The organism is Pseudomonas sp. GW821-FHT01A09, from assembly GCF_058986725.1.
In genome coordinates this window covers 115,344-171,267 of the sequence record NZ_JBYSWB010000013.1, presented here as the reverse complement: position 1 = coordinate 171,267, position 55,924 = coordinate 115,344, and the positions used below count along the sequence as shown (strand labels likewise).

Sequence of the window (55,924 nt, the reverse complement as noted above, 5' to 3'; positions counted from 1 at the left end):
ATCGCCGATGGTAGTGTGGGGCTTCCCCATGTGAGAGTAGGTCATCGTCAAGATTGAATTCCGAAACCCCCATCTGCACAGGCAGGTGGGGGTTTTGTCTTTTCGCCTTCCGAAAGATCCTGCAACCCAATCCTCGCTCCATGCGACTCGTTCTGTCGCACCAGCATGATAAAGTTTGCCCCTAGCTCCGCTCACCGCCAAGGAAGCCCGAATGTCGCCCGCCACTCCCATCACCCCCGGCTTCATGATCGTCCACGGCAACCGTCTGGATGAACTGCGCGGTCTGGTAGTGAGTTGGATGCGGCGTTACCCTCTGCGCCCGCTGGAAAGCGAAATTGCTCTGGTACAAAGCAACGGTATCGCTCAATGGCTGAAGCTGGCCTTGGCAGAAGACCCTGCGCAAGACGATCTCGGTGGCTGTGGCATCGCCGCGGCTGTAGAGGTGCAGCTGCCCGGAAGCTTCATGTGGCAGCTATACCGTAAAGTCCTTGGCAAGGAAGAAATCCCCGCGACCTCGCTGCTCGACAAGGCCCCCTTGACCTGGCGCCTGATGCGTCTGCTGCCACAGCTTATCGACCAGCCCCATTTCGAGCCGCTGCAGCGCTTCCTCACCGACGACACCGACCTGCGCAAACGCTACCAGCTGGCCGAGCGACTCTCCGACCTGTTCGACCAATACCAGGTCTACCGTGCCGACTGGCTGGAAGACTGGGCTGCCGGTCGCCACCAACTGCGCAGCGTCCGTGGTGAAGCCAAGCCCTTGGCCGTTGCCAACTGCTGGCAAGCTGAACTCTGGCGCGCGCTGCTGCATGACGTCGGTGCCGAAGGGATGGCTCAAAGCCGAGCTGGCGTGCATCAGCGCTTTATCGAGCGCATCGAACACCTCGAGCAAGCACCACCAGGCTTGCCGTCACGAGTGATAGTGTTCGGTATCTCCTCGCTACCGGCCCAGGCACTGGAAGCGCTCGCCGGCCTGGCGCGTTTCAGCCAAGTGCTGCTCTGCGTTCATAATCCCTGCCGCCATCACTGGGCCGATATCGTTGCCGACAAAGACCTGCTGCGTCATCAATACCGTCGCCAGGCTCGCAAACAGGGCACACCGTTAAGCATTGATGCCGGCGCCATGCACCAGCACGCCCACCCGCTGCTGGCTGCCTGGGGCAAGCAGGGCCGGGACTATATCAACCTGCTCGACAGCTACGACCAACCTGACAGTTATCGCGCCGCCTTTCGCGAAGGTCGTATCGATCTGTTCAGTGAGTCAACCACCAGCACCTTGCTGAACCAGTTGCAGGACGACATCCTCGAACTGCGCCCGCTGGCCGAAACACGTAGCACCTGGCCCGCAGTCGATCCGGTGAAGGACCTGTCGATACGCTTCCATGTCGCCCACAGCGCCCAGCGAGAAGTAGAGATTCTTCATGACCAACTGCTGGCTAGATTCAGCGCCGACGCCTCGCTGCGCCCGCGTGACATCATCGTCATGGTCCCCGACATCGACAGCTATGCGCCGCATATCCGCGCGGTGTTCGGCCAACTACCGCGCGATGACCAACGCTTTATTCCCTTTACCCTGACCGACCAAGGCCAACGCGGCCGCGATCCGCTGCTGATCGCCCTCGAACACCTGCTCAAGCTGCCTGACAGCCGCTTCGCCGTCAGTGAGATTCTTGACCTGCTTGATGTCCCGGCTTTGCGCGCCCGCTTCGGTATCGAAGAGCGCGACCTGCCGACCCTGCATCGCTGGATCGAAGGCGCCGGCATCCGCTGGGGCCTTGATGCCGACCAGCGTGCCAGTCTGGGCCTGCCTCACGGCCTCGAACAGAACAGCTGGCACTTCGGCTTGCGACGCATGCTGCTGGGCTACGCCGTTGGGGCGGGGGAAGGCTGTGACGGCATCGAACCCTACGACGAGATCGGCGGCCTCGACGCGGCGTTGATCGGCCCGCTGGTGGCACTGCTCGACGCCCTTGCCGTGGCCCACCAGCAACTCTCGCAAACGGCGCTGCCGAGCCAGTGGGGCGAGCGCCTGCATGGACTGTTGCAAGTGTTCTTCCAGGCCACCAGCGAGCACGATGACTATTTGTTGGTGCAACTCGAAGACCTGCGCGAAACCTGGCTTCAGACCCGCGACAGCGTCGGCCTCGAAGAAGCGTTGCCCCTGACTGTGGTCCGTGAAGCCTGGCTGGCGGGGCTCGATGAAGGGCGTCTGTCCCAGCGCTTTCTGGCCGGTTCGGTGAACTTCTGCACGCTTATGCCGATGCGCGCCATTCCATTCAAGGTGGTGTGCCTGCTGGGCATGAACGACGGCGATTACCCGCGCGCCCAGCCGCCCTTGGATTTCGACCTGATGGGCAGCGACTACCGCCCCGGCGACCGCTCGCGCCGTGAAGACGATCGCTACCTGTTGCTCGAGGCGCTATTGTCCGCCCGGGACCAGCTCTACATCAGCTGGGTCGGCCGCAGCATTCGCGACAACAGCGAGCGCCCGGCGTCGGTCCTCATCGGCCAGTTGCGTGATCACCTCGCCAGCGGCTGGCAACTGGCCGACCGCGCAGGTGACCCCGACGCCTTGCTCCATGCGCTCACTCTTGAGCACCCGCTGCAGCCATTCAGCGCACGGTACTTCCACGAGGGCAACAAACAGCTGTTCAGCTACGCCCGCGAATGGCAGCAACTCCACAGCACCGTACAAACGGGCGAGGCCACTGTCGCGCTGGAGGCATACACGCCCACCGCCGCCCTGAGCATCGCCCAGTTGCAGGACTTCCTGCGCAACCCGGTCCGCCACTTTTATAGCCAGCGGCTGAAAGTCTTTTTCGAGGCGGCCCAGGCCCCCTCACCGGATGAAGAGCCGTTCAGCCTCGATGCCCTGCAACGCTATACCCTCAGCGACAGCCTGCTGGCCGCAGGTATGGCCAGCGTCGATAGCGTCGACCATGCCCTGCAGTCTCAGGCCCAACGTCTGCAAGGCAGTGGTCTGCTACCGATGGCCGGTTTCGGCACTCGGCTGCAAGCCGAGCTGATCGAGCCCTTGCCCGACTTGCTCGCCCGCTATCACGACTTGCGCGTGCTGTGGCCGATCACCCTCGACAGCGCGTTGCCGATCAGCTTCAGCCATCAGGGCGTGACCCTCGAGGGCTGGATCGGCGGTCTGCAGCAGCGTGCCGATGGCGGGTTGCTCAGTGTCACCACCATCGCCAATGCCATCGGCGGCGCACGCACACGCAAATGGCATCGGATGATCCGCTGCTGGGTCGACCATCTCGCCGCCTGCGCCGTGGGCTTGCCATTGACGACGGCGCTGGTGGCCAGCGACGACACCCTGATCCTCAAGCCCCTGAGCGAGGATGCCGCCGCCGCACGCCTGCGCGACCTGCTCGGCGCCTGGCTCATCGGCATGGCCGCGCCGCTGCCGGTTGCGGTCAAGACGGCCTTCGTCTGGCTCGGCCAGAGCGATCCCGCCAAGGCGCAAGCCGCCGCCAGCAAAGCCTACGAAGGAGACGGTATTACCTTCGATGGCGAGCGCCGAGAAAGCGTTGCTCTGGCACGGCAATTCCCCGACTTCGGGGCCATGCTCGCTGATGAAACCTTCAGCGGCTGGTGCGACACCCTGTATCGCCCGCTGTTCGAAGCCCCTTGGCAATCCGTCGACGCCCAGGAGGCACAGGCATGACTCGATCCGCCCCCCTGGCCCTGACGTTCCCGCTGCGCGGCAGCCAGCTCATCGAAGCCAGCGCCGGCACCGGCAAGACCTTCACCATTTCGGCGCTGTACCTGCGCCTTGTGCTCGGCCACGGCGGTGAGCCCAGTGGCTTCGGCCGCGAACTGCTGCCGCCACAGATCCTCGTAGTGACATTCACTGATGCTGCGACCAAGGAGCTTCGCGACCGCATTCGCACCCGACTGGCCGACGCGGCGCGTTTTTTCCGCGACGAGATCCCCAGCCCCGATGCGCTGATCGAGCAGCTGCGTGGTGACTACCCGCCCGAGCACTGGGCGGCCTGCGCCAACAAGCTCGACATCGCTGCCCAATGGATGGACGAAGCTGCGGTCTCGACCATCCACAGCTGGTGCCAGCGCATGCTGCGCGAACATGCGTTCGACAGCGGCAGCCTGTTCACCCAGACGCTGGAAACCGACCACAGTGAACTGCTCGGCGAAGTGGTGCGCGATTACTGGCGACGTTTCTGCTATGGCCTGGAAGGCGACACCCTGACCTGGGTACGCACTCACTGGAACAACCCGGCCGCGCTGCTGCCTCGCGTACGCGCGCTATTCGGCACCCACAGCGCCAACAACGATGGGCGCGAACCCGGGGAGATCATCGACGCCAGCCTGCAACAACGCCGTGAGGTCCTGGCCGCCCTCAAACAGCCTTGGGCGCAATGGGCTCAGGAACTGCTCGCGCTGTTTCACGCTGGAGTCGCCGCCAAGGCCGTGCACGGCAAATACATCCAAGCGCGTTTCTTCGAGCCTTGGTTCGCGAAGATCACCGCCTGGGCGAGCGACGAAGACCAGCATCAGCTCGACATCGGTACAGGCTTCACCCGCTTGACCCGGGAAGGCGTGGGTGAAGCCTGGAAGACCGATCCGCCGGACCATCCCGCGCTGGACGCCATGCTCGATCTGCCCAGCCAGCTCGACGGCCTGCCCAGCCCCGATGCCGCGGTCTTACAACATGCGGCCCACTGGATCGGCGAACGCTTCGAAGCGGAGAAACGCCGGCGTGCCGAAATGGGCTTCGACGACATGCTGCTACGCCTCGATGCGGCCTTGGGCGGCTCGAGCGGCGAGCGTTTGGCCAGCCTCATCCGCGAACAGTTTCCGGTCGCGCTGATCGATGAATTCCAAGACACCGACCCGGTGCAGTACCGTATCTTCGAGCGCATCTACCACATCGAGGACAACGATCCCTCCATCGGGCTGTTCCTGATCGGCGACCCTAAACAGGCGATCTACGCCTTCCGCGGCGCCGATATTCATACCTATCTGCGTGCGCGTCAGGCGACTACCGGGCGCTTGCACACCTTGGGCAAGAACTTCCGCTCCAGCACTGCAATGGTCGCTGCGGCCAACCATGTATTCGCCATCGCCGAGCAGCGCCAGTCGGGCCGTGGGGCTTTTCTGTTCAAGGACGGTGAGCACAATCCGGTGCCGTTCCTGCCAGTGGATGCCCAGGGCCGCAAAGAGACGCTGCAGGTCGACGGCGCCACTCTGCCTGCCATGACTCTTTGGCAATTGCAAAGCGAGGCGCCGCTGTCTGGCGAGGTCTACCGCACGCAAATGGCCGCCGTGTGCGCCAGTGAAATCGTCCGCCTGCTGACGTCCGGGCAGCACCAGCACGGTGGCTTCGTCGATGCCGAGGGACGCTTGCGCGGTATCCGCCCGGCCGATATAGCCATCCTCGTGCGCGACGGCAAGGAGGCCCAGGCCGTGCGCGGTCAACTGGCGGCGCGCGGTGTGCGCAGCGTGTATCTGTCCGACAAGGACTCGGTGTTCGCCGCCCAGGAGGCCCATGACGTGCTGGCCTGGCTCAAGGCTTGCGCCGAGCCCGACGCCGAGCGGCCGCTGCGTGCTGCGCTGGCGTGCATCACCCTGGACCTGCCGCTGGCCGAGCTCGAGCAACTCAATCAGGACGAGCTGGCGTGGGAAGCGCGGGTCATGCAGTTCCGTGAATACCGCAGCCTGTGGCGCACCCAAGGCGTGCTGCCGATGCTGCGACGCCTGCTGCACGATTTCGCCTTGCCGCAGACCTTGATGCTGCGCGGCGACGGCGAACGGGTGCTGACCAATTTGCTGCATCTGAGTGAATTGCTGCAACAGGCGGCCGGCGAACTGGACGGCGAACAAGCGCTGATTCGGCACCTGGCCGAACACCTGGCGTTGTCCGGGCAGGCGGGTGAAGAGCAGATCCTGCGTCTCGAAAGCGACGAGCAACTGGTCAAGGTAGTGACCATCCACAAATCCAAAGGCCTTGAATACCCGCTGGTTTTTCTGCCCTTCATCTGCTCGGCGAAACCGGTGGATGGCAAGCGCCTGCCGCTGGCTTATCACGACGAGCATGGCCAGGCCCATGTGACCCTCAGCCCGACGGCGGAGCAGATCGCCTTGGCCGATGACGAGCGCCTGGCTGAAGACCTGCGGCTGCTCTACGTCGCCCTGACGCGTGCGCAATACGCCTGCTGGCTGGGCATCGCCGACCTCAAGCGCGGCAACCACAAGGATTCGGTGCTGCACCGCGCGGCCCTGGGCTATCTACTCGGCGGTGGTCAGCCATTACCTGAATCCACCGCTCTGGCCAGCTGGCTGCGCGACCTGCAGCAGGGCTGTGCCAGCATCGCTTACCCGAGTCTGCCCGAGGCCAATGACCAGCACTTTATCGCGCCGGTCAACGACGCGCCCCTGCGTGCCGAGCTGATACCTTTGCGCAAGGCGGCCGAGAACTGGTGGATCGCGTCCTACAGTGCACTGCGTATCAGCGACGACCCGGTCGCCGCACCGGACAGTGCCCAGGCGCAAAAACTCTATGACGACGAACGCCTCGATCCCCTGGCGCCTCGTGAAGTGCAAGCCAGCAGCGGCGATATCCATCGCTTCCCGCGCGGCCCCAACCCCGGGACCTTTCTCCACGGCTTGTTGGAGTGGGCCGGTACCGAAGGCTTCGGCCAGGTCGATCCGGCAGCCATTCAGGACAGCGTCGCGCGGCGCTGCAACCGGCGTGACTGGAGCGGCTGGATTCCCACTCTCACTGACTGGCTGCAGGCCCTGATCGCCCAGCCATTGCTGCTGGCCGAGGGGCAACCCGCTTGCGCCCTCAGGGACCTGCGCGAATACCAGATCGAGATGGAATTCTGGTTCGCCAGCCACCGCGTCGATGTCAGTCGCCTCGACGCGCTGGTGCGCGAGCACACCCATCAGGGTGCACTGCGCGCGCCAGCTCAGGGCGCCTTGTTGAATGGCATGTTCAAGGGCTTCATCGACCTGACCTTCGAATACCAGGGCCGCTATTACGTGGTCGACTACAAGTCCAACTGGCTCGGCCCGGACGAGCAGGCCTACACCTGGGAAGCGATGGATCAGGCGATCCTCGATCATCGCTACGATCTGCAATACGTGCTCTATCTGCTGGCCCTGCACCGTCAGCTCAAGGCGCGATTGCCGGACTATGACTACGACCTGCATGTCGGCGGCGCGCTGTTCATCTTTCTGCGCGGCGTGCACGCGCCCACTCAAGGCTGCTATTTCGCCCGACCGGACAAAGCGCTGATCGAGCAACTCGACGCACAGTTCCGCGGGGAGGCCGCACCGCGGCCGCCCGCCGTCCAACAAGGCGATCTGTTTCAAGGAGCCGGCGCATGAGCCGCACGTTCGATGATCTGTTACCGACCCCTCTGGATGCCGAGAGCCTGGCGCGTTTGCAGCCGCTGACCGCTGGCGGCGATCTGCTGATCTTGCTCGAGCGCTGGGTCGAGCGCGGTTGGCTGCGGGCGCTGGACAAGGCCTTCGTGGCCTTCCTCGCCGAGCTCGACCCCGAGGGCGATCCACTGGTGCTGTTGGCGGCAGCGCTGACCAGTCATCAACTCGGTCACGGTCACGTCTGCCTCGACCTGGGCGCGACCTTGGCCGAGCCGGACTTCGCCCTGTCGCTGCCGCCCGAGGGCGATGCGCTGACCGGGCCCTTGCTGCTGCCTTCGCAACTGCTCGAACACCTCAGCCTGCAGGCTTGGCGCGAGACCTTGGCGGCCAGCGCCCTGGTCGAGAGCACATTGCCCACATCAGGACAGCCGGTGACCGCCAGCCAGCGCCCGCTGGTGCTCGCCGGCCAACGCCTCTATCTGCGCCGTTATTGGGGTTATGAGCGGCGTATCGATCGCGCCCTGCGTCAACGCCTTGCGCAGACGTCCAGCGCCCCGGCCGACCTTGCCGAACGCCTGGCGCAACTGTTCCCGGCGCAGACCGAAGTACCGGTGGACTGGCAAAAGCTCGCCTGCGCCCTGGCGACCCGCAGTGGATTCAGCATCGTCACCGGCGGCCCCGGCACTGGCAAGACCACCACCGTGGTGCGCTTGCTGGCCTTGCTGCAAGCGCCCGCAGTGCAAGCCGACAAACCCCTGCGTATCCGCCTGGCGGCACCGACCGGCAAGGCCGCCGCACGCTTGACCGAGTCGATCAGCGCCCAGGTGGCCTCGCTGGACGTCGACCCGGCGGTGCGGGCACGCATCCCGGTGGAAGTGACCACGGTACACCGTCTGCTCGGCAGTCGCCCGGGCACGCGGCATTTTCGTCATCACGGGGGCAATCTGCTGCCGCTGGACGTGCTGGTGGTCGATGAAGCCTCGATGATCGACCTGGAAATGATGGCTAACCTGCTCGACGCCTTGCCCGCCCATGCGCGGCTGGTGCTGTTGGGGGACAAGGACCAGTTGGCTTCGGTGGAAGCCGGGGCGGTGCTCGGGGATCTGTGCCGTGACGCCGAGGCCGGCCGCTACAGCCCCGAGACCCGCGCCTGGCTGGAGCAGGTGGGGCACGAGCAACTGGACGGCAGCGACTTGCTGGCCGGCACGACCAGTGAGCATCCTTTGGCCCAGCAAGTGGTCATGCTGCGTTATTCCCGGCGCTTCGGCGAAGGCAGCGGCATCGGCCAGCTGGCGCGGCAGGTCAATCGCCAGGCGCCAGAGCAGGCGCGAGCGTTGCTGCAAAAGGGCGAGTTCAAGGACATCCACTCGCTGCAGCTCAAAGGTGAGCAGGATCGGGCCCTGGAGAAACTGTTGCTCAATGGCCACGGCGCAGCGGGTCCCAAAGGCTATCGCCACTACCTTGGACTTATCCACAGCCAGCGTCCGGCACCGACGCTGGACCTGCAGTCGCCGCAATGGGCGCAGTGGGCGCGGGCGGTATTGAGTGCGTTCGATGAGTTTCAATTGCTCTGCGCCGTACGCAAGGGCCCTTGGGGCGTGGAACGGCTCAACCAGCGTGCGACCCAGGCGCTGTTCGCCGCCGGTTTGATCGAGAGCGATCAGCACTGGTACGAGGGTCGCCCGGTGCTGATGACCCGCAACGACTATGGTCTGGGCTTGATGAACGGCGACATCGGTATCGCCTTGCGCCTGCCCGAAGCGCCGGGTTCGCAGCATCTGGTACTGCGCGTTGCCTTCGCCCGCAACGATGGCGAAGGTGGCGTGCGCTTCGTCTTGCCAAGCCGCCTCAATGACGTCGAGACGGTCTACGCCATGACGGTGCACAAGTCCCAAGGCTCGGAGTTCGCCCACACCGCGTTGATCCTCCCGGACGCGCTGAATCCGGTGCTGACCAAGGAGCTGATCTACACCGGCATCACCCGGGCGAAGCACTGGTTCACTCTGATCGAACCGCGCAAGGGCGTGTTCGAAGATGCGGTGAAGCGCAAGGTCAAACGGCTAAGCGGGTTGATGCTCGAAAGTTTGTAAGGTCTTGATGATGTGTAGGAGCTGATGTCCTCTTCGCGGGCAAGCTCTGCTCCTACCGGTGTACGACTCCGTGGGAGCAAGGCTTGCCCGCGATGACGTCGGCCCAGCCACCGCAACCCATCAGCCTACCGCCAGACTCTGCTCCACCTCAATTCCCATGAACCGGCGCACCCGCTCACCCTCAGGCTGGCCACGGATGGCCTGAGGCGCGGCATCCAGTTGGATATTGCCGTTCTCCATGAACAGCACGCGATCGGAAATCGACATGGCGAAATCCATCTCGTGGGTGACGATCACCAGTGTCATGCCCTCGCGCGCCAGTTCGGCGATCACCTTCAGCACCTCACCTACCAACTCCGGGTCCAGCGCCGATGTGGGTTCATCGAACAGCATGATCTGCGGCTCCATCGCCAGCGCCCGAGCAATCGCCACCCGCTGTTGCTGCCCACCGGACAGCTGATGGGGATACTTGGCGGCATGGGCCAGCAGCCCGACCTTGTCGAGCAAACGCCAGGCGCGCTGCTCGGCCTCGGCCTTGGGCACGCCGTGATAGCGCGGCGCCAGGGTGACGTTGTCGAGAATGGTGCGATGCGGGAACAGATTGAAATTCTGGAACACCATGCCGATCTGCCGCACGCCCTTGCGCACCTGGGCGTTGTTGGGCGCGTCGTTGGCGTGAATGTAGCTCTCGCCGAACAGCACTATGTCGCCCTTGTCGATGGTTTCCAGGCCATTGATGGTGCGGATCAGCGAAGTCTTGCCCGAGCCGGAAGGGCCGATGATGGAGATCACCTGACCGCTTGCGATGTTCAGGTCGATGCCCTTGAGCACCTCATGATGGCCATAGCGCTTGTGAATATTCTGCAACTGCAGCGCCGGTGTGGCATCCAGGGATTTGCCCAGGGCAGTGGTTTGCGGTACAGGCGCGAGGCGCTGGCGGAAGGCAGCGACACCATCGTCGGTGAGGGTCTGCGGCTTGCGCAGGCTCAAGTCCAGGTATTGCTCCAGACGCTGCAACAGCCAGCCGAACACGGTCACGATCAGCACGTAATACACGCCAACCGCGGCCAGGGTCTCCATCACCAGGAAGTTCTGCGCATACAGGCGCTGGCCGACGGTCAGCAACTCGGTCAGGGAAATCACCGAGATCAGCGAGGTCAGTTTCACCACCGTGATGTACTCGTTGATCAGCGTCGGCAACGAGATCCGGAACGCCTGCGGAATCACGATCAGCCGTTGCAGGCCAAGCACGCCGATGCCCAGAGCACGACCGGCTTCCTTCTGGCCCTTGAGCACCGAGATCAGGCCGCCGCGGTGAATCTCGGCCATGTAGGCGGCTTCCGTCACCACCAGCGCCAGCAGCCCGGAATAGAAGGGTACCGACAGCACACCCCCGGTCGCCGGGAACAGCTGCGGCAGGTTGTAGACGAACACCACCAGCACCAGCAAGGGGATGCTGCGAAAGAACCAGATATAAATCGACGCCGGCACCCGCAGCCACGCCGAGGTCGAAAGCTTGGCCGAAGCCAGCAGGAACCCCAGCAGCATGCCGATGAGCCACGCCAGGGCGCTCAGCTCGATGACCGTCAGCGTCGCCTCCCAGAAGGCCGGCATCGAAAACAGCGAAACAAAATAGGACCAATCGAATTGCATACGTACCTCTCAGTCAAGCCACACAACCGCTTCAACGCAGATCCTCTGTGGCGAGGGGGCTTGCTCCCGATACGGTATGCCAGAAAAGTATCAGTGCCAGACACACCGTATCGGGAGCAAGCCCCCTCGCCACATCGAGACGGCGGTGACTGACTCAGTCAGCCGCTTCCAGATTGTATTTCTTCAGGATGGCTGCGTACTCACCGCTCTTCTTGCTGGCCTCCACCGCCTTGAGCAGCGCCTGATAAGTCTCGTCGTTGCCCTTCTTCACATAGATGCCCAGCGTCTGCGGATACACCAGCTCATGTGAGGTCACCACCACACGGCCGTTGGTGCGGTCGGCGATCATGTGGGCGGCACCGGAGATCTCCACCTGGGCCTGAATGTTCTTCGACAGCAGCGCCTGCGTGACTTCCGGCGCCGATGGGTACTCGCTGATGGTGATCGCGCCCTTGTTGTTCGGCACGCAGTACTCGGCCGACAGTTTGTTGAAGGCCGCTACCCAGGTGGTGCCTTGCTCGAGGCCGACTTTCAGCCCGCATAGGTCTTCGGGTTTCTGCGGTTTCAGCTCGCTGTCCTTGGGCGTCATGATCGCCGCGCCGGTCTTGGCGTAGGGGATGGTCTGCGCCTGAGTCTGACGTTCCGGGGTGATGTACATGCCGGAAATGATCGCGTCGTAGTGACCGGCGTTCAGGCCCAGAATCAGGTTGGGAAACTTGGTGTCGACGAAGCTGGCCTTGACGCCCATCTCTTTGGCCAAGGCGTGGGACAGCTCGGGGTCGGAGCCGACCACGTTCTTGTTGGCGTCGTAGGACTCGAACGGCGGGTAGGTGATTTCCATGCCCACTTTCAGTTCCCCAGGCGTTGCGGTGGGAGCGGCCAAGGCAGCGCCGGCTGCGAGCAGGCCGGCAGCCAGGAGGGTCAAGCGCGTTACGTGAAGGTTCGACATAGGCGGTGCTCCAGCAATGGGGTGAGGTTTTTTCAGGACGGTTGCGGCTGTTTTTTCAAATGGCCGAAGCTCGATGGCTTGCGCGCCTTGGCGGGCAACTGCACCTCGCCGTTTTCCACACGCTTGCGCAGGTACGAGTAGGTCTGCAGCGCCTGCCCGTACATGTGCTCGCCAATAGCGATTTCTTCGTACTCCTGACCCTCCTTGGCGAAGCTCGGCAAGGGCTTGATCTGGGTGTGAAAGTCGCAGGCGTAGAACAGCGGGAACGAGTAGCGCTCCTCGCCGACCTTGCGCACCCGGTGAGCGGTGGCGACGAAGGTGCCGGCGGTCATCACTTCGAGCATGTCACCGATATTGACCACAAAGGCATCCGCCACCGGTGGCGCATCGATCCACTGGCCGAGATCGTTCATCACCTCCAGCCCCGGCTGCTCGGAATGCAGAATGGTGAAGCACTCGTAATCGGTGTGGGCGCCGATCCCCGGGGCATCCACCGCATCGGCATCGAAGGGATAGTGGATCAGCCGCAGCTTGGACGGTGGGCGGGTGACCATGGCATCGAAGTAGTCTTCAGGCAGGCCCAGCGCCAGGGCGAAGCCGCCGAAAAGCTTGCGGCCCAGGGCGAAGATCGCCGCATAGTAGGCCTGCACCGAGGGCTTGAAACCGGGGAGCGTCGGCCAGTCGTTCGGGCCCAGCAGCGGCGTTTTGGCCAGCACCAGCGGGTCATCGGCGGGCACTTCGAAGCCGACGTCGAAGGCCTCCTTGTGATCCGGCTTGCCCTTGGAGTACACCTCTTCGCCTTCCGGCACGAAGCCCTTGTGGGTCGCCGAGGTACCGATGTAGTGGCGCATCTTGGCGTCCAGCGGCTGGGCGAAATAATCCTTGGCCGCCTGCTGCAGGTTGGCGATCAACTCCGGCGCGATGCCGTGGCCGGTGATGTACAGAAAGCCCACATCGCTGGCGGCACGGCCCAGTTGCTCGGCCACGGCCAGGCGATGTTCGAGTTCGACGCTGAACAGCCCGGCGATATTCACCACCGGAATGCTCTTGAAGTTGGCGACAGGCTGGTCACTCATGACTGGGCTCCTGGAATGTGCGGCGATTGACTGAAGCGTTCGAAGTGCGCGCGCTCGGTGCGGCCCATCCACTGGTTCAAGGACCAGAGATCGGCGACCGGCACGTTGGTGAAAGGCAGATGATGCAGGTAACCGTCGGCTCCGAATTCCGGAGTCAGGGTGCTGACGCTGAAGCCGCGGCGTTGCTGCGAGCGCCAGATGGCCTCCCAGTGCTGCTGATGAAAGGCCAGCTCGCGGGCGTATTCCGGGGCGCCGGGGTGCGGTACCTGCGGGCCCTGGTCGTAGCCGACCCGGGCCTGGATGTGGTGGACGCGGTCGATGAAGGGCGTGAGGTCGTCGGCCGGATCGTCCAGCAGGCGTTCGCAGGTCACGATCCAGTGGCTGATGTCGCTGGTAAACCGCAGGTCCGGCAGTTGCCGAATCAGTTCCAGGGTTACCCAGGGGCTGTACAGCGAACGCGAGCGATGGGTTTCGAAGACGCAGGTCTGGCCGTGCTTGGCGGCCAGGGCCATGGCGGCGCCGAAGAAATCTACCTGCTCGCTCATGCCCCAGCGATCGTTGCCGGCGAGCACGTTGACGAAGCGCGGCGCCAGTTCGCCGACCCAGCCGAGCTTGCGTTCGAGGTCGGCGAGGTGCTCAGCGGGCAAGGCCGATTGCACGGGCAATACGTCGTAGGCAGTGAACAGGGTGGCGATATAGCCCAGCGCATTGGCGCGCAGGAAGGCGGCGAATTCGGTGCGCTCGGCGGCGTCCAGCGGCATGCGTGCTTCCATGCCGTCGAAGCCTGCGGCCAACAACTCTTCAAGGGCCTGGGCCTTGCTGGCGGTGTAGCCCCAGAGGGTGCGAAAAATGTCCAGTTGCATCACGGTGCTCCTCTCGGCTGCTGCGTGGCAACGCATCGGCCAGGCCGTGCGTGCGCGTTGTCATGGGCAGTAGCAAAGGGGAACCGCTGGAGCCGCTGCTCTGTGTCAGTGGTCTCATGGGCCGATCTTAGGCAGGGCAGAGGAGGGGAAAGAATAGGCGCGGTGAAATCGATAGTTCAGGAAAATCTAAACTATGGACCTGTAGCGAGGGGGCTTGCCCCCGAAAAAATCCACAGGCGCCATACCGGTGTGGCTGATCGAGTTTTTCGGGGGCAAGCCCCCTCGCTACAGGGTTTGCTGGAACTTGAGGGGCGCTGGTTCGCCCATGAGGAAGTCGTGGTTCATCTCGGTCACGCTGCGGATGTAATCCCAGAGCAAGGTGATGCGCTTGAGCTTGCGCAAATCCTCCCGGCAGTACATCCAGAATTGCCGAGTGATCGCCACCTCATCCGGCAGCACCGCGATCATCCGCGGATCCTGCGCCGCCAGAAAGCACGGCAATATCGCCAGCGAGCGGCCCTGCAACGCCGCCACATACTGGGCGATCACACTGGTGCTGCGCAGATTGGCGCTGGCGCTGGGCAGCAGGTTGGCCAGATACAGCAGCTCCGAGCTGAACGCCAGATCATCCACGTAACTGACGAACGGATGGCTGTTGAGGTCGCTCAGTTGCCCAATCGGCCCGTGGTCGTCCAGGTAGCTCTGGGTGGCGTACAGGCGCAGTTTATAGTCGGCCAGCTTGCAGCACACATAGGGCCCATGCTCGGGGCGTTCGAGAGCGATGACGATATCGGCTTCGCGCTTGGACAGGCTGATGAAGTGCGGCAGCGGCAGGATGTCGACGGAGATCGCCGGATAGGCATCGACGAAATGGCTCAGTTGCGGGGTGATGAAAAAGCTGCCGAAGCCCTCGGTGCAGCCCATGCGGATATGCCCCGAAAGTGCCACGCCGGAGCCCGACACCTGTTCGCAGGCCATGTGCAGCGTGCTCTCGATGGTCTCGGCGTAGCTGAGCAGGCGTTGCCCCTCGGCGGTCAGCACAAAGCCGTTGGTGCGCGACTTTTCGAACAGCAAAGTGCCCAGCGCGGTTTCCAGCGAGGTGATGCGCCGCGACACCGTGGTGTAATCCACACCCAGGCGTTTGGCGGCGTTGCTGGCCTTGCGCGTGCGGGCGACCTCGAGGAAAAATTTGAGGTCGTCCCAGTTCAGCGCGTTCAACGAGGTAATGTTTTTTTGCATGTTGGACCGGCTTTATTCTGCGTTTTTATTGGAAGTTTGCACATCTATACTCCAGTACGACCCCATTTTCCAAGCCATACCAACGGTTGATGGCTCGTCTCCCTGATCGGCCCTGTGAGCTCGATCAGACTTGCGCACAATAAAAATAAGTCGGAGATATCAATGAACGCATCCCTCACACCCGGCCAGACTGCCGTGCAGTCCGCCAAGCTGTTGATCAACGGCCAGTGGGTCGAATCCCAGACCAGCGAATGGCGTGACATCGTCAACCCCGCCACCCAGGAAGTCCTCGCCCGCGTGCCCTTCGCTACCAGCGACGAAGTCAACGCCGCCGTAGCCGCCGCCCAGGAAGCCTTCAAGACCTGGCGGCACACACCCCTGGGCGCGCGCATGCGCATCATGCTCAAGCTGCAAGCGCTGGTGCGTGAGCATTCCAAGCGCATTGCCGTGACCCTCAGTGCCGAACAGGGCAAGACCGTCGCCGACGCCGAGGGCGATATCTTCCGCGGCCTGGAGGTGGTGGAACACGCTTGCTCCATCGGCACCCTGCAGATGGGCGAGTTCGCCGAGAACGTCGCTGGTGGCGTCGACACCTACACCCTGCGCCAGCCGATCGGCGTCTGCGCGGGCATCACCCCGTTCAACTTCCCAGCGATGATCCCGCTGTGGATGTTCCCGATGGCCATCGCCTGCGGCAACACCTTCGTGCTCAAGCCCTCCGAGCAGGACCCTTTGTCGACCCTGTTGCTGGTGGAGTTGGCGCTGGAAGCCGGGGTGCCGCCGGGCGTGCTCAACGTGGTGCATGGCGGCAAAGAGGTAGTGGATGCCATCTGCACCCACCCGGACATCAAGGCAGTGTCGTTTGTCGGTTCCACCGCGGTCGGCACCCATGTGTATGACCTGGCCGGCCGCCATGGCAAGCGCGTGCAGTCGATGATGGGCGCCAAGAACCACGCCGTGGTGCTGCCCGATGCCAATCGCGCGCAAACCCTCAACGCCCTGGCAGGGGCTGCCTTCGGTGCGGCAGGCCAACGCTGCATGGCGACCTCGGTGGCGGTGCTGGTGGGGTCGACCAAGGAGTGGATTCCCGAGCTCAAGGCGCTGGCGCAGAAACTCAAGGTCAACGCCGGCAGCGAGCCGGGCACGGATGTCGGGCCGGTGATATCGAAGCGCGCCAAGGAGCGCGTGCTGAGCCTGATCGCCAGTGGCGTGGAGCAGGGCGCGACCCTCGAACTGGATGGCCGCGACGTGGTGGTGCCGGGCTATGAGGAAGGCAACTTCGTCGGCCCGACGCTGTTCTCCGGGGTGACCACCGACATGCGCATCTACACCGAAGAAATCTTCGGGCCGGTGCTGGTGGTGCTCACCGTCGATACCTTCGACGAGGCCATCGCCCTGGTCAACCGCAATCCCTTCGGCAACGGCACCGGCCTGTTCACCCAGAGTGGCGCCGCTGCGCGCAAGTTCCAGAGTGAAATCGACATCGGCCAGGTGGGCATCAACATCCCGATTCCGGTGCCGGTGCCGTTCTTCAGTTTCACCGGTTCCCGTGGCTCCAAGCTGGGGGATCTGGGCCCCTACGGCAAGCAGGTGGTGCAGTTTTACACCCAGACCAAAACGGTCACTGCGCGGTGGTTCGACGACGACAGCGTCAATGACGGCGTCAACACCACCATCAACCTGCGTTAGGAGTTCATGCCATGCGTATTGCATTCGTAGGGTTGGGCAACATGGGCGCGCCGATGGCGCGCAACCTGCTCAAGGCCGGTCACGAGCTGCACCTGTTCGATCTCAACACCACCGTGCTGGCAGAGCTGGCCGAACTCGGCGGGCAGATCGCGTTGTCGCCGCGCGCCGCCGCCGCCCAGGGCGATCTGGTGATAACCATGCTACCGGCCGCCGCCCATGTGCGCAGCGTCTACCTCAATGACGACGGTGTGCTGGCCGGGATTCGCGCCGGTACGCCGGCGGTGGATTGCAGCACCATCGATCCACAGACGGCGCGCGACATCAGCGTCGCTGCGGCAAAAAAAGGCGTCGATCTGGGCGATGCGCCGGTCTCCGGCGGTACCGGTGGCGCGCAGGCCGGAACCCTGACCTTCATGGTCGGCGCCACCCCGGAGTTGTTCGCGACGCTCAAGCCGGTACTGGAGCAGATGGGCCGCAACATCGTTCATTGCGGCGAAGTCGGCACCGGGCAGATCGCCAAGATCTGCAACAACCTGCTGCTGGGGATTTCCATGATCGGCGTGTCCGAGGCCATGGCGCTCGGCAATGCATTGGGCATCGATACCGGCGTGCTGGCGGGGATCATCAACAGTTCGACCGGGCGTTGCTGGAGTTCGGACACCTACAACCCATGGCCCGGCATCGTCGAGACCGCGCCGGCATCACGCGGCTACAGCGGTGGCTTCGGCGCCGAGCTGATGCTCAAGGACCTGGGCCTGGCGACCGAAGCGGCCAAGCAGGCGCGCCAACCGGTGGTGCTGGGCGCGGTGGCGCAGCAGCTGTATCAGGCGATGAGCCTGCGCGGTGATGGCGGGCTGGACTTCTCGGCGATCGTCAAATCCTACCAACGCTGACCGAACCCTGTAGCGAGGGGGCTTGCTCCCGATACGGTGTTTCAGGCGCTGTACAGGTGACTGATAGATCGTATCGGGGGCAAGCCCCCTCGCTACAGGGCAAGCAGGCCCGGCGGTTGTGAATCAGAACAACGAGATCGGATAGTCGATTATCACCCGATATTCATCGGTGTCACGCTGCATGTCGGTGCGGAACACCCCTTGGCGCAACGCCGTGCTCAGGCCCTTGGCCGGCCCGGACTGTACGGTGTAGGCAAGGGTGGTATCGCGGGTCCATTCCTTGCCATCGGCGCCAGCGGTCTTGATGTGATCGCCGTTGGTGTAGACGGTCTTGATCGTCCAGCCTGGGTAACCCAGCCCGGCGAAGTCATAGACATAGCGCAGCTGCCAGGCACGTTCGCCCGCGCGCTGGAATTTCCCGGACATGGTTTCGGTCATGAAGTAACTGGTGGTGCCGGCGCCTTCGTTGAGCCACACCGCATCGCTGCTGCCATTGACTTGTTGATAGCCGGCGGAAACCGCATGGGCGCCCAAGGTGTAAGTGAACAAGCCGCTGGTCAAACGGCTGTCGACCTTGCCGCGGGTCACGCCGTTACCGTAATAGCCGCTGCTGAAGTAATCGGAGTCGTGGCCGTTCTTGCCGTCGGAACTGTTGTCCCAATGGCGCAAGTCCGAGGTCAGGCGGCCGGGGCCCAGGTTGATGCCATATAACGCGCCGACAAAGTGTTGTTTGTAGAAGTTGGTCAGGTTGGCATAGTAATACTGCAGGGTCAGGTTCGGCGTGGCTTTATAGGAGCCGCCGCCGTACCAGAACTCATGGGAGTAAGTGCTGGTGGTGGTGTTGACGCCCGGATTGGTCGGATCGAGCTTGGCGTTGGAGCCGGCGATCGACAGGCCTTCTTCGTCGGTCGACCCGCGCTCTTTGACCTTGTCGATACGGCCCGCGGTGAGGGTCAGGTTGTCGATTTCCCGCGATTGCACCTGGAAGCCGTTGAAAGTCTGGAATACCAGGCGGTCACTGGCCACCAGGATCGGTAAGTTGGGTTGCAGGGTGCCGTAACGGAACTCGGTTTTCGACACCAGCGCCTTCAGTGTCGCGCCGACACTGGCGAATTCATCCACTGCGCGGCCATCGCCGTCGGTAGGGAAGATGTTGCCGTTGCGCGAGCTGCCGGTGGGGTTGTAGTGCACACCCTTGCCCGAGTCCAGCTTGATGCCGAGCATACCTACCGCATCGACGCCAAAGCCGACCGGGCCCTGGGTGAAGCCGGAGGTAAAGTTGAGAACGAAGCCTTGGCCCCATTCCTGAGTGTAATTAGGTGCCGCGGCGCCATCGCGGTTATCGGAGTTACTGTAAAAGTTACGCGCCAATAAAGTCGCATGACTGTCTTCCACCAAACCTGCTGCCATACCATTCTGAACTACCAAGAGCCCAAGAATCCCCGCGGAGTATTTAATCAAGGTCATGATGCTACCTAATGCCTTTGCATGATGTGTGAATTGGCGTGCTGTATTGGCAGTGGTGCGAGAGCGCAGGGTTTTAATCAAGGCGACAGTGATTCATCGCTTGGCTAAAGGCGGCGGTTAATTCTAGAAACGCGCTGTCCCCGGTGATCTTTGTCACGTCAGGCGCGGTACTCGGCACAGCGCAAACCTACGCAAAAGTTTCATCTCGGGGTTAAGACAACTTTGCTCTGGCTGGATAGGTAACGCTTATGACTCACGCAAGTGCAACTATTAAGTGCAGTCATCACAATGATGGTGCGAGGGGCATTGCTGCTGCCTATGTAGGCATCGGTAAATATTATCGATGCGACGCCAATCGCTGAAAGCGTTCCTCGGCCGGGTCATAAGTCGCACTTATCGCCCCAGCGGTAAACGCTCTTGGCATGTCGATGGCCAAGCCCGGTACATTGGCCTCAGATCAAGGGCAGTGCCGTGCCAGCCGAATGAGCAAGGGGCAGATAATCAACATGGATCAACACCGAATCAAGCAGCTGATCGACCTGCTGGCCGAGTCGGACCTGAGTGAAATGACCCTCAGCGAAGGCGGTACCACCGTGACGCTGAGCCGTCATGCGAACACTTCGTCAGCGGCGAGCAAGCCTGCCGACCCCTCGCCGGCCAGCGTCGGCAAGCCAGCCCCGGCCCTGGCGGCGCCGGTCGAGGCACCTACAATGCAGATCCCCGTAGCGGCCGCCAGCCAGGTTTGCTCGCCGCTATATGGTGTCTTGCACCTGACCCCGTCACCTGAAGAACCGGCCTTCGTTACGGTCGGCAGCACAGTGACAGTCGGCCAGACCCTGTGCATCGTCGAAGCGATGAAGATGTTCCATCAGGTCAAGGCCTCCCAGGCCGGGCGCGTCGACGCCATCCTCGCCCAACCCGGCGACGAGGTGGAGTCCGGCCAACCGCTGTTCAGCATTGTCTAGCTCATCCACAGGTTCCCCCATGTTCGATAAAGTACTGATCGCCAACCGCGGTGAAATCGCCCTGCGGATTCAGCGCGCCTGCCATGGCCTGGGTCTGAAGACGGTCATGGTCTATTCCGAAGCGGATGCCCAGGCGTCCTACCTGCAATACGCCGATGAGGCCCTGTGCATCGGGCCGGCTGCACCGGCGCAAAGCTACCTGAACCAGCAGGCGATTCTCTATGCCGCCCAGGCCACCGGCGCCCAGGCGATCCACCCAGGCTACGGCTTTCTGTCCGAGAACGCCGAGTTCAGCGAGCGTGTCGAAGCAGCCGGCATGACCTTTATCGGGCCCACCGCCGAGTGCATCCGTCAGATGGGCGACAAGGTCGCTGCCAAGCGCGCCATGCGCCAAGCCGGCGTGCCCTGTGTGCCGGGCCCGGAAGGCTCGCTGCCCGAAGACCCGGCGACGATTCAAGCGATCGGCGACGAGATCGGCTATCCGGTGATCGTCAAGGCCGCGGGTGGCGGGGGCGGGCGTGGCATGCGCATGGTCGAACGCGCAGAGGAACTGTTGCCGGCGGTCAGCGTCACTCGTGAAGAAGCCCGTCGCGCCTTCGGCAATCCGGAGCTCTACATCGAGAAGTTTCTCGGTCATCCGCGCCATGTGGAAATCCAGGTCCTGTGTGACAACCACGGCAGGGGCGTGTGGCTCGGCAGTCGCGACTGCTCGCAACAGCGCCGCCACCAGAAGGTCCTCGAAGAGGCGCCCGCACCGGATATCGACGAGGCACTGATGGCCGCCGTGGGTGAACGCTGCGTGCGGGCCTGCCAGCAGATCGGCTATCGCGGCGTCGGCACCTTCGAGTTCCTGTTCGAGGAGGGCGAGTTCTACTTCATCGAGATGAACACGCGCCTGCAGGTCGAGCATCCGGTCACCGAGTTGACCACCGGCATCGATATCGTCCAGCAGCAGCTGCGCATGGCTTTGGGCGAGCCGCTGGGGCTGCAGCAAAGCGATGTGCGTACCCAAGGCCACGCGCTGGAGTGCCGCATCAACGCCGAAGACCCGCAGACGTTCATTCCCACCCCCGGGCGTGTCACTCGCTGGGAAGTGCCCGGTGGCATGGGCGTGCGGGTCGACTCGCACGTGACCGCCGGTTATCAGGTGCCGCCCTATTACGACTCGATGATCGCCAAAGTCATCACCCACGGCGCGACCCGTGACGAAGCCCTGGCGCGTATGCGCACGGCGCTGGCGCAGTTGCGCATCGAAGGCATCTCCAGCAACGTCGCGCTGCACCGCGACATTCTCCAGGACCCGGACTTCTGCGCAGGTTCGGTGGACATCCACCATCTGGAACGTTGGCTCAAGGCCCGTCGAGACGCGGAGTAATCACCATGCACATCAGCAAGATTCGCCAGATCGTCGAGTGGGTCAGCAGCGCCAATCTGGCGCAGTTCGAATTGCACAGCGCCGAGTTCAGCATTCGCCTGACCCGGCCCGCCACTGCGCACGCCGACGCAACGGCCCACGTGGCAACCACCACGGTGCCTCCGGTCAAGGAAGCAGCGACCAGGGTCGCCGCCATGGCCACGGTGTGCGGACGCTTCCTGTCCCGCCATCCGTTGCGCGAGCAGCCAGAGGTGAAGCCGGGCGATGTCATCGAGCCCGGCACCCTGGTCGGCCTGATCGCCGTGGGCGAACTGCTGCTGCCCGTTGCTGCCACTGTCGGCGGCACGCTGGGCGCGTTCATGGTCGCCGATCAACAACTGGTGGGCTACGGCACACCGCTGGTGTCACTGGCCTAGCCAGTCTGAGGGGCAGCACATGAAAATCGATTTGAATGCGGATCTCGGCGAAGGCTTCGGCGCCTACCGGATGGGCGAAGACGAAGCGTTGATGCAGATCATTTCCTCGGCCAACGTCGCTTGTGGTTTTCACGCCGGCGACCCGCTGATCATGGACAGTACCGTGCGTCTGGCACTGGCCGGGGGCATAGACCTCGGCGCCCATGTCGGCTTCCCTGACCTGCTGGGTTTCGGTCGTCGGCCGATGCAGATTGCGCCGCGCGAGCTGGCCACCTACGTCATCTATCAACTGGGCGCGTTGGCCGGTTTTGCCGCCGCCATCGGCCATCGCATGACCCACATGAGCTTCCATGGCGCCCTGGGCAACATGGCCGCCGCCGACGCCGATCTTGCCGAACCGTTGATCGCGGCCGTAGCGGCGTTCGACCCGGAACTGATCATCAGTTCGTCTACCAGTCGCGCCATCGAAGGTGCGGCCGAACGTCACGGCTTGCGCGTTGCCACCACCTTTCTGGCCGATCGTGCGTACGATAAGACCGGTCTGTTGGTACCGCGCGCGCTGCCCGACTCGGTGATCAAGGACCCGCTCAAGGTCCGCGAGCGCGTGCGCCAACTGCTCGATGACGGCACCGTCACCTGCTACACCGGCGAGCGCATCAAGATCGACGCCTGCTCCATTCTGCTTCACGGCGATACCGCAGGTTCGGTGGAGCTGGCCCGCGGCATCCGTCGGGAAATCGAGCAGGGCGGCGGCCAGATAGTCCCCGTCTCACAGCTTATAGCCTGATTTTACGCGGCCTTGTGGGGCCATAAGACGCGCTTATCGCCACACAGCGATTACGTCTTGGCGCCCGCAATCGCCGCCCAGTACAGTCGATACCAAGACCTGCCATGCGGGTTGTCGAACGCTTTGATGAGGAATGCAGCATGCCATTTTCTGACTACAAAACCGCGCTGGTCACCGGGGCTTCTTCGGGCATCGGTGCCGCAACCGTCGAGCGCCTGTGCCGCGAAGGCATCACGGTGCATGCGGTGGCGCGCAATGCCGAGAACCTGGCAGCGCTGGCCGAGCGCACTGGCTGCATTCCCCACGCGCTGGACGTCGCTGATCTCAAAGGCATGACCGCCCTGGCCGAAGGCCTGGAAATCGACATCCTGATCAACAATGCCGGTGTCGACCGCCCGGGTTCGATCCTCAATGCCGACGCCGATGGCATCGATGCGCTGATCGACGTCAACCTGCGCGCCGTGCTGCACCTCACTCGTCTGTTGGTGCCCGGCATGGTTGCACGCGATCGCGGCCATGTGATCAACATCAGCTCCATCGCCGCGGCGTACAACTTTGGTGGCAACTCCACCTATCACGCCACAAAGGCAGCGGTCAGCATGCTCTCGCGCAACCTGCGCATCGATGTGTTCGGCAAGCGTGTCAGGGTCACCGAGATCTGCCCCGGTCGCGTGGCTACCGATATCTTCGCCCACGTCCACGGCAACCCGGAAGAAAGCCACAAGAAGTACATCGAAGGTTTCGAGCTGCCGGTGGCGGCGGACATCGCCGACGCCATCGCCTTTGCCATCGCCGCGCCGGTGTCGATGAACGTCGGCCATATGGAAATCACCCCAACCCTGCAAGTGCCCGGCGGCCTGCAGACGACGCGCCCTCAGGACAGTTGAGGCGGCAGCCGGACAAGAGCGGGCATGCACCCGCCACGCCTGCGGGCACCGGCTTTTATTTCATGCTGCCGCTACAGATACCCATAGGGGATTCCCATGATTAAAGGTTTCGATCTGGGGCCGATTCTGACTGGCGAGTACGCCGCGCTGATGCTGCAAGGCGCGGAGTTGACCCTCAAGCTGATGCTTGGCGCATGGCTGCTGGCCATGAGTCTGGCCTTTTTGCTGGTGGTCGTGCGCCTGACTCACAACAAGCTGGCCGAGCTGCTGGTGGCGGGCTACGTGGCCTATCACCGCAACGTGCCGACGCTGGTGCAGTTGATGCTCTGGTACTTCGGTGTACCGACCTTGCTGCCCGACAGTGCGCAACTATGGCTAGCCAACTACAGCACCGAATTCATCTTTGCGGTCATCGCGCTGGGCTTGTGTCAGGCGGCGTACTTCAGCGAAGACCTGCGTGCCGGCTTGCGCGCCATCCCTGACGGCCAGACCGAAGCCGCCCGTGCACTGGGCATGGGCTACATGCGCTCGATGCGCTACGTGATCCTGCCGCAGGGCATCCGCAACTCGCTGCCCTCGCTGATCAACCACACCGTGCTGCTGTTCAAGAACACCAGCCTGGCCATGGCCATCGGCGCGGTCGAACTGACTTACGCCACCCGCGAAGTGGAAAACTACACCTTTCGCACGTTCGAGTCGTATCTGGTCGCCACCGTCGGCTACCTGGTGGTCTCGTTGCTGCTGATGGGCATCGGGGCGCTGATCGCTCGCCGTTTCAATCTGGCCAGAGCGAGGTAAGCAGCCATGTTCGATGTCTTCACTATCGTCCACAACAACTGGGAACTGCTGCTCATCGGCCAGTACCCGAACGGTCCTCTGGGTGGGCTGGTCAACACCTTGATTCTGTCAGCGCTGGCGCTGGTGATCGCCTTTCCGCTGAGCATTCTGCTGGCCATGGCGCGCATCTCGCCGTTTCGCGCCTTGCGTTATCCGGCCTTCGTGTGGGTGTACGTGCTGCGGGGTATTCCGCTGTTGCTGGTGGTGTTCTGGACCTACTTCCTGGTGCCGGTGCTGATCGGCCACAACATCAGCGCCTTCACTACCATGCTGTGCACCCTGGTGATCTACCAGAGCGCCTACCTCAGCGAGATCGTGCGCGGTGGTATCCAGGCCTTGCCCAACGGCCAGTACGAAGCCGCCCGAGCGCTGGGCATGGGCTACTGGCGCGCGATGACCTGGGTGATCCTGCCGCAGGCGCTGTACAACGCCTTGCCGAGCCTGATCAGTCAGTTTGTGTCGATCATCAAGGAAACCACCCTGGGCTACATCATCAACCTGCAGGAGCTGACGTTCTCGGCCAACCAGGTCAACAACCAGCTGCTGACCAAGCCGTTTCAGGTCTATTTCATTCTGGCGGTGACCTATTTCGTCATCTGCTACAGCCTGACCCGAGTCGCCGGCGCCGTGGAAAAACGCATCGAGCGCAAGCGCAAGGGAGACAACGGCATCGCCACGGCCGCCCAGGTCATTCCCGAACTCGTCTCCACCGATCTCTCCAGGTAACCGCCATGCAACCGATGATCACCTTTGCCAATATCGACAAGTGGTACGGCGAGTACCGCGCCCTGACCACCATCAACGCCGAGATCACCAAAGGCGAAGTGGTGGTGGTCTGCGGGCCTTCGGGCTCGGGCAAGTCCACGCTGATTCGCACGGTCAATCGCCTCGAAGGCATTCAGGGTGGGCAGATTCTGTTCGAGGGCCATGACATCCATGGCACCGACGCCAACGTCAATCGTCTGCGCAGTCGTATCGGTTTCGTGTTCCAGAGCTTCAATCTGTTCCCGCATCTGTCGGTGCTCGACAACGTGATTCTGTCGCCCACCAAGGTCAAGGGCATCAAGGGCTCGGCGGCCAGGAAGCAGGCCATGGAGCTGCTCGATCGCGTGGGCATGGCGCACAAGGCGGGTGCCTATCCGGGCCAGTTGTCCGGTGGTCAGCAGCAGCGCGTGGCCATCGCCCGTGCCCTGGCCATGGAGCCGCCGGTGATGCTGTTCGATGAGCCCACCAGCGCCCTGGACCCGGAGATGGTCGGCGAAGTGCTCAGCGTCATGCGCGGCCTGGCCAAGGAGGGCATGACCATGATGTGCGTTACCCACGAGATGAATTTCGCCCGTGAAGTGGCCGACACCATCTGGTTCATGGACGCCGGGCAGATTCTCGAAAAGGCCACGCCCGAGGTGTTCTTCACTCAGCCCGCGCACCCGCGGGCGCAACGTTTCATCAGCGATCTTCGTTCTCATTGAGGCGCCACCAGAGCCGCCCATGGACTTTGCGCGGGGCTTCCCGCGCGCTCAGCCTGCCGCCCAACCAACACACTTTTCGAGGATGGATGCATGCGTATCAAATCGGCCTGTCTGGCCCTGATGTTCACTCCCGTAATGGCCATGACCGCGCACGCTGATCAGTGGGCCGATGTGCAGGCCAAGCAGACCTTGAGCTGTGGGGTCTATTCCGACGTGCCGCCGTTTTCCTCGCCGAGCCCCACCACCCGCGCGCTCGAAGGCATGGATGTGGACTTGTGCGACAGCCTGGCCAAGCACCTGGGGGTGAAGGTCGAGCTCAAGCCGCTGTCGGGTGAAGCCCGGGTGCCGGAAGTGAAGATGGGCCGCGTCGACGTGGTCATTGCCAACCTGGCGTACACCAAGACTCGCGCCCAGCAGATCCAGTTCAGCGACCCCTACTACGTCGCCAAAGAGATGCTGGTGGTGAAAAAGCCGCTGGCTGACCAGCCGCGCTCGTACTTCGAAGGCAAGCGCATCAGCGCCACTAAGGGCTCGACCTCCGAACAGTCGATCCGCATGGCCAAAGCGACCCCGGTGACCTTCCAGGACACTGGCTCGGCGTATCTCGCCGTGCAGCAGAACAAGGTGCTGGGCGTGGTGACCAACGCCATGTCGGCCACCAAACTGGTGAGCCAGGCCGCAGCCGGCGGTGTCGAGTTGGGCATCGTCAAGGAGCCGATGGCGCTGGAGCCTGTGAGCGTGGGCATGCGCCTGGACGAGCCGGCCATGCTGGCCAAGGTCAACGACGCGCTGATGGCCATGGAGAACGCTGGCGAGATCGATCAGATCTGGGCCAAGTGGATCGGCCCGAACACCGAATACAAGATGGTGCGTGAAGAGAAGGTGCAGAAGCTCAGCGCGTTGAAGTTCGAACCGCTGGAGTAATGGCTGGCAGGTTTCCTCTATTGAGTCCACGGAGCTTCGAAGATGAAAAGAATGATGGCGGTTGCGGCCTTGTTGGTCGCGGGTAACGCGATGGCGGCCGAGGACATGTGTTCTCTGCAGCTGCAAAAACTCACCGATCAGACGACGATCACCAAGCCGGCGGCCACCAACGGGCCGTCGCCCGAGGTCAACAAGCTGATCGCCGAGGCCAAGGCGTTCAAGGCCAAGGGCGATCTGGACAACTGTGCTCGTACGGGGCAGAAGGCCTTGACGTTGATCAAGCAGACCAATGGTGGGTCGGCTACTCAGTAAGGCTGAATATCGGTGGCTTGGGGGGGGGCTTCGAAAAAAGCTTTTCGCAGGCACTCGAATCTTGGCCGGGACTTTGCTGCGGGCCTGTGTGGCGCGCCCCTCCAGCAGGCCGCATCGGGCCATGGATGATCCCCGAGCGTGATGATGGCCGCCGGCGTGCCACCTCTTCAGGTGCCGGAGCGCGGCCACCCTGCGCCTAGGCGAAGGGTCAATGGGCAGGGCGAGCCGCATAGGCCCACAGCAAAAGACCACACCTCAATCCTCGAGCAGTTCAGCGCTATCCGCTTACAGGCGTTGTTTGGTGCCTGCCTGGGTCCATCCATTTCTGTTATGTCTCCACAGCAAAGCTCTATTGGAGGCTGCGAGCGGTTTGCTTTTATGCTTTTTCCCAGTGCCAACACTCGCCATCCCGACCTCGCCACCACGAAGACCGACGCCAATGCCTGCTATTGCTGATCGCTTGAACAACGTAACCGTTTCCGCCTCTGTGGCCATGACCCAGAAAGCCCGCGACCTCGCGGCCCAGGGCATCAAGGTCATCAGCCTGTCGACCGGCGAGCCGGATTTCCCTACCCCCGAGCACGCCATCGAGGCCGCCTACGCCGCCGCGCGGGCCGGTGACACCAAATACCCGCCCATCGATGGCACCCCAGCCTTGCGCGCGGCCATCCAGCGCAAGTTCAAGCGCGACAACAACCTCGACTACGAGATTGCGCAGATCATCACCGCCGGCGGCGGCAAACAGATCATCTTCAACGCCATGCTCGCCACCATCAACGCCGGCGATGAAGTGCTGATCCCGACCCCGGCCTGGATCAGCTACGCCGACATCGCCAAGTTCGCAGGGGCCGTGCCGATACCGGTCAATTGCTCCCAGGCCAACCAGTTCAAGCTTAGCCCCGAAGACCTGGAAGCAGCCATCACCCCCAAGACCAAATGGCTGCTGCTCAACTACCCGAGCAACCCTACCGGTTCGGCCTGCTCGCGCGCCGAAATGGCCGCCATCGCCGAGGTGATGCTGCGCCACCCGCACGTGTGGATCATGACCGACGACATGTACGAGCATCTGATCTACGACGACTTCGAGTTCTGCACCATCGGCGACGTCGAGCCGCGTTTGCTCGACCGCGTGCTGACCGTCAACGGCGTGTCCAAGGCCTACGCCATGACCGGCTGGCGCATGGGCTTCTGCGGTGGTCCGAGCGACTTGATCAAGGCCATGAGCAACGTCAATACGCAGAACAGCGGCGGTATCTGCACCCTTACTCAGGCGGCGGCCATCGCCGTGCTCGACGGCCCGCAGGACCTGCTCAAGGAGCGCGCGGCCATCTATCAACAGCGTCGCGATTTCGTGCTCGGATGCCTGGCCAATATCGAAGGCCTGCAGTGCCACAAGCCGGAAGGGGCGTTCTATCTGTTCCCCAACATTGCCGAACTGATCGGCAAGACCTCCCGTGGCGGGCGCCTGATCAGCAACGACACCGACTTCGTCATGGCGCTGATGGAAGAGCACCACGTTACCACCGTGCAAGGCGCGGCCTATGGCATGAGTCCGTACTTCCGTCTGTCCTACGCCACCAGCTTGCAAGTGCTCAGCGAAGGCTGCGATCGCATCGCGGCGTTCTGCGCCGGGCTCAAGTAATCAGGCGGCAATGAACAAGGCCAGCGCACTGCGCTGGCCTTTTTTTGCTGCGTGTCTTGCTGGCTCGATTCACTGCTGGGCGAACGCCCCAATCAGCCTGCGGATGTCGGCGAAGTAACCGTCCAGGGCGTGCTCGGCTGCCAGGGCATCTGCAGTATCGGCCTTGACCAGGCGGATCTTGCTGCCGATGGCGGCTTGGCCCAGGCGCCACAGGTCCACCTCGATCACCCCGGCGATCTTCGGGTAACCACCGGCAGTATTGGCGTCGCTCATCTGGATGATCGGCTCGCCGGCGGGTGGCACCTGGATGATGCCGGGGACCAGACCGTAGGAGCGCATCTCGACCACGGTTTGCGGCTGAATGGCGGGGCCCGAGAGCCGGTAGCCGGTACGGTTGCTTTGCGCCGAGATCTTCCAGCTTTGCGTCCAGAAGCGCTCGGCGTCGGCCGTGAACAGCGGGTACTCGCCAGCGGGTATCGCGCGCAGCAACAGAGCGCCGTCTTCCGCCACCGGGAAGTGCTCGGGCAGGGCGGCGCTTGGCGGGGTCACCCCAATGCCGCCCACCGGCAACTGCGGCAACGGTGTGTCGAGCACTGTGAGGGTGTCGCCGAGCGTCAGGCTGCGGCCCTCCAACCCACCGAAGTTGCCGCGCAACGAGGTGCTGCGCGAGCCCATCAACAGCGGTACGTCGATGCCGCCGTTGACACACAGATAGCCCCGCGCCGCGCCCTTGGGAAAGTTGAGCTCGAGCTCTTGGCCGGCCTGGACGGTGATCGCCCACCAAGGCAGCAGCGGCTTGCCATCCAGGCGCGCCTTGCAGTCGGCGCCGGTCAGGGCGATGGCCAAGGGGCGGGTGAAGCGCACCTTGAAGGGGAAGGTCTGCACCTCGATGGCGGCACTGTTGGCGTCGTTGCCCAGCAGCAGATTGCCGACCCGCAGGGCGACGCTGTCCATGGCGCCGGCCGAGGCCACGCCGATGTTGCGATGACCGCGGCGTCCGAGGTCCTGCACGGTATTGAGGGGGCCGCTGGCGATGATCTCTATCACAGTTCGATCCTTTCGGGCAGGAAGCGCACGGTGTCTCCCGGCGCGAGGGTGGCGGGGACGCTGGCATAGGGGTCGAACATCGGCATGTCGGCGAAACCCAGAGCGTTCCAGCCGTTGGGACCGTCGAGCACCGACAGGCCCGACTGCATACCGCCGATGGTGACCATGCCCTTGAGCATGTTCAGTGATGGCACCCTCTTGCGGGGCATATAGATGCTCGGGTCGAGCCCGCCCAGATAACCGAAGCCGGGGGCGCTGGCAATGGCGAAAACGGTATAGGTCACGCGGTGATGACGGCGGATCACCTCGGCGGCCGGCAAGCCGGAGAAGTCGCAGATCGCCGCCAGATCGATGGCGTGCTCGCCGCCATAGCAGGTCGGGATCTCGATCAGGCGGCCAGGGCGATCAAGCTCCTGCGCCTGCAGCCAAGCGTGCTGCAATTCATCGATCACCGCCTGCGGGTCGACCGGGGTACGTTCGAGCACCACCAGCAGATTGGTCATTCCCGGTACCAGCTCTTCGACCAGCGCGTGGTCGTGCAGGGCATTGCTCAACGCCCAAATGCGGCGCTGGGCCGGCAGATCGAAATCGCCGGGGGCATCGATCAGAAACGCACGGCTGCCGATCATCGAAATCCTGGCGGCCTGAGTGCTCAGGAGCAGCGCCGGGGCGACAGCGGCCTCGAGCGGCTGCGAACTGCTATTCATGGTGAGATTCCTGTAGCTCGGGAGGTGGAAACTTCGGTACGCCGTCCAGGCCGCTGCATAGGGGATTCATGGTTTGCTGCTCGATGGCGCGGGCATCAATTGCACGGTGGGTAAACCGCGCAGCACCAGCACGGCGATCGCCGCCAGCAGCGCACACAATCCCAGCCCGGTGGCCATCGCCTGGATCAGCGCGTGACGGCCCAGCGTCAGCAATTGTGGGGTCAACTCGCTGGAGCCATGGCTGAGCACCTGCGGGTCGGCCAGCAGCATCAGGGCGTGGCGCTGGCCCGCCTCGGTCAAGTGCTGACCGAGGCGCCAGGCATACAGCACATTGATCAGCGCGCCCATACAAGCTGTGCCGAGCAAGCCGCCCACCAGACGCAGCGATTGCTGCAGCGCGGTGGCGATGCCCAGGTACTGTCGGTCCGCCAGCGTCTGGGTGAACACCGACAGGTTGAGAAAGATGAAACCCAGCCCCAGGCCCGCCAGCAGGATCAAACCCAGTAGCGTGTTGAAGCCGGCATCGGCGCCCACCAACGCCAGACCGAGGCAGGCACCGGCCAGGGACACGAAACCGCCCAGAGGCAACAGATTGGGGTTGTGCAGGCGGGTCATCACGCGGCTGTTGACGATCGCTCCCAAGGTGATGCTCAACGCCAGCGGGGTAATCAGCACGCCGGCCTGTTGTGGCGAATAGCCGTAGCCGCCTTGCAACAGCAATGGCAGGTAGAACAGCAAGGTGAACATTACCGCGCCTGCCAGCAGTGCCAGGACGAACAGCACGCGCATGCTGTGGTCGGCGAACAGCGCCTTGGGCAGCAGCGCGGCCGGGCTGCGGCGTTCATGAAACCACAGGGCGACAAATGCGCTGAGGCTGAGCAGGCCGAGGACTGTGCAGATCAGTGCGCCGGAATGCCCAAGCCATTCGACGAACAACTGCAACGCGCCCAGTGCCAGCGCGATCAAACCGGCACCGAGCCAATCCATGCGGATCACCTTGCCGGCCGCCGGGCGGTACCACGGCAGGTGCCGCCAGGCAAAAAACAGTGCCAGCGCGCCCAACGGCAGGTTGAGCCAGAACACCGAGCGCCAGCCCAGGTGCGCGGTCATGAACCCGCCCAGGCCCGGGCCGATGGCGTTGACCACACTGAACAGTGCACTGAGCAGCATCTGCCAGCGCAGGCGCTGACGGGTATCGGGGAAGAGTTCCGGCACGCAGGCGAAGGCGGTACCCACCAGCATGCCGCCGCCAATGCCCTGCAACGCGCGCCCGGCCACCAGCGTCACCATGCCATCGGCCAGGGCGCATAGCAGCGAGGCAAACATGAAGATCAGCGTCGCGGCGATGACGAAGGGTTTGCGGCCGTAGTAGTCCCCCAGGCGCCCGAAGATCGGGATGGTGACGATCGAGGCCAGCAGGTAACCGGTGGCCACCCAGGCATACAGCTCGAAGCCGTTCAGCTCGGTGACGATGGTCGGCAGCGCGTTGCCGATCACCGTCTGGTCCAGCGCCGAGAGCATCAGCACCAGCGACACGCCGAGCATGGCCAGCAGCGCCTGACGAAACGTCAGCGCGGGCTGGGCGGCGACAGTCATGAAGGGGCTCGTGGGCAGGGAGAACGGCGGGCGGGCATGGGGCAGTCCTTGGGTTGCGGTAGCCTAATTTAAGAGCTGTGGCGCCAGAGCAAAAAGACGGCTTCGTTCTGTACGGATAAGGGCGCCTTATGACGCACTTTTCGGGCGTTGCCGCACCTTGTTGGTGCGTTCTCTGCGACGGGTTTACCGTCGAAGCGATGGTCGGATTGTCGATCGACAGGCCATAGGAAAGGCTTATGAGCACGGTACTGCGCTGGTTATTGGCGGCTGGCGCGGCTCTTGCTCTACTCCTGTCATGAACCTCTCTAGAGTATGACTACGTGAATTTCCGTCGCTTGAAGTACTTCGTCAAGATCGTCGATATCGGCAGCATGACCCAGGCCGCCAACGTCCTGCACATCGCCCAGCCGGCGTTAAGTCAGCAACTGGTCACGCTGGAGACCGAGATGCAGCAGCAATTGGTCATCCGCACCAAGCGCGGCGTGACGCCCACCGAGGCAGGCAAGGTGCTGTACGGGCATGCGCAATTGATCCTGCGCCAGTGCGAGCAGGCCCAGAGCGATGTCAACGCCACTGGCCTGGAGCTGTCCGGTCAGGTGTCGGTAGGGTTGGCGCCGGGCACTGCGGCCTCGGCCTTGTCGGTGCCGCTGCTGCGCCGGGTGCGTGAGCGTCATCCGGGCATTCTGCTGTACCTCAACGAGAACTTCGGCACCACCTTGAGCGAGCTGATCATGAACGGCCGTATGGACATGGCCGTGTTGTATGGCGGCCGCGAGATCCATGGCTTGAGTTTCACCCCGCTGTTGCGCGAGCAGTTGTACCTGGTGAGCGCCGACCCGCAGTTCGCCGAGCGTCCGACCATTGCACTGGCGGAGCTGGCCGAGCTCGACCTGTTGTTGCCGCGCACCTACAACATCATGCGCCGGCTGGTGGACGACGCCTTCATGAAGATCAACCTGAGTGCGCGGGTGATCGCCGAGGTCGAATCGGCTGCCACGCTGGAGACCGCCGTGGCCGAGCAGTTCGGCTCCACGGTGCTGCCGGAGTCGGCGGCGCGGGCGATGCAGCAGCATCAGAAAGTGCACCTCAGCTGCATCGTCGAGCCGGAAATAGAAGCGCCCCTGGCCCTGTGCCTGTCCGGGCATCTGCCGCTTTCTGTGCCAGGCCAGGCGGTCAAGACCATCCTCCTGGAGATGATCGCCGAAATGCGGGAAACCTTGTCTTCGACCCGACGTTGACGCCGCGTAGCTTCAACGCTGCGCCGACGAAGCGCTCAACATCTCGATCATCTGAAAATCGAAATCCTCCTCCAGATACTCCATGCGCCGTTGCGCGAACTCGGCCATGTGCGGCAGCGCTGCGTGCACATCCAGGTGGGCCTTGCTGGCCCAGATTTCGTAGAACATGAACAGGGTCGGGTCTTGCTTGTCGCGCAGCATGTGGTACTCGATGCAGCCGGGCTCCTGGCGGCTGGGCTCGACGAATGCGGCGAACAGCGCCTCGAAGGCGTCGGATTTTTCTGGGCGGGTCTTGGCTTTGACGATGAATCCGTAGTGCTCGCTCATGCTTGCCTCCAATGGGTGTGGGCTGCAGTTTATGGCAATAATGTTCATGTATTCGTGCTTTTGGCGCAAATGTAATTTGCCGCGCCCTTGGTTAATCCCTGGAGGCTGAATCGATAAGCTGGGTTCATTCATTTCGATGGCCGATACCTTCGGTCCCATCTTCCAGCTAGACGAGGCTCCCATGAAAAAGATTCTGTTGCTCAACGGCGGCAAGCAATTCGCCCACTCCGCCGGCCGCTACAACACCACCCTGCACGACGCTGCCGTGGCCCATCTGGACCATAAGGGCTTCGATGTGCAGACCACGTTCATCGACGGTGGCTACGACATCGGCGCCGAGGTGCAAAAGTACCTGTGGGCCGACGTGATCATCTATCAGATGCCCGGCTGGTGGATGGGCGCGCCCTGGACGGTGAAGAAGTACATCGACGAAGTCTTCACCGAGGGCCACGGCAGCCTGTACGCCAACGACGGCCGTACCCGCTCGGACGCGTCGCAGAAGTACGGCAGCGGTGGCTTGATCCAGGGCAAGCAGTACATGATCGCTGCCACCTGGAACGCGCCGCAGCAGGCATTCGACGACCCGAGCGACTTCTTCGAAGGCAAGGGTGTGGACGCGGTGTACTTCCCGTTCCACAAGGCCAATGAGTTCCTCGGCCTGAGCGCGCTGCCGACCTTTCTCAGCGTGGACGTGATGAAAGTGCCGAACATCGAGGCCGATGTGGCGCGCTATGTGGCGCACCTGGACAAGGTACTGGGCTGAGCCAGGTTGCCCAACCGCGCCTGAAGCTCTAAGGTCGTCGCGTATCCCCTTCAGTGGACTCCACGTGAAAGCCCGATCCGACGAACTTCAGGTGTTTATCGCGGTGATCGACTGCGGCTCGATCTCCGCTGCGGCCGAGCAGTCAGGGCAGACGCCCTCGGCCATCAGCCGCACTTTGGCGCGCCTCGAAAGCAAACTCGACACCACCCTCATCAACCGCACCACGCGGCGCATGGTGTTGACCGAGGAGGGGCGGTATTTCTACGAGCACGCCAAGCAGATTCTCGAGCAGATGGAGGCACTGGAGGAGCGTCTGGCGCTGCGCCATCAAACGCCATCCGGGCGCTTGCGGGTCAACGCTGCAGCGCCGTTCATGTGGCACGCGATGGTGCCGTACATGGCGGAATTTCGCGCGCGCTATCCGGATATCGTGCTGGAACTCAACACCAACGATCTGATCATCGACCTGCTCGAGCAGAGCACCGACATCGCCATCCGCATCGGCGTGCTGGCCGATTCGACTTTGCATGCGCGGTCGCTGGGCAGCAGTGCGTTGAGCATTCTCGCCAGCCCGCAGTACCTCGCCGAGCACGGGACGCCGACCCGGGTCGAGGACCTGGCCAGGCACTCGTTGCTGGGCTTCACCCAGACCGAAACGCTGAACCATTGGCCGTTGCGGCACGGGGAAGGGGATCGCTGGCTGATCCAGCCGACGTTGACGGCGTCCAGTGGCGAGACGCTGCGCCAGTTGGCGATCGCCGGGCACGGCATCACCTGTCTGTCGCACTTCATGACCCACGAAGACGTGGCCGCCGGGCGCCTGGTGGAGGTGCTGAGCGAGGCCACCAGCGGCTACCGCCAACCGATCCATGCGGTGTACTACCGCAATTCACAGCTGGCGCTGCGGATCCAGTGTTTCCTGGACTTCATGCAGGAGAAGCTCGAGCGTTACGCCCGCTGACTGTTGTGCCGGCCGTGCGGGCCTCTTCGCGAGCAAGCTCTGCTCCCACAGGTGTGCGACGGTATTACCGGCAACGCTGTGGGAGCAAGGCTGTTGTGCCGGCCGTGCGGGCCTCTTCGCGAGCAAGCTCTGCTCCTACAGGTGTGCGACGGTATTACTGCCACCGGTGTGGGAGCAAGGCTGCCTGCGAAGAGGCCGGCAAGCCTGGCGCCGATGTAATTGATCACACCCGGAAATGGCTGACCATCATCTGCAACTGATTACCCAGTCGCGCCAGCTCGACGCTGGAGGCGGCGGTTTCTTCGCTGGCGCTGGCGGTCTGTTCGGACACATCGCGCACGTTGACCACGCTGCGGCTGATCTCGTCCGCCACAGCCGTCTGCTGTTCTGCCGCGGCGGCGATCTGCTGGTTCATCGACTGGATGTTCGAGACCGTGCGGGTGATGCTTTCCAGCGAACCGCCGGCCCGACGCGTCAGCTCGACGCTGCTGTCGGTCAGGGTCTGGCTGTTGCGCATCACCGCGGCCACTTGCTGGGTGCCGGCTTGCAACCCAGCCACCAGGCCTTCGATCTCTTCGGTGGATTTTTGCGTGCGCTGCGCCAGGCCGCGCACTTCGTCGGCCACCACGGCAAATCCACGCCCGGCCTCACCCGCGCGAGCAGCTTCGATCGCGGCGTTGAGGGCCAGCAGGTTGGTCTGCTCGGCAACGGTCTTGATCACGTCCATCACGCTGCCGATCTTGTCGCTTTCTTTCTGCAACTGGGTCATGGCATCGGTGGAGCGGCGCATCTCGGCGGCCAGGCCCTCGATCTGCGCGATGGCCTCGCCCACCACCCTGTCACCAGCGCGCGCTTCGCCATCGGCCTGGGTCGCGGCTTCGGAGGCGAGCTGGGCGTTGCGGGCGACGTCCTGCACGGTGGCGGTCATTTCGTGCATGGCGGTGGCGACCTGATCGGTCTCGACTTTCTGGCTGTTGACCCCGGCGCTGGTCTGCTCGGTCACGGCGGACAGCTCCTCGGCGGCGCTGGCGATCTGGGTGACCCCGTCACGGATGCCGGCGATCAGGTTGCGCAGGGTTTCGCCCATGTGCGCGATGCCTTGCTGCATCACGCCCAGTTCGTCGCGGCGGGTGACGGCGGCGGTGTGGGTCAGGTCGCCGGCGGCGATCCGCTCGACGGCCGCGAGGGTTTCCTGCAGCGGCTTGGTGATCTGCCCGGTGATGATGACGGCGGCCAGCAGCCCCACCAGCAGCGCGGCGATGCCCGCGCAAATTTCCAGCAACTGCGAAGTGCCGCTTTCGGCATCGCGGCGGGTGGTTTGCAGCTTGACCATGTCCTCGCTGGTCTTGACCACAGCGGCACCGGTCTTGCCCATGTCCTCGCGGGCCTGATTGACGTTGGCGTTGGCAGTGCGGAAGCTTTCCAGCGCCTGGCCGTAGACGTTGAAGGCGGTGAGCAGTTGCTGGATGCGGGCGGCTTGATCGGGCAGGGCGCTGGTCAGGCCACTGACAGTGGTCACAGCAGTCGCCAGTTGCTTGAAGGCGGCCTGCTCGGATTTTTCACTGGTGGTGCCGGTATAGCCGCGGGCCTCGTAGCGCACGAGGATGAGTTGCTCCTTGATGGCATTGGCGGCCGCGAGCTGCTGCGTATCACCGGTGGCGGCTGTGTCGGCGTTGATCTGCGCGACGATGTCAATGGCGCCCTTGGCGGCAGTCGTCATGGCCTGGCGGGCGGTTGCGGTGGCATCGTAGGCGTCGCGCAATTTGCGCATGCCCTGGCTGTATTGCGCCAGCTGCGCGGCCTGGTCCTGCAGCATGCGGGCGTTTTCAGGCGTAGTGAATGACTTTTGCAGCCCCTGCACCTGCGTGACGAGGGCGTCGATCTGACTCTGCACCTGCGCGCCCAGCGCGGTGTCTTCACCCCCGGCGCCGCTCATCATGTAGTTGTAGCGGTTGATGCGCGCGACAGTGAGGTTGTTGTTGAGCGATGCGATGTCGGCCATGCGATCGCCTCGGAAGATCGCCTGGTTCAGGCTGTTCCAGCCGATCAGGCCAAGGATGACGGTGAGCAGCAGAACCAGACCGAAGCCCAGACTCAATTTGGCGCGTACGCTGATATTGCCGAACCAGTGACTCATGGTGTTTCTCCAGGAACAAAGCATCCGTGTGGTTGTTCGCTGGAAGGTCTTGTTGTGGTTGTCAGCCGAGCGAGCAGTCTAGACAAGGCTTATCGGCGGCATTCGCCAGAGCTGAAACATATAGATGAATTTTTTCCGGAATAAACGACGCTAAACAATGGCTAGCAAAACGCAGGCGAAAAAAAACGGCGCAGGCTGGGCTGCGCCGTTGTTCGGATCAGACTACCGCAGCGCTATCAGGCGATCGGCAGCGAGCTCCATTCGCCATTGACCAGGCGCTGCAGGCCCAGCGGGTTGGCGTTTTGCAGAGCCGGCGGCAGCAGCGCGTCCGGGTAGTTCTGGTAGCAGATCGGGCGCAGGTAGCGATCGATGGCCAGGGTGCCGACCGAGGTGCCACGCGAATCCGAGGTCGCCGGGAACGGGCCGCCGTGGACCATGGCGTCCGACACTTCGACACCGGTCGGGTAGCCGTTGACCAGGATGCGGCCGACTTTCTGCTCCAGCACCGGCACCAGCCAGTTGTAGGCTTGCAGGTCGTCCAGTTCGCCGATCAGGGTGGCGGTCAGTTGGCCACGCAGGGCCAGCAGGGCGTCCTTGAGTTGCGCGTCGTCAGCGACTTCGATCACCAGCGTGGTCGGGCCGAAGACTTCTTCCTGCAGCAGCGGGTCACCGCTGAGCAGCACGCTCACGTCTGCTTTGAACAGCTGCGCCTGGGCCTGCTTGCCCTCTTGTGGCTTGCCGGCCAGGTGGGTCACACCTGGGTGCGAGAGCAGGTGCTGTACGCCTTTTTCGTAGCTGCGCAGGCCGCCCGCGTTGAGCATGGTCTGCGGGTTCTGGTTGTCGAACTGGCCTTGCAGCTGCTCGAGGAACTGGCTGAATTCCGGCGAGCTGATACCGATGACCACACCCGGGTTGGTGCAGAACTGACCGGCACCCATGACCACCGAAGCGGCCAGTTCGCTGGCGATGGTTTCGCTGCGTACTTTCAGGGCCTGAGGCAGGATGACCACCGGGTTGATGCTCGACATCTCGGCGAACACCGGGATCGGGGTCGGGCGCTCGGCGGCCATTTTGCACAGTGCGGTACCGCCACCCAGCGAACCGGTGAAGCCTACGGCCTGAATGGCCGGGTGCTTGACCAGGGTCTCGCCGACGCCGCTGCCGAAGATCATGCTGAACACGCCTTTAGGCATGCCGGTCTTTTCGGCGGCGCGGATGATGGCGCTGGCGACCAGGTCGGCGGTGGCCATGTGGCCGCTGTGGGCCTTGACGATCACCGGGCAGCCAGCGGCCAGTGCCGAAGCGGTATCGCCCCCGGCGGTGGAGAAGGCCAGCGGGAAGTTGCTGGCGCCGAACACGGCGACCGGGCCCACGCCGATGCGTGCCTGACGCAGGTCGACACGTGGCAGCGGCTTGCGCTCAGGCAATGGCAGGTCGATACGGGCACCGAGGTAGTCCCCGCGACGCAGGATCTTGGCGAACAGACGCATCTGGCCACTGGTACGGCCGCGCTCGCCTTGGATACGACCGGCTGGCAGGGCAGTTTCCTGGCAGACGATGGCCACGAAGTCGTCGCCCAGGGCGTCGAGTTCGTCAGCGATGGCGTCCAGGAACTCGGCGCGACGGGTCGGGCTCAGTTGACGGAATTCCGGGAAGACGGCTTCAGCGGCCTTGGCGGCAGTGTCGACCTCGGCTTCGGTCGCCTGATAGAAGGTAAACGGCAGGGGCTCGCCGGTCGAAGCGTCGATGCTTTTGAGTTTTGGCTCGCCGCTGGCGCTGCGGGCGCCGGCGATGAAATTTTGACCGAGAACGTCAGGCATTGTTGTCTCCTTGTCCTGTTAGCGGGGGTGATCCGGAGCTTACCGGATCAAGGCCTCAAGTGGAGTGGATCGACAGCGTCGAGTTCCACAGCTTGGGAAATGCAGTGTTGACTGACATCATACAACTTGAAAAACCGCCTCACAAGGGTAAAGGGCGGCGCGGGGATTGTAGACCGCTGGCGGCCCGTTCGTTGAACCGCGGGGCGAGTGGTGTGTCGGTATTTGGACATTTACGGCGTTTCATATCTGAGAGCGTCAACGAACTGGCAAAGTGCCACGTCTTTTAGGTAAAGTCCGACCATTCAGACGCAGTCCCAGGTGGGGCCTGCGCTTCAGGGCTGCGAAGCCGAGACGATCCAGTCATGAATGCCATTACCTCCACCGCCGTGCCGCTGCTGATCTGCGACGACTCGAACATGGCGCGCAAACAATTGCTGCGCGCCTTGCCCGAGCAATGGGCCGTCTCGGTCACCCAGGCGACCAATGGCCTGCAAGGGCTGGAGGCGATCCGTCGAGGGCTGGGCCAGGTCGTGCTGCTGGACCTCACCATGCCGGAAATGGACGGCTATGAAGTGCTCGCCGCCATGCGCGCCGAAGGCCTGCGCGCACGGGTGATCGTGGTCTCGGGTGACGTTCAGGACGAAGCCGTGCGCCGCGTGCTGGCGCTGGGCGCCACCGCCTTTCTGAAAAAACCCGCCGATCCGGCCGAGCTGAAAAAGGTCCTCGACCGCTGTGGCCTGCTGAACCAGCCAGCCGACACCCTGAGCGTGCCGATCCCGGTGCCGGCACGCCCGGCCAGCGACGGGCGCATCAGCTTTCAGGACGCCTTCCGCGAAACCGTCAACGTCGCCATGGGCCGCGCGGCCGCGTTGCTGGCGCGCGTTCTGGGGGTGTTCGTGCAGTTGCCTTTGCCCAACGTCAACATCCTCGAAGTGGGCGAGTTGCACATGGCCCTCGCCGACGCCCAGAGCGGCGACAGCCTCACCGCCATCTGTCAGGGCTATATCGGCGCCGGTATCGCCGGCGAGGCGTTGTTGATGTTCCACGACAGCGATCTGGGCGACATGGCGCGGCTGATGCGGCGGCCCTGTCGCGACGACTGCAACATGGAGATGCTGCTCGACCTGTCATCGATCCTGATCGGCGCCTGCCTGAGCGGCATCGCCGAACAGATCGACGTGGTGTTCTCGCAAAGCCACCCGCAGATCCTCGGCCAGCACAAGGTGATCGACGACCTGATCAAGGTCAATCAGGCGCGCTGGAAGAAGACCCTCGCCGTTGAAATCAGCTACAGCCTCGAAGGCCACAACATTCACTTCGACCTGTTGCTGCTGTTCACCGAAGACTCCCTCGAGCGCCTTGAAGGCAAGCTCGACTACCTGATGAACTGAGCCCGATGAACACCTCGATCGAACTGACCGAACTGCACTGGTTGCTGGCCATCACCCAAAGTATCGATGTGGGGGTGGTGGTGTTCGACCGCGAGCATCAGGTCAAGGTGTGGAACACCTTCATGGAGAACCGCTCCGGGGTGCAGCCCAAGGATGCCGTGGATCGCTCGTTCTTCGAGTTGTTTCCCGAGGTCGACCGCGAGTGGTTCAGCAAGAAGGCCGACAACGTCGCCACCCTCGGCACACCGTCGTTCACCATCTGGGAGCAGCGCCCGTACCTGGTGCACTTCGACAACTACCAGCCGATCACCGGGCAGGAGGCGTTCATGTACCAGAACACCACCCTGTTGCCGTTGCGCTCACCCAACAACAAGGTCGAGCACCTGTGCCTGGTGATCTATGACGTCACCGATGTGGCCACCAACCGCCGCCAATTGCTGTCGGCCAACGATCAGCTGCAAAAGCTCTCCAGCACCGACCGCCTGACCAACCTGTACAACCGCGGGCACTGGGAGGAGAGCCTCAAGCTGGAGTTCGCCCGGCACCTGCGCTATGGCCATAACGCCTCGTTGATCATGTTCGACATCGACCACTTCAAGCGCGTCAACGATACCTACGGCCACCCGGGCGGCGACAAGGTCATCCAGTGCGTGGCCGATATCGTGCGCGATCACATCCGCGATTCCGACCTGTGCGGGCGTTACGGCGGGGAAGAATTCGCCATTCTGCTGCCCGATACCGACAAGGCCGGGGCGCTCATTTTGGCCGAGCGCTTGCGCCAGGCCATAGAAGACGTCAACGTCGTGCACGAAGGCCAGGTGATCCGCTTCACCGTCAGCCTCGGCGTGGCCGACCTCGCGCAATCGGCCAGCGATCACAAAGAGCTGATCGAATGGGCCGACCAGGCGTTGTATGCGTCGAAAAAAGCGGGGCGCAATCAGGTGACGGTACGTAGCTGATTGCCATCATTTAATAATCCCCAATGGATTTATTCCCTTGCCCCACGGTCGGATGGTTTGAGCCGGCGTGCCCGTCGCACGCCTTGGCTACCTTGCCCGAGCCGACTATTCCAGGTGATAGCCCTTGACCGTTGACCCCTTAGTTCTGAACCCTGTCCCTTCGCCTTTGCACAAGGTGGCCACCGGCATCGCCGGATTCGACGAAATCACCCTGGGCGGCTTGCCGGCCGGGCGACCGTCGCTGATCTGCGGCGCCGCTGGATGTGGCAAGACGCTGTTCGGGGTGACCTTCCTGGTGCGCGGCGCTGTCGATCATGACGAGCCGGGCGTGTTCATGAGCTTCGAAGAGCGGCCCCATGACCTGGTCGACAACGTCGCCTCGTTGGGTTACGACCTGCAAGGCCTGATCGATCAGAAAAAGATCACCATCGATCATGTGCATATCGATCGCAGCGAAATCGAAGAAACTGGCGAATACGACCTCGAAGGCCTGTTCGTGCGCCTTGGTTACGCCATCGACACCATCGGCGCCAAGCGCGTGGTGCTCGATACCATCGAAGCGCTGTTCGCCAGCTTCACCGACACGGCGATCCTGCGCGCCGAGCTGCGCCGGCTGTTCTACTGGCTCAAGGAGCGCGGCGTCACCGCCATCATTACCGGCGAGCGTGGCAACGGCCAACTGACCCGTTATGGCATCGAGGAATATGTCTCCGATTGCGTGATCCTGCTCGACAACCGGGTGGTCGAGCAGATCACCACCCGGCGGCTGCGGGTCATCAAATACCGCGGCTCGTCCCACGGCACCAACGAATACCCGTTCTTCATCGACGAACACGGCATCACGGTGTTGCCGATCACGGCGGCTGGGCTCAACCATGATGCGCCGCAGCAGATTGTCCCCAGCGGCGTCAGCGGCCTCGACCGGATGCTCGCCAAGGGCGGCTTCTACCGAGGCTCCAGCGTGCTGGTCTCGGGCCTGGCCGGCACCGGCAAGACCACCTTCGGCGCCAGTTTCGTCGACGCGTGCGCCAAACGCGGCGAGCGCTGCCTGCTGTTTTCCTTTGAAGAGTCGCAAAGCCAGTTGGTGCGCAACCTCGAATCGGTGGGCCTGAACCTCAAGCCCTACATCGACAGCGGCCTGCTGCGCGTCGAGTCGGCGCGCCCCAGCCTCTATGGTCTGGAAGTGCACCTGGCGCGCATGTACCGGGAGATTCTGGATTTCAAGCCACACGCCGTGGTGGTCGACCCAATTTCGGCGTTCCGCGGGCCGGAATCGGAAGTGCATGCCACCCTGCTGCGCCTGGTCGACCTGCTCAAGGAGCACAACATCACCGCCATCTTCACCAGCCTGTCCGACGCCAAGGCCCGCGCCCATGGCCTGGACCGCGAAGTGTCGTCGTTGATGGACGTGTGGTTGTCCCTCGGCACGGTCGAGGCCGACGGTGAGCACAACCGCTTGCTATACGTGCTCAAGGCCCGCGGCATGGGCCACTCCAACCAGGTGCGCGAATACCACATCGACCACGAGGGCATCTCGCTGGTGCGCCCTTACATCGGCCCCCACGGCGTGCTCACCGGTTCGGCGCGGCTCAATCAGGAAGCGCGCGAACATCGCGAGGCCGACGTGCGCAAGCAACTGGTCGAGCAGCGCCGCCGCGAGAAGGAAAAGAACCGCGCCTTGCTCGAACGCAAGATCGCCGAAATGCGTGAAGCGCTGGAATCCGAAGAGCTGGAAGAGAACGCCTTGCTGGATGACGAGTCGCGCCAGTTGATCTCTGATGACGACGTCCGTCAGCGCCTGGCGCTGGCACGTGGAGCAGTGGAATGAGCGACGCTACCGTGCTACCGATCGATCCCGATGGCGTCGGGGTCGATGGGCATTATTCACTGCGCCTCTACGTCGCCGGGCAAACCCCCAAGTCGGTCACGGCCCTGCGCAATCTCAAGCGCATCTGCGAGGAGTACCTGGCGGGCGCCTACACCATTGAAGTCATCGACCTGCTCGTGACCCCGCAGTTGGCGGCGGGCGATCAGATCCTCGCCTTGCCCACGCTGGTCCGGCACCTGCCCACCCCTTTGGTGAAAATCATCGGCGACCTCTCCAACACCGACAAGGTGCTGGTGGGGCTGGATATCCGCAAAGAGTCCAAAGCGTGAGCGACTTCGCGGATGCCCCCCTGACGGCGCCCAGTGGCGACGAGGCATTCTGCGTTTTGCGGCTTTATGTATCGGGCAACAGCCCGCGCTCGACCCGAGCGATCCACAATCTGCGGCTGGTGTGCGATCGCTATCTGCGTGATCGATACAGCCTTGAAGTCATCGACATCTACCATAATCCGTCCGCCGCCAAGGACGCCCAGATCATCGCCGTGCCGACGCTGATCAAGTTGCTGCCCGGACCGCGGCGGCTGCTGATCGGCGATCTGTCGGACGGCATCAAACTGCGCCAGGCACTGGATATCGTCGAGGAGGGCGAAGCATGATCGAGCGTGAGCCGGGGTTGAGCGATGCGCAGTACATCGAGCAGCTTGCGGAAAAACTGCGCGAGGCCGATGACACATTGGAGGCCATTCGCACCGGCGCCGTCGATGCCCTGTGCATCGATGACGGCGAAGGCGTCAACGTCTACACCCTCGAAAGCGCCGACCGCCCCTATCGCACGCTGGTCGAGCAGATGCAGGAAGGCGCCGTGTCGATGTCGCCCGAGGGCGTGGTGCTGTACGGCAACGAACGCCTGGGGCAGATCCTGCAGCGGCCGCTGGAGCATGTGGTCGGCCAGGCGTTTCGCGATAGCGTGGCGGCAATCGATCAGCCGCGTTTCGATGCTTTTTTGCAGGCCAGTTCCGCTGAGGCGATGCGCGCCGAATTCAATCTGCTCACGCCGACGGGTGTGGCAGTGCCGGTGTATCTGTCATTCCGCGGCCTGAACCAGGAATTCCCCGGTACTCCGATCGTCTGCGGTGTAGTCACCGATCTCACCGAGCAACGGGCCATGGAAGCGCGCCTCAGCCAGGCGCAGAAAATGGAAGCCGTGGGCCAGCTCACCGGCGGCCTGGCCCATGACTTCAACAACCTGCTGCAGGGCATCAAGGGTAGCCTGGACTTGATCCTGCGTCGCAGCGATTCGCCACGGGTCGGCCACTGGGCCGAAGCCGGGCTCAAGGCCGCCGACCGTGGCGCCAAGCTGACCGCGCAGTTGCTGGCGTTTTCCCGCTCGCAGAAGCTCGAGCTCAAGCCGCTGGTGATCAACGAAGTGATCGGCGACATGACCGACCTGCTGGTACGCACCCTGGGCGCCGGCATCCGTATTCGCCTCGACCTGGAGCCGGCGCAGCACTATGTGTTGAGCGATCCGACCCAGCTCGAACTGGCGATCCTCAACCTCGGCATCAACGCCCGTGACGCCATGCCGGCCGGCGGCGAGCTGTCGATTAGCACCCACTACGTGCCGGGCACGGCGCTGGTGCCGGACGCCATGCAGGTGTGCATCGCCGACACCGGCAGCGGCATGAGCGACGAGGTGCGCCTGAACGCCTTCAACCCGTTCTTCACCACTAAGGACATCGGCGCCGGCACCGGTCTGGGCCTGGCTCAGGTGCAGAGCATCGTCGAGCAATCCCATGGTCGGGTGCATATCCAATCGGTGCTGGGCGAGGGCACCCGCGTGTACCTGACGATGCCGTGCACGCACCTGCGCACCCTCAAGGTCGAGACGGCGGTGCCCTCCTCCGACGGCCATGCCGCGCCGGGCAAGCGCATCCTGTTGATCGACGACGATCACGAAGTGCGCCGGGTGATCATCGACATGCTCGAAGTGCTCGGCCATGAGGTGCACGAGTCCGACAACGGCTTCGACGGCCTGCAGCGGCTGGATCTGATCCTGCCCGATGTGCTGCTGCTGGACTTCGCCATGCCGCACCTCAACGGCGCCGAAGTCGCCACCGCCGTGCGTCAGAAACACCGGCACCTGCCGATCATCTTCGTCAGTGGCTTTTCCGACTCCGAACAGCTCGAAGCCGCTGTCGGGCCGGGCGTCGCGGTGTTGCGCAAGCCCTTCACCATCGAAGAGCTGGGCAGCATGATCGAGGCGGGCGGGCGCTAGTCCAGCCTGCCCGCTGGTCGTGCCATGCATTGCCCTGCGCGCCGGGGTGTTCTATAGAGGGGAAGTCAATCTATGGAGCGGAGCGCCAGCATGTCCAAGATCAACGCCAAACTCGCGAGCGCGCCGCAGGCCTCTGTGCCTCTATCCGACCCCGCCCTCAGCAAGATGGAATGGGAAGGCCGCCAGGTCGACTGGCTGTTGCAGTGGTTCGTGCGCGTAGCCAGTCAGGCCAATCTGGAAGTCGGCATCACCTTGTCGGTGCGTGGGCATCTGGTGTCCGGGCTGCTTATATCGCCCCAGACCTATTTCACCCTGCTGGCCGAACAGTTCGCCAAACCCTTCGCCGATGCCGGCAGCAGTGATGCCGAGAGCATCCGCGCGCTGGTGCGGGGTTTCGATGAATCACCGAGCAAGGAAGAGGACCCGGCGGCGCAGTACATTCATGTGCGCGATGCGCGGGTGTACGCGGGGCCTCAAGGGCCGGTGTCGGCGGTCGGGATGCTGTGGCGAGGCAAGGTGGCGGCGGTGGATGGGTTTTCGTTAGGGCACTTTCAAGGGGGGTGAGCGGTGGGCACTGGCTTCGAAATGCTTAGGGCTGCTTCATTTTTGTTAGGAAATGGTTTTTTTGCTTCAAAATTGTTAGCTGAGGCCGAAAGCGTATGATTTTTGGCCCGTGCGGATGGAGTGCGGGCGCGCGCGTCCGTTACCCGATGCGCGCGCCCGGTGCGTGTCCGTTTACTTCGCTGATTGATGCAGGGCTAACGTACGGATCAGCCCTAGCGTGCCTTGTACATCCCACAACACGTTGCTCACCTGGGCTTGCGACAAACGCTCGGCGTCGGCGGGCAGGCGCAAGTGCAGCATGAGCATGTCGAGCACGGCTTCGGCTCGGGTGCAGGCGGCGGTGATGGCATCAGTGGGGTGGCCGGTCCGGCCGGTGGGAATGGTGAACAGGGTTTCGGGGAGTTCGTGTGCGAAGGATTTATTGGTCATTGGAAGTTATCCATAGTGAGTGATGGTCCTGCCACCGGCCTTCTCACTGACTTGGGTGGCAGCTGTACACGGGGTGAGAATACCGGGCTCCATAGACCATCGACCCGGCCACGCCGAGGCGTGCCCGTGCACAGCCGCCATAACGAGGCTGAATGTGCTTTGCAGTCGATAGAGTTTCGGGTTCTCACGCCCGGCCGCTCATTTGGCAGCGGCGCGAGCGAGGTTAGTCCGAGGCCCCATCAGGCACAACAGCTGCGCACATCTTGAAACACATCGTGGCAGGATCGCCGTCTGCCCGCTAGCATTGACCTCCCATTCCCACCGGATGACCGCCCCTTGACCCTTCACATCCGCCCGGCGCAGCTCAGCGATGCGCCGCAGATTCTTGCTTTCATCACCGAACTGGCCGAATACGAGCGCGCCCGCCACGAAGTCATCGCCAGCGTCGAAGACATCCAGCGTTCGCTCTTCGGCGAAGGCGCCACCGCCCACGGTTTGATCTGCCTGCAGGACGACAAGCCCATCGGTTTCGCCGTGTACTTCTTCAGCTACTCCACCTGGCTGGGCCGCAATGGTGTGTATCTCGAAGATCTCTACGTCAGCCCCGAATCCCGTGGCAGCGGCGCTGGCAAGGCGTTGCTCAAGCAACTCGCCCGCGAAGCCGTCGCCAAGGATTGCGGCCGCGTGGAGTGGAGCGTGCTGGACTGGAACGAACCGGCTATTCAATTCTATAAATCCATCGGCGCCGTGGCGCAGGACGAGTGGGTGCGGTATCGGATGGAAGGGGAGGGGCTGCGGCGGTTTGCCGAGAGCTGAGTCGTTCGCTTCTACATGCTTTGCCTTCACTCAACAGTAAGTTACAGTAAGTGTAACTTACTGTTGAGTTGCTTCCATGGCTAGCCATGATCCTGCCCAGCCGATGCGGCGCCTGCTCCAGCATCTAGCAAAGCTGGCCAGCCCTGAGCGATACCTGTTCACGCCTGATGACCTGCGGGCACTAGTGCCTGACTTATCCGACGGCGCTTATCGCACCCTGCTGGCGCGCATCGCTGCAGAGGGGCCGCTGACTCGTCTGTGCAGAGGCCTTTATCTATTCGAGCCTGCCGCGCCAAACAACGGCCTGCTCCTGTTCCATGCTGCGGCCCGATTGCGAGCCAGGCAGTTCAACTACATCAGCCTCGAAACGGCGCTCAGCGATTACGGCATCATCTCGCAGATCCCCATCAGTTGGATTACGTTGATGTCTTCGGGTCGCAGCAGCCGCATCCCTTGTGGACGATGGGGCACGATCGAGTTCGTCCACACTCGGCAGAAGCCCGCAGATTTGCAAAACCACGTGAGCTATGACGCACGGTGTCGACTCTGGCGCGCCACCGTGCCGCAGGCTCTTCGAGACATGCGTGCGGCAAAGCGCGATCTGGATCTGATCGATTGGAGTATCGCGGATGAGTTTGTTTGATCAATTGGTAGATGATGCGCTGAACAATCAGCAGGCGCTGGCGCCGTTGCGTGTCGTGGTCGAGAAAGAGCTGCTCCATCACGACATCATGCTGGCGTTGAGTTCCGCAGGAATGCTGGCTCAGCTGACATTTATCGGAGGCACCTGCCTTAGGGCTTGCTACGGTTCCAACCGGTTGAGCGAGGATCTGGATTTTACCGGCGGAGCCAATTTCAACCGGGAAAGTCTGATGGATCTTGCGCAAGTGCTGGTGGAACAGCTTAAGGGCAAATACGGACTTGAGGTGGAGGTAAGCGCTCCCGTCCGGGATATCGGCAACGTCGATACCTGGAAACTCAAAGTGCAGACGCGGCCCGGCCGGCGAGATCTGCCCGCCCAACGTATCAACATTGATGTGTGTTCGATTCCCAGCTACATGCCTCAGCCTATGTTGCTGCTCAACCTGTACGGCGTCGATATGGGGACCAGCGGCCTGATACTGCAGGCTCAGGCGCGGGAGGAGATTTACGTCGACAAGATCGTGGCCTTTGCATTGCGTCCTAATCGAATCAAGAATCGCGACCTATGGGATCTGCTGTGGCTACGACAGCAGGGTGTGAAGCCGACGATGGCACTGCTGACAAAAAAGCTGGCGGATCATCGCTGCGAGCCTCAGGATTTTCTTGCGCTGTTCAAGTCACGAACGGTTTTGCTCGAAGCCGATGCTTCGGTTGCGGTGGGCTTTCGCAAGGAGATGAGCCGATTTCTGCCAATCGACATTGTCGCGCAAACTGTCAATGAACCTGCTTTCTGGACCGTGTTGGTGGGGCACATCAAGGGCTTGGCCGTCTTGTGTGAAAGGACGCTGGATGGTGATACTGACGAGCAGGCCTTCAAGATGTAAAAAAATGTCAAATAGGTCCTGACTCAACAGAAAGTTACACAAAATGTGATTTTCTGTTGAGTGTTCTTCCATAGATCATCCTTACGGTCGAGCGACGATTTCTCTCGCAAACACCTGTTTCTGGGCTCTCAGGCACCGTATTGGGTCCCCTGCATCACCCCACCCCGTGACCCGCCGGTTTCCTAAGCGTCTATACCCGTGTTCAAATTGTAATGTTCAAGCCACCCGTGGCTCTCGGCATACTGAAAGAGGAAGGGCTCCCATGATCATCAAACCGCGCGTTCGCGGCTTCGTCTGCGTGACGACACACCCCGTCGGCTGTGAAGTCAACGTCAAACACCAGATCGACTACGTCAAGCGCGAAGGCGCCATCGCCGATGGCCCGAAGAACGTTCTGGTGATCGGTGCCTCCACCGGCTACGGCCTGGCAGCGCGCATCACTGCGGCCTTCGGCTGCGGCGCGAGCACCCTGGGCGTGTTCTTCGAGCGTGAAAGCGCCGAGGGCAAGACCGGCACCGCGGGTTTCCACAACAGCGCCGCGTTCCACAAATTCGCCGAGGCCGAAGGCCTGTACGCCAAGAGCATCAATGGCGACGCCTTCTCGGACGAGATCAAGCGCAAGACCATCGACGTGATCAAGCAGGACCTGGGCAAGATCGACCTGGTGGTCTACAGCCTGGCTGCGCCGCGCCGCACCCACCCCAAGACCGGCGAAGTGTTCAGCTCGACCCTCAAGCCGATCGGCAAGGCCTTCACCCAGCGTGGCCTGGACACCGACAAGGTGGTGGTCAAGGACTTCACCCTCGAAGCCGCGACCGAAGAAGAGATCGCCGGCACCGTGGCCGTGATGGGCGGTGAAGACTGGCAGATGTGGATCGATGCCTTGGACGAAGCCGGCGTGCTGGCCGACGGCGCCAAGACCACCGCCTTCACCTATCTGGGCGAGAAGATCACCCACGACATCTACTGGAACGGTTCCATTGGCGCGGCCAAGAAGGACCTGGACAGCAAGGTCATCAGCATCCGCGAAAAACTCGCTGCCCATGGCGGCGACGCGCGCGTCTCGGTGCTCAAGGCTGTGGTCACTCAGGCCAGCTCCGCCATCCCGGTGATGCCGCTGTACCTCTCGCTGCTGTTCAAGGTGATGAAGGAAAAGGGCACCCACGAAGGTTGTATCGAGCAGGTCTACGGCCTGTACAAGGACAGCTTGTACAATCCCAAGCCGATCCTCGATGAAGAAGGCCGCCTGCGCGCCGACTACAAAGAGCTGCAACCCGACGTACAGGCTGAAGTCTCGGCGCTGTGGGAAAAAGTCGACAACGACAACATCGACGAACTGACCGACTTCGCCGGTTACAAGACCGAGTTCCTGCGCCTGTTCGGCTTTGAAGTCGAAGGCGTCGACTACGACGCCGATGTCGAGCCCCACGTGGTCATCAAGAACCTGGTGTAACCGCTGGACTCACCCCGCGCGCAATGTGCGGGGTGAATGTAGGTGGTAGATATACAAGGCCGCTGCCTGTCTGGCAGCGGTCACCCTCTGCACACCGGCCTCAGGGAGGTCGAACGACAGAGGGAACACATCATGACTTACTCATTGGTATGGCTGCCGGACGTGCTTGAAGGCGCTGGGCTCAAGGTCGTGCGCGTCGACGGCTGGGCCACTCGCGGGCGGGCCGAGATGGGCAGGGTGGAAGGGGTTATGTGCCATCACACCGCCAACCGCCGATCCGGCAATATGCCGACACTGGATACCTTGGTCCTCGGCCACAAGGACCTGCCAGGTCCGCTTTCACAGTTGGGCCTGGGCCGCGACGGGACTTATTACGTAGTGGCCGCGGGGCGTTGCAATCATGCCGGCGTCGGAGCTTTTCGTGGCAATGCCGCGGGCAACAGCCGGTTCATCGGCATCGAAGCCGAGCATTCCGGGCAAGCTGAAGACCCCTGGCCGCAGGCGCAGTACGACGCCTATGTCGCCGGCGTGGCGGCGATCCTCAAGCACCTCAAGGCCGAGGTGCATTGCTGCATCGGCCATAAAGAGTTCGCCCTGCCGCCGGGGCGCAAGATCGATCCGAGCTTCGATATGGACAAGTTCCGCGCCGAGGTGGCGCGGCAGCTCGCGCCGCAAGTGTCTGCGTGAGTTCACGCTCTTGCCCCACCACCACGGCCCGGCGCATGATAGCCGCCTGAATTTTTCGTCACGCGGCTTTCCAATGACCCACCGTCCTGCTCCCGTTCCTGCCAATGAGGAAGAGCGCGCCCTGTCGCTCGAACACCTGCGTGTGCTGGACAGTGCCGCGGAGCAGGGCTTCGATGACGTGGTTCTGTTGGCCACGACGCTGTGCAATGTGCCCATCGCGCTGGTGTCGCTGGTGGACCGTGAGCGTCAGTGGTTCAAGGCCTGCATCGGCCTGGATGTACAGGAAACCCATCGCGACCTGGCGTTCTGCGCCCATGCGATCCTGGAGCCGACCGAGGTACTGATCGTCGAAGACGCGAGGCTCGACCCCCGTTTCGAAGAGAGCCCGCTGGTGCTGGGGCCACCCTATATTCGCTTCTATGCCGGGGCGCCGATCCGCACCCATGCCGGCCATGCCTTGGGTACGGTGTGCGTGATCGACACCCGGCCGCGCACCCTCAGCGCCGCTCAGGCCGTCGCCTTGCAGGCCTTGGCGCGGCAGACGGCGGCGCTGATGCAGCTGCGCCTGCTCGATCAGCAGCGCGAGCAGCACATGGCCGAACTGGCGCTGCAATTGGAGGCGGCCCAGGAGCACAGCCTGGCCGCCGAGCAATCCCTGAGCCACTCGCGCCGGGTGTCGTCGCTGGGCATGCTCACCGCGAGCATCGCCCATGACTTCAACAATCTGTTGCAGTCTTTCAGTGCCAGCCTGCAGATGATCCGCTTGCGCGCGCGGCGGCCGATCGATGTCGAGCGCTTCAGCGACACCGGGCTGCAAGCGGTGGAGCAGGGCCGACAACTGGTCAATCACTTGCTCAGCAGCGTGCGTCGCGACGGTCCGGAGCTGATCTGCATCGATGTCAGCGAGCGTATCGCCGCCGCGCAGGAGTTGATGCAGCGCTCGCTGAGCCGCGACATACAGCTGACTTTCGACCTCGCCGCCCACGGCTGGGGCGTGATGTGTGTCGAGGTGCAACTGCATGCCGTGGTCATGAACCTGCTGGCCAATGCGCGGGATGCCTTGGCGGGGCCGGGGCAGGTCACGGTGGCGACGCGCCTGCAGGCGGTGGACGACGACCTGCAACTACCGCAAGGGGACTACCTGGTGCTTAGCGTCAGTGATAACGGCCCGGGCATGGACAAGGCGCTGGCGGCGCAGGTCTTCGAACCGTTCTTCACCACCAAGCAGTCGGGCCAGGGCACAGGCCTGGGGCTGGCTCAGGTGCGCGAGTTCGCCCAGAGCGCGGGCGGTTGTGTACGCCTCGAGACCGCACCGGGCGCCGGCACCCGGGTGCAGTTGTATCTGCGCGTGCTCGGCCATATCGATGGCATGGCGCCGTAATTTACGGATCGTTCATGCCCCGCGCCGGGCACCTCACCTGGAGACGGCGTGGCCTTCCCTGATGAATTCTCCAACACGCGGTATACCCCGCATCCTGAAGACTCATGGCGAGTGACGGAGGCGGTGGGTCAGCGCGTGGACCTATGCCCGTGCGTGGGCTGCTGGTTGTGCTGTGCTGCTGCCCGGGTGGCGGGCGCAGCCGCCTTGCCCTGCACGCGCTTCATGGCCCACACGTGGTCGAGGGTCGCGGCCAGCCACATCGAGTAGGTCAGCAATTCGACGCCTTCTTCGACCATGGTCTTGGCCAGGCGTGCGTAGCCATCCTTGAGAATAAGGTGCCAAAGGTCACCCATCCCGAACACCCGGGAAAACACCAGGATACCCAAGCCCGTGGCAATGGATCCGAAGGCCGGCGTGCGGGTGAAGTCAGCCAGAGCCTGCACCGTATCGGCACGGTTCTCCCTGCTCCAGCCGATGGCCAGGCACACTGCAGCGATGGCGCAAAACGGCCAGCACCAGGCACTGTGGCTGATGGGGTCGAACAGCCCGTCGAGTTCGCGCATCAACAGGCAGGCAAAAAAGCCTCCCGCCAGTACGCTGAAGCCTTTCTGATGGGGTAGCCGAGCGTTGTGCCAGAACAGCACGGCGCAGATGAACAGCATGATTTCCTGAGTGACTTCGGTGAATGAGGTCTCGAGTATCTGTGTGTTGAAGACAGCGACATCGAGCCAGATCATGCCGAGCCCGAACAGGCTCAGGGCGATTTTGAGACAGACACCAAAGGTGGCTTGGCGCAGGGTTTGCAATTCGGATTTCACGGGGGCGGGCTCCGGGGCGCGAGGAATGGAAGGCGGGGGTGCAGGCGGGTAGGACTATTATTTGACAGGTTTTTCACAAATTTGTCACAAGCTGCAAGATGAAACATTCGCTGCGCTTCGTCCGAATCTCCTGCGCGCCCCTGAACCAACAGGCGCAACGCTTGCCAGAACCGAGAATCGATTCGTCTCCCGCCTCGCAAGGACCCGCTCATGACCACCACGCTTTACAACGTTCTGGATTTCGGCGCCAAGGGCGACGGTGTCACCGATGACACCCACGCCATCCAGCTGGCCATCAACGCAGCGTTCAAGGCCGGTGGCGGGGAGGTTTACGTACCGCCAGGCACTTTCATCGTCAGCGCTGCCAATGCGGACGGGTTGACCCTCAAAGCCAACGTCACCCTGGCCGGCGCTGGTCAAGGCGCCACCACCCTCAAGCTCGCGGACGGCAGCAGCGCCGACATCGACGGCCTGGTGCACGCCTCCAGCGCCCAGAACGCCGGCATCCAAGGCCTCACCCTCGATGGCAACCAGGCCCACACTCAAGGCACGGTGAACGGCTTTGTCACCGGTGGCGCGGCGGGCTCCAGCGCCCATGCGAGTGGGGTGACCGTCGATCAGGTGACCTTCACCGGTTTCAGCGGCGACGGCCTGCTGGCGAAGGCGCAAACCACCGGTCTGACCGTGCAGGACAGCCTCGCCAGCAACAACCTCGGCGACGGCTTCGCGCTGCGTTTCGACGACAAGGGCACCTCGACCTTCATAGACAACATCGCCAGCGGCAACGGCGGCGACGGCTTCGATCTGCACTACTGGGACGGCCACAGCACCTTCTACAACAACGTTTCCCACGACAACACCGGCAACGGCATGGTGTTCGAGCAAGTGCCGAGCAGCAGAGACACAACCTCCCTTGGCGGCTGGATCTACGAGGGCGCCACTTACAACAACGGTGGCGCGGGCGTCGTCGAGCGCGGATTCACAGGCCGCATCGACAGCTTGAGCGTGCATGACAATGCCGGCGCGGGCGTGCGCCTGGAGGGCACCGACCAGGCCACCGTGACCAATTCGTCGATCTACGACAACGGCCTGAGCAGCGGCGCCGCGCAGATCGTCGTCACCGGCAACACCCTTGCCGACGGCCAGGTGGTCGCGGCGGACAACAGCCTGACGATCAGCTACAACAACCTGGCCAACGAAGGCGCCGGCACCAGCACCACCGCAGTGCTCGATACCGACACCAGCACCCCGCAGTACCACCATATCCTCGGCAACATCGTGCGCGGGCTGCCTGATGGCATCGACATCGCCGGCAATGTCAACGATGCGGTCCTGGCGCCCAACCGCTCCTATGGCACCGCGGCGGCCGACACCTTGCTCGGCAGCCCTGCCAGCAACGCCCTGTACGGTTATGCCGGCGACGACGTGCTCATCGGCGGCCACCGCAACGACCGCCTTGAAGGCGGCCTGGGCGCCGACACCCTCACCGGTGGCGCCGGCAGCGATACCTTCGTCTACAGCCAACTGGCTGACAGCACCCGCGCTCATCAAGACCTGATCACCGATTTTTCCCAGACGCGGGACAAGCTCGACCTCACCGCCCTGGGCATCGATCGCCTCGGCAACGGCTACAACGACACCATCGCGCTCACCTACGTCGCCGCCGAGCACCGCACCTACCTGACTCACCTGGCCGACAACGGCAGCGAAGACTTTCGCCTGGCCCTGCAAGGCGACTACCGCACCCGGCTCACGGACAGCCAGTTCACCGTGCTGCACCAAGGCACGGCGGGCGACGACACCCTGTCGTGGCTCGGTACGGCGGACGCCAGCTTCATCCAGGGCGGCGCCGGCAACGACGTGCTCAAAGGCGGCCACGGCGATGGCCATCTGGACGGCGGCGCGGGCGCGGACATCCTCACCGGCAGCGGTGGCGCCGATGTGTTCAGCTACCACCAGATCACCGACAGCTTCGTCAACGACCGCACCGGCGTGACGTCCACCGACCTGATCACCGACTACAGCATCGACCTCGGTGACGTCATCGATGTCAGCGCATTGGGTTTCATCGGCCTGGGCGACGGCCACAACGGCACCTTGGCGCTGGATATCACCGACCATGTCTGGCGCGTGCAATCGCTGGACGCCGATGCCGACGGCAATCGCTTCTCGTTGAGCTGGACCCTGGCCAACAGCCTTGGGCTGGCCACCGGCGATGCGGCCAAGGCATTCATTTTCGCGCCCAGCCACGAGATCCTGAATGCCTATCTGCCCTCGTGGACGGCCACCGAAGGCAAGGACAATCTGTCT

47 protein-coding genes and 1 pseudogene (1 of these 48 running past the window's edge) are annotated in these 55,924 nt (G+C 63.1%); 34 read left to right on the top strand and 14 right to left on the bottom strand.

All coding sequences use genetic code 11. From position 1 onward, the window contains the following. The first annotated feature begins 211 nt into the window (after positions 1-211). The 3 genes from recC to recD are packed head-to-tail and all read left to right on the top strand — an operon-like array spanning position 212 to position 9,449. Positions 212-3,676 carry an exodeoxyribonuclease V subunit gamma gene (recC, locus tag AC3WJP_RS16705; RefSeq protein WP_493723749.1) on the top strand — a complete coding sequence of 1,155 codons (3,465 nt, stop codon included), beginning with the start codon at positions 212-214 and terminating at the stop codon, positions 3,674-3,676. After that, on the top strand, positions 3,673-7,362 hold the full coding sequence (recB, locus tag AC3WJP_RS16700; RefSeq protein WP_493723750.1) for an exodeoxyribonuclease V subunit beta: 3,690 nt from the start codon (positions 3,673-3,675) through the stop codon (positions 7,360-7,362). The genes recC and recB overlap by 4 nt, the downstream gene beginning before the upstream one ends. Continuing rightward, a complete protein-coding gene (recD, locus tag AC3WJP_RS16695; RefSeq protein WP_493723751.1) occupies positions 7,359-9,449 on the top strand; it encodes an exodeoxyribonuclease V subunit alpha in 2,091 nt (696 codons plus the stop codon). Before recB ends, recD begins: the two co-directional genes overlap by 4 nt. A 120-nt stretch (positions 9,450-9,569) precedes the next feature. On the opposite strand, the gene AC3WJP_RS16690 is transcribed toward recD, so the two are convergent. The 5 genes from AC3WJP_RS16690 to AC3WJP_RS16670 form a co-directional block, all read right to left on the bottom strand. Beyond that, a complete protein-coding gene (locus AC3WJP_RS16690; RefSeq protein WP_493723752.1) occupies positions 9,570-11,102 on the bottom strand; it encodes an amino acid ABC transporter permease/ATP-binding protein in 1,533 nt (510 codons plus the stop codon). 154 nt (positions 11,103-11,256) lie between these two features. Further along, positions 11,257-12,051, bottom strand: coding sequence for an ABC transporter substrate-binding protein (locus tag AC3WJP_RS16685; RefSeq protein WP_493723753.1), 795 nt, complete (start codon positions 12,049-12,051; stop codon positions 11,257-11,259). A 32-nt stretch (positions 12,052-12,083) separates the two neighbouring features. Next, positions 12,084-13,127 (bottom strand): isopenicillin N synthase family dioxygenase, encoded by a 1,044-nt coding sequence (locus AC3WJP_RS16680; protein WP_493723754.1) that lies wholly within the window; start codon positions 13,125-13,127, stop codon positions 12,084-12,086. Continuing rightward, positions 13,124-13,990, bottom strand: a complete 867-nt coding sequence (locus AC3WJP_RS16675) for a sugar phosphate isomerase/epimerase family protein (protein ID WP_493723755.1) — start codon at positions 13,988-13,990, stop codon at positions 13,124-13,126. The genes AC3WJP_RS16680 and AC3WJP_RS16675 overlap by 4 nt, the downstream gene beginning before the upstream one ends. 285 nt (positions 13,991-14,275) lie before the next feature. Beyond that, positions 14,276-15,229, bottom strand: a complete 954-nt coding sequence (locus AC3WJP_RS16670; RefSeq protein ID WP_493723756.1) for a LysR family transcriptional regulator — start codon at positions 15,227-15,229, stop codon at positions 14,276-14,278. Between the two features lie 162 nt (positions 15,230-15,391). On the opposite strand from AC3WJP_RS16670, the gene AC3WJP_RS16665 reads away from it, so the two are divergent. Both AC3WJP_RS16665 and mmsB read left to right on the top strand, forming a co-directional pair. Beyond that, positions 15,392-16,918 (top strand): CoA-acylating methylmalonate-semialdehyde dehydrogenase, encoded by a 1,527-nt coding sequence (locus AC3WJP_RS16665; RefSeq protein ID WP_493723757.1) that lies wholly within the window; start codon positions 15,392-15,394, stop codon positions 16,916-16,918. 11 nt (positions 16,919-16,929) lie between these two features. Continuing rightward, positions 16,930-17,811, top strand: a complete 882-nt coding sequence (gene mmsB / locus AC3WJP_RS16660) for a 3-hydroxyisobutyrate dehydrogenase (RefSeq protein WP_493723758.1) — start codon at positions 16,930-16,932, stop codon at positions 17,809-17,811. 123 nt (positions 17,812-17,934) lie between these two features. Here mmsB and AC3WJP_RS16655 read toward each other — a convergent pair whose 3' ends face one another. Beyond that, positions 17,935-19,221, bottom strand: a complete 1,287-nt coding sequence (locus tag AC3WJP_RS16655; RefSeq protein ID WP_493735680.1) for an OprD family porin — start codon at positions 19,219-19,221, stop codon at positions 17,935-17,937. 563 nt (positions 19,222-19,784) lie between these two features. On the opposite strand from AC3WJP_RS16655, the gene accB reads away from it, so the two are divergent. The 11 genes from accB to AC3WJP_RS16600 all read left to right on the top strand — a co-directional run bounded on the left by accB (position 19,785) and on the right by AC3WJP_RS16600 (position 28,892). After that, on the top strand, positions 19,785-20,243 hold the full coding sequence (gene accB / locus AC3WJP_RS16650) for an acetyl-CoA carboxylase biotin carboxyl carrier protein (RefSeq protein WP_493723760.1): 459 nt from the start codon (positions 19,785-19,787) through the stop codon (positions 20,241-20,243). 19 nt (positions 20,244-20,262) lie between these two features. After that, positions 20,263-21,618 carry an acetyl-CoA carboxylase biotin carboxylase subunit gene (gene accC, locus AC3WJP_RS16645; RefSeq protein ID WP_493723761.1) on the top strand — a complete coding sequence of 452 codons (1,356 nt, stop codon included), beginning with the start codon at positions 20,263-20,265 and terminating at the stop codon, positions 21,616-21,618. Positions 21,619-21,623: 5 nt separating this feature from the next. Next, entirely contained in the window at positions 21,624-22,034 is a 411-nt protein-coding gene (locus AC3WJP_RS16640; RefSeq protein ID WP_493723762.1) for an acetyl-CoA carboxylase biotin carboxyl carrier protein, read from the top strand. A 19-nt stretch (positions 22,035-22,053) separates the two neighbouring features. Continuing rightward, positions 22,054-22,821, top strand: coding sequence for a LamB/YcsF family protein (locus tag AC3WJP_RS16635; protein WP_493723763.1), 768 nt, complete (start codon positions 22,054-22,056; stop codon positions 22,819-22,821). A gap of 140 nt (positions 22,822-22,961) precedes the next feature. Next, a complete protein-coding gene (locus tag AC3WJP_RS16630; protein WP_493723764.1) occupies positions 22,962-23,708 on the top strand; it encodes an SDR family oxidoreductase in 747 nt (248 codons plus the stop codon). 96 nt (positions 23,709-23,804) lie between these two features. Beyond that, on the top strand, positions 23,805-24,506 hold the full coding sequence (locus AC3WJP_RS16625) for an amino acid ABC transporter permease (RefSeq protein ID WP_493723765.1): 702 nt from the start codon (positions 23,805-23,807) through the stop codon (positions 24,504-24,506). Between the two features lie 6 nt (positions 24,507-24,512). Further along, positions 24,513-25,271, top strand: coding sequence for an amino acid ABC transporter permease (locus AC3WJP_RS16620; RefSeq protein WP_493723766.1), 759 nt, complete (start codon positions 24,513-24,515; stop codon positions 25,269-25,271). Between the two features lie 14 nt (positions 25,272-25,285). Further along, positions 25,286-26,014, top strand: coding sequence for an amino acid ABC transporter ATP-binding protein (locus AC3WJP_RS16615; protein ID WP_493723796.1), 729 nt, complete (start codon positions 25,286-25,288; stop codon positions 26,012-26,014). Between the two features lie 90 nt (positions 26,015-26,104). Further along, a complete protein-coding gene (locus AC3WJP_RS16610) occupies positions 26,105-26,938 on the top strand; it encodes a transporter substrate-binding domain-containing protein (protein WP_493723767.1) in 834 nt (277 codons plus the stop codon). A gap of 42 nt (positions 26,939-26,980) precedes the next feature. Then, positions 26,981-27,250 (top strand): PA2433 domain-containing protein, encoded by a 270-nt coding sequence (locus AC3WJP_RS16605; RefSeq protein WP_493723768.1) that lies wholly within the window; start codon positions 26,981-26,983, stop codon positions 27,248-27,250. A gap of 439 nt (positions 27,251-27,689) precedes the next feature. After that, positions 27,690-28,892: a pyridoxal phosphate-dependent aminotransferase gene (locus tag AC3WJP_RS16600; protein WP_493723769.1), complete on the top strand. Its 1,203-nt coding sequence runs from the start codon at positions 27,690-27,692 to the stop codon at positions 28,890-28,892. A gap of 69 nt (positions 28,893-28,961) precedes the next feature. Here the strand turns inward: AC3WJP_RS16600 and AC3WJP_RS16595 are convergent, their stop codons facing one another. The 3 genes from AC3WJP_RS16595 to AC3WJP_RS16585 form a co-directional block, all read right to left on the bottom strand. Further along, positions 28,962-29,939 (bottom strand): 5-oxoprolinase subunit C family protein, encoded by a 978-nt coding sequence (locus tag AC3WJP_RS16595; RefSeq protein ID WP_493723770.1) that lies wholly within the window; start codon positions 29,937-29,939, stop codon positions 28,962-28,964. After that, positions 29,936-30,646: a 5-oxoprolinase subunit PxpB gene (pxpB, locus tag AC3WJP_RS16590; RefSeq protein ID WP_493723771.1), complete on the bottom strand. Its 711-nt coding sequence runs from the start codon at positions 30,644-30,646 to the stop codon at positions 29,936-29,938. Before pxpB ends, AC3WJP_RS16595 begins: the two co-directional genes overlap by 4 nt. Before the next feature lie 66 nt (positions 30,647-30,712). Continuing rightward, positions 30,713-32,242, bottom strand: coding sequence for an MFS transporter (locus AC3WJP_RS16585; RefSeq protein WP_493723772.1), 1,530 nt, complete (start codon positions 32,240-32,242; stop codon positions 30,713-30,715). Between the two features lie 320 nt (positions 32,243-32,562). Here AC3WJP_RS16585 and nac point away from each other — a divergent pair, with 320 nt between their 5' ends. Next, positions 32,563-33,480: a nitrogen assimilation transcriptional regulator NAC gene (gene nac / locus AC3WJP_RS16580; RefSeq protein ID WP_493723773.1), complete on the top strand. Its 918-nt coding sequence runs from the start codon at positions 32,563-32,565 to the stop codon at positions 33,478-33,480. A gap of 12 nt (positions 33,481-33,492) precedes the next feature. Here nac and AC3WJP_RS16575 read toward each other — a convergent pair whose 3' ends face one another. Further along, a complete protein-coding gene (locus AC3WJP_RS16575; RefSeq protein WP_493723774.1) occupies positions 33,493-33,807 on the bottom strand; it encodes a putative quinol monooxygenase in 315 nt (104 codons plus the stop codon). 181 nt (positions 33,808-33,988) lie between these two features. Here AC3WJP_RS16575 and mdaB point away from each other — a divergent pair, with 181 nt between their 5' ends. Together mdaB and AC3WJP_RS16565 are read left to right on the top strand one after the other, a co-directional pair. Continuing rightward, positions 33,989-34,570, top strand: coding sequence for an NADPH:quinone oxidoreductase MdaB (gene mdaB / locus AC3WJP_RS16570; protein WP_493723775.1), 582 nt, complete (start codon positions 33,989-33,991; stop codon positions 34,568-34,570). Positions 34,571-34,634: 64 nt separating this feature from the next. Beyond that, a complete protein-coding gene (locus AC3WJP_RS16565; RefSeq protein ID WP_493723776.1) occupies positions 34,635-35,531 on the top strand; it encodes a LysR substrate-binding domain-containing protein in 897 nt (298 codons plus the stop codon). A gap of 223 nt (positions 35,532-35,754) precedes the next feature. Here AC3WJP_RS16565 and AC3WJP_RS16560 read toward each other — a convergent pair whose 3' ends face one another. Together AC3WJP_RS16560 and AC3WJP_RS16555 are read right to left on the bottom strand one after the other, a co-directional pair. After that, positions 35,755-37,668 (bottom strand): HAMP domain-containing methyl-accepting chemotaxis protein, encoded by a 1,914-nt coding sequence (locus AC3WJP_RS16560; protein ID WP_493723777.1) that lies wholly within the window; start codon positions 37,666-37,668, stop codon positions 35,755-35,757. A gap of 236 nt (positions 37,669-37,904) precedes the next feature. After that, positions 37,905-39,488 (bottom strand): aldehyde dehydrogenase (NADP(+)), encoded by a 1,584-nt coding sequence (locus tag AC3WJP_RS16555; protein WP_493723778.1) that lies wholly within the window; start codon positions 39,486-39,488, stop codon positions 37,905-37,907. Positions 39,489-39,850: 362 nt separating this feature from the next. On the opposite strand from AC3WJP_RS16555, the gene AC3WJP_RS16550 reads away from it, so the two are divergent. The 7 genes from AC3WJP_RS16550 to gvpU all read left to right on the top strand — a co-directional run bounded on the left by AC3WJP_RS16550 (position 39,851) and on the right by gvpU (position 46,504). Next, the gene (locus AC3WJP_RS16550) at positions 39,851-40,879 is read left to right on the top strand and encodes a response regulator (protein ID WP_493723779.1); all 1,029 of its coding nucleotides are present in this window, start codon (positions 39,851-39,853) and stop codon (positions 40,877-40,879) included. 5 nt (positions 40,880-40,884) lie between these two features. Then, positions 40,885-41,838, top strand: a complete 954-nt coding sequence (locus tag AC3WJP_RS16545; RefSeq protein WP_493723780.1) for a sensor domain-containing diguanylate cyclase — start codon at positions 40,885-40,887, stop codon at positions 41,836-41,838. A gap of 124 nt (positions 41,839-41,962) precedes the next feature. Then, positions 41,963-43,666 carry a circadian clock protein KaiC gene (gene kaiC / locus AC3WJP_RS16540; protein ID WP_493723781.1) on the top strand — a complete coding sequence of 568 codons (1,704 nt, stop codon included), beginning with the start codon at positions 41,963-41,965 and terminating at the stop codon, positions 43,664-43,666. Continuing rightward, positions 43,663-43,995: a circadian clock KaiB family protein gene (locus AC3WJP_RS16535; RefSeq protein WP_493723782.1), complete on the top strand. Its 333-nt coding sequence runs from the start codon at positions 43,663-43,665 to the stop codon at positions 43,993-43,995. Before kaiC ends, AC3WJP_RS16535 begins: the two co-directional genes overlap by 4 nt. Beyond that, a complete protein-coding gene (locus AC3WJP_RS16530) occupies positions 43,992-44,321 on the top strand; it encodes a circadian clock KaiB family protein (RefSeq protein WP_493723783.1) in 330 nt (109 codons plus the stop codon). The genes AC3WJP_RS16535 and AC3WJP_RS16530 overlap by 4 nt, the downstream gene beginning before the upstream one ends. Beyond that, entirely contained in the window at positions 44,318-45,940 is a 1,623-nt protein-coding gene (locus AC3WJP_RS16525; RefSeq protein ID WP_493723784.1) for a response regulator, read from the top strand. Before AC3WJP_RS16530 ends, AC3WJP_RS16525 begins: the two co-directional genes overlap by 4 nt. A gap of 90 nt (positions 45,941-46,030) precedes the next feature. After that, positions 46,031-46,504 (top strand): gas vesicle accessory protein GvpU, encoded by a 474-nt coding sequence (gvpU, locus tag AC3WJP_RS16520; protein WP_493723785.1) that lies wholly within the window; start codon positions 46,031-46,033, stop codon positions 46,502-46,504. Positions 46,505-46,675: 171 nt separating this feature from the next. Here gvpU and AC3WJP_RS16515 read toward each other — a convergent pair whose 3' ends face one another. Beyond that, the gene (locus tag AC3WJP_RS16515) at positions 46,676-46,933 is read right to left on the bottom strand and encodes a hypothetical protein (RefSeq protein WP_493723786.1); all 258 of its coding nucleotides are present in this window, start codon (positions 46,931-46,933) and stop codon (positions 46,676-46,678) included. A 336-nt stretch (positions 46,934-47,269) separates the two neighbouring features. Here AC3WJP_RS16515 and AC3WJP_RS16510 point away from each other — a divergent pair, with 336 nt between their 5' ends. The 6 genes from AC3WJP_RS16510 (at position 47,270) to AC3WJP_RS16485 (ending at position 52,796) form a co-directional block, all read left to right on the top strand. Next, entirely contained in the window at positions 47,270-47,749 is a 480-nt protein-coding gene (locus AC3WJP_RS16510) for a GNAT family N-acetyltransferase (RefSeq protein WP_493723787.1), read from the top strand. Positions 47,750-47,825: 76 nt separating this feature from the next. Beyond that, a complete protein-coding gene (gene abiEi, locus AC3WJP_RS16505) occupies positions 47,826-48,392 on the top strand; it encodes a type IV toxin-antitoxin system AbiEi family antitoxin (protein ID WP_493723788.1) in 567 nt (188 codons plus the stop codon). Then, complete coding sequence (locus AC3WJP_RS16500) at positions 48,379-49,275, top strand: nucleotidyl transferase AbiEii/AbiGii toxin family protein (RefSeq protein ID WP_493723789.1); 897 nt, start codon at positions 48,379-48,381, stop codon at positions 49,273-49,275. Before abiEi ends, AC3WJP_RS16500 begins: the two co-directional genes overlap by 14 nt. 262 nt (positions 49,276-49,537) lie before the next feature. After that, positions 49,538-50,728, top strand: a complete 1,191-nt coding sequence (gene fabV, locus AC3WJP_RS16495; RefSeq protein WP_493723790.1) for an enoyl-ACP reductase FabV — start codon at positions 49,538-49,540, stop codon at positions 50,726-50,728. Positions 50,729-50,860: 132 nt separating this feature from the next. Next, positions 50,861-51,415: an N-acetylmuramoyl-L-alanine amidase gene (locus tag AC3WJP_RS16490; RefSeq protein WP_493723791.1), complete on the top strand. Its 555-nt coding sequence runs from the start codon at positions 50,861-50,863 to the stop codon at positions 51,413-51,415. A 73-nt stretch (positions 51,416-51,488) separates the two neighbouring features. Then, positions 51,489-52,796: a sensor histidine kinase gene (locus tag AC3WJP_RS16485; protein WP_493723792.1), complete on the top strand. Its 1,308-nt coding sequence runs from the start codon at positions 51,489-51,491 to the stop codon at positions 52,794-52,796. 128 nt (positions 52,797-52,924) lie between these two features. Here the strand turns inward: AC3WJP_RS16485 and AC3WJP_RS16480 are convergent, their stop codons facing one another. After that, on the bottom strand, positions 52,925-53,614 hold the full coding sequence (locus AC3WJP_RS16480) for a hypothetical protein (protein ID WP_493723793.1): 690 nt from the start codon (positions 53,612-53,614) through the stop codon (positions 52,925-52,927). A 210-nt stretch (positions 53,615-53,824) separates the two neighbouring features. On the opposite strand from AC3WJP_RS16480, the pseudogene AC3WJP_RS16475 reads away from it, so the two are divergent. Both AC3WJP_RS16475 and AC3WJP_RS16470 read left to right on the top strand, forming a co-directional pair. Next, a pseudogene (locus AC3WJP_RS16475) lies at positions 53,825-54,475 on the top strand (glycosyl hydrolase family 28-related protein); the annotation flags it as partial. A 9-nt stretch (positions 54,476-54,484) separates the two neighbouring features. After that, positions 54,485-55,924: the 5' portion of a calcium-binding protein gene (locus AC3WJP_RS16470; RefSeq protein ID WP_493723797.1), read on the top strand. It continues 456 nt past the right edge of the window; only the first 1,440 of its 1,896 coding nucleotides appear in the window; its start codon is at positions 54,485-54,487; the stop codon falls past the right edge of the window.

What these genes read in the sequence shown, in the direction of transcription:
- AC3WJP_RS16625 (WP_493723765.1), top strand. Translation starts at nt 23,805, where the DNA reads ATGATTAAAGGTTTCGATCTGGGGCCGATTCTGACTGGCGAGTACGCC.
- AC3WJP_RS16545 (WP_493723780.1), top strand. Translation starts at nt 40,885, where the DNA reads ATGAACACCTCGATCGAACTGACCGAACTGCACTGGTTGCTGGCCATC.
- AC3WJP_RS16575 (WP_493723774.1), bottom strand. Translation starts at nt 33,807, where the DNA reads ATGAGCGAGCACTACGGATTCATCGTCAAAGCCAAGACCCGCCCAGAA.
- AC3WJP_RS16640 (WP_493723762.1), top strand. Translation starts at nt 21,624, where the DNA reads ATGCACATCAGCAAGATTCGCCAGATCGTCGAGTGGGTCAGCAGCGCC.
- AC3WJP_RS16635 (WP_493723763.1), top strand. Translation starts at nt 22,054, where the DNA reads ATGAAAATCGATTTGAATGCGGATCTCGGCGAAGGCTTCGGCGCCTAC.
- mmsB (WP_493723758.1), top strand. Translation starts at nt 16,930, where the DNA reads ATGCGTATTGCATTCGTAGGGTTGGGCAACATGGGCGCGCCGATGGCG.
- AC3WJP_RS16585 (WP_493723772.1), bottom strand. Translation starts at nt 32,242, where the DNA reads ATGACTGTCGCCGCCCAGCCCGCGCTGACGTTTCGTCAGGCGCTGCTG.
- AC3WJP_RS16620 (WP_493723766.1), top strand. Translation starts at nt 24,513, where the DNA reads ATGTTCGATGTCTTCACTATCGTCCACAACAACTGGGAACTGCTGCTC.
- accC (WP_493723761.1), top strand. Translation starts at nt 20,263, where the DNA reads ATGTTCGATAAAGTACTGATCGCCAACCGCGGTGAAATCGCCCTGCGG.
- AC3WJP_RS16535 (WP_493723782.1), top strand. Translation starts at nt 43,663, where the DNA reads ATGAGCGACGCTACCGTGCTACCGATCGATCCCGATGGCGTCGGGGTC.
- recC (WP_493723749.1), top strand. Translation starts at nt 212, where the DNA reads ATGTCGCCCGCCACTCCCATCACCCCCGGCTTCATGATCGTCCACGGC.
- gvpU (WP_493723785.1), top strand. Translation starts at nt 46,031, where the DNA reads ATGTCCAAGATCAACGCCAAACTCGCGAGCGCGCCGCAGGCCTCTGTG.
- AC3WJP_RS16600 (WP_493723769.1), top strand. Translation starts at nt 27,690, where the DNA reads ATGCCTGCTATTGCTGATCGCTTGAACAACGTAACCGTTTCCGCCTCT.
- recB (WP_493723750.1), top strand. Translation starts at nt 3,673, where the DNA reads ATGACTCGATCCGCCCCCCTGGCCCTGACGTTCCCGCTGCGCGGCAGC.
- AC3WJP_RS16500 (WP_493723789.1), top strand. Translation starts at nt 48,379, where the DNA reads ATGAGTTTGTTTGATCAATTGGTAGATGATGCGCTGAACAATCAGCAG.
- AC3WJP_RS16670 (WP_493723756.1), bottom strand. Translation starts at nt 15,229, where the DNA reads ATGCAAAAAAACATTACCTCGTTGAACGCGCTGAACTGGGACGACCTC.
- AC3WJP_RS16665 (WP_493723757.1), top strand. Translation starts at nt 15,392, where the DNA reads ATGAACGCATCCCTCACACCCGGCCAGACTGCCGTGCAGTCCGCCAAG.
- AC3WJP_RS16515 (WP_493723786.1), bottom strand. Translation starts at nt 46,933, where the DNA reads ATGACCAATAAATCCTTCGCACACGAACTCCCCGAAACCCTGTTCACC.
- AC3WJP_RS16610 (WP_493723767.1), top strand. Translation starts at nt 26,105, where the DNA reads ATGCGTATCAAATCGGCCTGTCTGGCCCTGATGTTCACTCCCGTAATG.
- mdaB (WP_493723775.1), top strand. Translation starts at nt 33,989, where the DNA reads ATGAAAAAGATTCTGTTGCTCAACGGCGGCAAGCAATTCGCCCACTCC.
- AC3WJP_RS16525 (WP_493723784.1), top strand. Translation starts at nt 44,318, where the DNA reads ATGATCGAGCGTGAGCCGGGGTTGAGCGATGCGCAGTACATCGAGCAG.
- pxpB (WP_493723771.1), bottom strand. Translation starts at nt 30,646, where the DNA reads ATGAATAGCAGTTCGCAGCCGCTCGAGGCCGCTGTCGCCCCGGCGCTG.
- accB (WP_493723760.1), top strand. Translation starts at nt 19,785, where the DNA reads ATGGATCAACACCGAATCAAGCAGCTGATCGACCTGCTGGCCGAGTCG.
- fabV (WP_493723790.1), top strand. Translation starts at nt 49,538, where the DNA reads ATGATCATCAAACCGCGCGTTCGCGGCTTCGTCTGCGTGACGACACAC.
- AC3WJP_RS16630 (WP_493723764.1), top strand. Translation starts at nt 22,962, where the DNA reads ATGCCATTTTCTGACTACAAAACCGCGCTGGTCACCGGGGCTTCTTCG.
- AC3WJP_RS16560 (WP_493723777.1), bottom strand. Translation starts at nt 37,668, where the DNA reads ATGAGTCACTGGTTCGGCAATATCAGCGTACGCGCCAAATTGAGTCTG.
- AC3WJP_RS16685 (WP_493723753.1), bottom strand. Translation starts at nt 12,051, where the DNA reads ATGTCGAACCTTCACGTAACGCGCTTGACCCTCCTGGCTGCCGGCCTG.
- AC3WJP_RS16690 (WP_493723752.1), bottom strand. Translation starts at nt 11,102, where the DNA reads ATGCAATTCGATTGGTCCTATTTTGTTTCGCTGTTTTCGATGCCGGCC.
- AC3WJP_RS16555 (WP_493723778.1), bottom strand. Translation starts at nt 39,488, where the DNA reads ATGCCTGACGTTCTCGGTCAAAATTTCATCGCCGGCGCCCGCAGCGCC.
- AC3WJP_RS16680 (WP_493723754.1), bottom strand. Translation starts at nt 13,127, where the DNA reads ATGAGTGACCAGCCTGTCGCCAACTTCAAGAGCATTCCGGTGGTGAAT.
- AC3WJP_RS16485 (WP_493723792.1), top strand. Translation starts at nt 51,489, where the DNA reads ATGACCCACCGTCCTGCTCCCGTTCCTGCCAATGAGGAAGAGCGCGCC.
- AC3WJP_RS16605 (WP_493723768.1), top strand. Translation starts at nt 26,981, where the DNA reads ATGAAAAGAATGATGGCGGTTGCGGCCTTGTTGGTCGCGGGTAACGCG.
- abiEi (WP_493723788.1), top strand. Translation starts at nt 47,826, where the DNA reads ATGGCTAGCCATGATCCTGCCCAGCCGATGCGGCGCCTGCTCCAGCAT.
- AC3WJP_RS16615 (WP_493723796.1), top strand. Translation starts at nt 25,286, where the DNA reads ATGATCACCTTTGCCAATATCGACAAGTGGTACGGCGAGTACCGCGCC.
- AC3WJP_RS16655 (WP_493735680.1), bottom strand. Translation starts at nt 19,221, where the DNA reads ATGGCAGCAGGTTTGGTGGAAGACAGTCATGCGACTTTATTGGCGCGT.
- AC3WJP_RS16550 (WP_493723779.1), top strand. Translation starts at nt 39,851, where the DNA reads ATGAATGCCATTACCTCCACCGCCGTGCCGCTGCTGATCTGCGACGAC.
- AC3WJP_RS16675 (WP_493723755.1), bottom strand. Translation starts at nt 13,990, where the DNA reads ATGCAACTGGACATTTTTCGCACCCTCTGGGGCTACACCGCCAGCAAG.
- recD (WP_493723751.1), top strand. Translation starts at nt 7,359, where the DNA reads ATGAGCCGCACGTTCGATGATCTGTTACCGACCCCTCTGGATGCCGAG.
- AC3WJP_RS16490 (WP_493723791.1), top strand. Translation starts at nt 50,861, where the DNA reads ATGACTTACTCATTGGTATGGCTGCCGGACGTGCTTGAAGGCGCTGGG.